Annotated in this window: 51 protein-coding genes (1 of these 51 only partly in view); 29 read left to right on the top strand and 22 right to left on the bottom strand. The window is 72.3% G+C overall.

Annotated features, from left to right (window positions below):
- Positions 1-615 (top strand): SDR family NAD(P)-dependent oxidoreductase (locus ACWDAK_RS21725; RefSeq protein WP_427394480.1); only part of this gene is annotated, 615 nt, incomplete at its 5' end.
- Here the strand turns inward: ACWDAK_RS21725 and ACWDAK_RS21730 are convergent.
- Positions 578-1,150, bottom strand: a complete 573-nt coding sequence (locus ACWDAK_RS21730) for a TetR/AcrR family transcriptional regulator (protein WP_427394479.1) — start codon at positions 1,148-1,150, stop codon at positions 578-580. The two genes, ACWDAK_RS21725 and ACWDAK_RS21730, sit on opposite strands and share 38 nt — an antisense overlap.
- Positions 1,151-1,250: 100 nt before the next feature.
- Here ACWDAK_RS21730 and ACWDAK_RS21735 point away from each other — a divergent pair, with 100 nt between their 5' ends.
- On the top strand, positions 1,251-1,538 hold the full coding sequence (locus ACWDAK_RS21735; protein WP_344635428.1) for an antibiotic biosynthesis monooxygenase family protein: 288 nt from the start codon (positions 1,251-1,253) through the stop codon (positions 1,536-1,538).
- A 183-nt stretch (positions 1,539-1,721) separates the two neighbouring features.
- On the opposite strand, the gene ACWDAK_RS21740 is transcribed toward ACWDAK_RS21735, so the two are convergent.
- The gene (locus ACWDAK_RS21740) at positions 1,722-3,215 is read right to left on the bottom strand and encodes a carboxylesterase/lipase family protein (RefSeq protein WP_427394478.1); all 1,494 of its coding nucleotides are present in this window, start codon (positions 3,213-3,215) and stop codon (positions 1,722-1,724) included.
- A gap of 89 nt (positions 3,216-3,304) precedes the next feature.
- Between ACWDAK_RS21740 and ACWDAK_RS21745 the strand changes: the two genes are divergently transcribed.
- Positions 3,305-3,976, top strand: a complete 672-nt coding sequence (locus tag ACWDAK_RS21745) for a TetR/AcrR family transcriptional regulator (RefSeq protein WP_427394477.1) — start codon at positions 3,305-3,307, stop codon at positions 3,974-3,976.
- Positions 3,977-4,212: 236 nt separating this feature from the next.
- On the opposite strand, the gene ACWDAK_RS21750 is transcribed toward ACWDAK_RS21745, so the two are convergent.
- Complete coding sequence (locus ACWDAK_RS21750; RefSeq protein WP_427394476.1) at positions 4,213-4,608, bottom strand: DUF5997 family protein; 396 nt, start codon at positions 4,606-4,608, stop codon at positions 4,213-4,215.
- A 58-nt stretch (positions 4,609-4,666) separates the two neighbouring features.
- On the opposite strand from ACWDAK_RS21750, the gene ACWDAK_RS21755 reads away from it, so the two are divergent.
- Positions 4,667-5,461 (top strand): LysR family substrate-binding domain-containing protein, encoded by a 795-nt coding sequence (locus tag ACWDAK_RS21755; protein WP_427394475.1) that lies wholly within the window; start codon positions 4,667-4,669, stop codon positions 5,459-5,461.
- Positions 5,462-5,695: 234 nt separating this feature from the next.
- Here the strand turns inward: ACWDAK_RS21755 and ACWDAK_RS21760 are convergent, their stop codons facing one another.
- Together ACWDAK_RS21760 and ACWDAK_RS21765 are read right to left on the bottom strand one after the other, a co-directional pair.
- A complete protein-coding gene (locus tag ACWDAK_RS21760; RefSeq protein WP_427394474.1) occupies positions 5,696-7,075 on the bottom strand; it encodes an MFS transporter in 1,380 nt (459 codons plus the stop codon).
- A complete protein-coding gene (locus tag ACWDAK_RS21765; protein ID WP_425557560.1) occupies positions 7,072-7,716 on the bottom strand; it encodes a TetR/AcrR family transcriptional regulator in 645 nt (214 codons plus the stop codon). The genes ACWDAK_RS21760 and ACWDAK_RS21765 overlap by 4 nt, the downstream gene beginning before the upstream one ends.
- 138 nt (positions 7,717-7,854) lie before the next feature.
- Between ACWDAK_RS21765 and ACWDAK_RS21770 the strand changes: the two genes are divergently transcribed.
- Positions 7,855-8,379, top strand: coding sequence for a GNAT family N-acetyltransferase (locus ACWDAK_RS21770; protein WP_344635434.1), 525 nt, complete (start codon positions 7,855-7,857; stop codon positions 8,377-8,379).
- Between the two features lie 220 nt (positions 8,380-8,599).
- A complete protein-coding gene (locus tag ACWDAK_RS21775) occupies positions 8,600-9,829 on the top strand; it encodes a beta-ketoacyl-[acyl-carrier-protein] synthase family protein (RefSeq protein WP_344635435.1) in 1,230 nt (409 codons plus the stop codon).
- Between the two features lie 69 nt (positions 9,830-9,898).
- Here the strand turns inward: ACWDAK_RS21775 and ACWDAK_RS21780 are convergent, their stop codons facing one another.
- Together ACWDAK_RS21780 and ACWDAK_RS21785 are read right to left on the bottom strand one after the other, a co-directional pair.
- The gene (locus ACWDAK_RS21780; RefSeq protein ID WP_344635436.1) at positions 9,899-11,053 is read right to left on the bottom strand and encodes a methyltransferase; all 1,155 of its coding nucleotides are present in this window, start codon (positions 11,051-11,053) and stop codon (positions 9,899-9,901) included.
- Between the two features lie 105 nt (positions 11,054-11,158).
- On the bottom strand, positions 11,159-11,830 hold the full coding sequence (locus ACWDAK_RS21785; protein WP_344635437.1) for an aminotransferase class I/II-fold pyridoxal phosphate-dependent enzyme: 672 nt from the start codon (positions 11,828-11,830) through the stop codon (positions 11,159-11,161).
- Here ACWDAK_RS21785 and ACWDAK_RS21790 point away from each other — a divergent pair.
- From ACWDAK_RS21790 to ACWDAK_RS21815, 6 genes are all read left to right on the top strand, one after another.
- Complete coding sequence (locus ACWDAK_RS21790) at positions 11,829-12,800, top strand: DMT family transporter (protein WP_344635438.1); 972 nt, start codon at positions 11,829-11,831, stop codon at positions 12,798-12,800. The genes ACWDAK_RS21785 and ACWDAK_RS21790 overlap by 2 nt on opposite strands.
- Before the next feature lie 71 nt (positions 12,801-12,871).
- Positions 12,872-14,338: an alpha/beta hydrolase gene (locus tag ACWDAK_RS21795; RefSeq protein WP_344635439.1), complete on the top strand. Its 1,467-nt coding sequence runs from the start codon at positions 12,872-12,874 to the stop codon at positions 14,336-14,338.
- Positions 14,339-14,741: 403 nt separating this feature from the next.
- Positions 14,742-15,599, top strand: a complete 858-nt coding sequence (locus ACWDAK_RS21800; RefSeq protein ID WP_344635440.1) for an arylamine N-acetyltransferase family protein — start codon at positions 14,742-14,744, stop codon at positions 15,597-15,599.
- Positions 15,592-16,356 (top strand): alpha/beta fold hydrolase, encoded by a 765-nt coding sequence (locus tag ACWDAK_RS21805; RefSeq protein ID WP_344635441.1) that lies wholly within the window; start codon positions 15,592-15,594, stop codon positions 16,354-16,356. The genes ACWDAK_RS21800 and ACWDAK_RS21805 overlap by 8 nt, the downstream gene beginning before the upstream one ends.
- Positions 16,357-16,636: 280 nt before the next feature.
- Positions 16,637-17,470, top strand: a complete 834-nt coding sequence (locus ACWDAK_RS21810) for a polysaccharide deacetylase family protein (protein WP_427394473.1) — start codon at positions 16,637-16,639, stop codon at positions 17,468-17,470.
- 62 nt (positions 17,471-17,532) lie between these two features.
- Positions 17,533-18,534 (top strand): ketopantoate reductase family protein, encoded by a 1,002-nt coding sequence (locus tag ACWDAK_RS21815; RefSeq protein ID WP_344635443.1) that lies wholly within the window; start codon positions 17,533-17,535, stop codon positions 18,532-18,534.
- A gap of 137 nt (positions 18,535-18,671) precedes the next feature.
- Here ACWDAK_RS21815 and ACWDAK_RS21820 read toward each other — a convergent pair whose 3' ends face one another.
- Positions 18,672-19,490, bottom strand: coding sequence for an SDR family NAD(P)-dependent oxidoreductase (locus ACWDAK_RS21820; protein ID WP_427394472.1), 819 nt, complete (start codon positions 19,488-19,490; stop codon positions 18,672-18,674).
- 297 nt (positions 19,491-19,787) lie between these two features.
- On the opposite strand from ACWDAK_RS21820, the gene ACWDAK_RS21825 reads away from it, so the two are divergent.
- The 3 genes from ACWDAK_RS21825 to ACWDAK_RS21835 all read left to right on the top strand — a co-directional run bounded on the left by ACWDAK_RS21825 (position 19,788) and on the right by ACWDAK_RS21835 (position 22,650).
- Positions 19,788-20,657, top strand: coding sequence for a 3-hydroxybutyryl-CoA dehydrogenase (locus ACWDAK_RS21825; protein ID WP_344635445.1), 870 nt, complete (start codon positions 19,788-19,790; stop codon positions 20,655-20,657).
- A 150-nt stretch (positions 20,658-20,807) separates the two neighbouring features.
- Positions 20,808-21,443 carry an HAD family hydrolase gene (locus tag ACWDAK_RS21830; RefSeq protein ID WP_344635446.1) on the top strand — a complete coding sequence of 212 codons (636 nt, stop codon included), beginning with the start codon at positions 20,808-20,810 and terminating at the stop codon, positions 21,441-21,443.
- Positions 21,444-21,516: 73 nt separating this feature from the next.
- A complete protein-coding gene (locus ACWDAK_RS21835) occupies positions 21,517-22,650 on the top strand; it encodes a methyltransferase domain-containing protein (protein ID WP_427394471.1) in 1,134 nt (377 codons plus the stop codon).
- A 377-nt stretch (positions 22,651-23,027) separates the two neighbouring features.
- On the opposite strand, the gene ACWDAK_RS21840 is transcribed toward ACWDAK_RS21835, so the two are convergent.
- On the bottom strand, positions 23,028-23,447 hold the full coding sequence (locus tag ACWDAK_RS21840) for a winged helix-turn-helix transcriptional regulator (RefSeq protein ID WP_344635448.1): 420 nt from the start codon (positions 23,445-23,447) through the stop codon (positions 23,028-23,030).
- Positions 23,448-23,534: 87 nt separating this feature from the next.
- On the opposite strand from ACWDAK_RS21840, the gene ACWDAK_RS21845 reads away from it, so the two are divergent.
- The 3 genes from ACWDAK_RS21845 to ACWDAK_RS21855 all read left to right on the top strand — a co-directional run bounded on the left by ACWDAK_RS21845 (position 23,535) and on the right by ACWDAK_RS21855 (position 26,623).
- Entirely contained in the window at positions 23,535-24,356 is an 822-nt protein-coding gene (locus tag ACWDAK_RS21845) for an NAD(P)H-binding protein (protein WP_427394470.1), read from the top strand.
- 450 nt (positions 24,357-24,806) lie between these two features.
- Positions 24,807-25,364 (top strand): DoxX family protein, encoded by a 558-nt coding sequence (locus ACWDAK_RS21850; RefSeq protein ID WP_344635450.1) that lies wholly within the window; start codon positions 24,807-24,809, stop codon positions 25,362-25,364.
- A gap of 260 nt (positions 25,365-25,624) precedes the next feature.
- Positions 25,625-26,623, top strand: a complete 999-nt coding sequence (locus ACWDAK_RS21855; RefSeq protein WP_427394469.1) for a phospholipase D-like domain-containing protein — start codon at positions 25,625-25,627, stop codon at positions 26,621-26,623.
- A gap of 205 nt (positions 26,624-26,828) precedes the next feature.
- Here ACWDAK_RS21855 and ACWDAK_RS21860 read toward each other — a convergent pair whose 3' ends face one another.
- From ACWDAK_RS21860 to infC, 8 genes are all read right to left on the bottom strand, one after another.
- On the bottom strand, positions 26,829-27,668 hold the full coding sequence (locus ACWDAK_RS21860; protein ID WP_344635452.1) for a chitosanase: 840 nt from the start codon (positions 27,666-27,668) through the stop codon (positions 26,829-26,831).
- Positions 27,669-28,022: 354 nt separating this feature from the next.
- Positions 28,023-30,518 (bottom strand): phenylalanine--tRNA ligase subunit beta, encoded by a 2,496-nt coding sequence (gene pheT, locus ACWDAK_RS21865; protein WP_427394468.1) that lies wholly within the window; start codon positions 30,516-30,518, stop codon positions 28,023-28,025.
- On the bottom strand, positions 30,518-31,639 hold the full coding sequence (gene pheS, locus ACWDAK_RS21870; protein ID WP_344635454.1) for a phenylalanine--tRNA ligase subunit alpha: 1,122 nt from the start codon (positions 31,637-31,639) through the stop codon (positions 30,518-30,520). Before pheS ends, pheT begins: the two co-directional genes overlap by 1 nt.
- A gap of 354 nt (positions 31,640-31,993) precedes the next feature.
- Positions 31,994-33,106, bottom strand: coding sequence for a sensor histidine kinase (locus ACWDAK_RS21875; RefSeq protein ID WP_344635455.1), 1,113 nt, complete (start codon positions 33,104-33,106; stop codon positions 31,994-31,996).
- A gap of 143 nt (positions 33,107-33,249) precedes the next feature.
- Positions 33,250-34,116, bottom strand: a complete 867-nt coding sequence (locus tag ACWDAK_RS21880) for a TrmH family RNA methyltransferase (RefSeq protein ID WP_344635456.1) — start codon at positions 34,114-34,116, stop codon at positions 33,250-33,252.
- Between the two features lie 139 nt (positions 34,117-34,255).
- Positions 34,256-34,642 (bottom strand): 50S ribosomal protein L20, encoded by a 387-nt coding sequence (gene rplT / locus ACWDAK_RS21885; RefSeq protein ID WP_344635457.1) that lies wholly within the window; start codon positions 34,640-34,642, stop codon positions 34,256-34,258.
- Between the two features lie 114 nt (positions 34,643-34,756).
- The gene (rpmI, locus tag ACWDAK_RS21890) at positions 34,757-34,951 is read right to left on the bottom strand and encodes a 50S ribosomal protein L35 (protein ID WP_030286227.1); all 195 of its coding nucleotides are present in this window, start codon (positions 34,949-34,951) and stop codon (positions 34,757-34,759) included.
- Between the two features lie 148 nt (positions 34,952-35,099).
- On the bottom strand, positions 35,100-35,804 hold the full coding sequence (infC, locus tag ACWDAK_RS21895; protein WP_344635707.1) for a translation initiation factor IF-3: 705 nt from the start codon (positions 35,802-35,804) through the stop codon (positions 35,100-35,102).
- A 521-nt stretch (positions 35,805-36,325) separates the two neighbouring features.
- Here infC and ACWDAK_RS21900 point away from each other — a divergent pair.
- Positions 36,326-36,694, top strand: a complete 369-nt coding sequence (locus ACWDAK_RS21900) for a DUF1844 domain-containing protein (RefSeq protein ID WP_344635458.1) — start codon at positions 36,326-36,328, stop codon at positions 36,692-36,694.
- 65 nt (positions 36,695-36,759) lie between these two features.
- Here ACWDAK_RS21900 and ACWDAK_RS21905 read toward each other — a convergent pair whose 3' ends face one another.
- Positions 36,760-37,506, bottom strand: a complete 747-nt coding sequence (locus ACWDAK_RS21905; protein ID WP_427394467.1) for an SseB family protein — start codon at positions 37,504-37,506, stop codon at positions 36,760-36,762.
- Between the two features lie 145 nt (positions 37,507-37,651).
- Here ACWDAK_RS21905 and ACWDAK_RS21910 point away from each other — a divergent pair, with 145 nt between their 5' ends.
- Positions 37,652-38,875: an amino acid deaminase/aldolase gene (locus ACWDAK_RS21910; protein ID WP_344635460.1), complete on the top strand. Its 1,224-nt coding sequence runs from the start codon at positions 37,652-37,654 to the stop codon at positions 38,873-38,875.
- A 373-nt stretch (positions 38,876-39,248) separates the two neighbouring features.
- Here the strand turns inward: ACWDAK_RS21910 and ACWDAK_RS21915 are convergent, their stop codons facing one another.
- Complete coding sequence (locus tag ACWDAK_RS21915) at positions 39,249-40,421, bottom strand: DUF2510 domain-containing protein (protein ID WP_427394466.1); 1,173 nt, start codon at positions 40,419-40,421, stop codon at positions 39,249-39,251.
- A gap of 188 nt (positions 40,422-40,609) precedes the next feature.
- On the opposite strand from ACWDAK_RS21915, the gene ACWDAK_RS21920 reads away from it, so the two are divergent.
- From ACWDAK_RS21920 to ACWDAK_RS21935, 4 genes are all read left to right on the top strand, one after another.
- Complete coding sequence (locus tag ACWDAK_RS21920) at positions 40,610-41,347, top strand: gamma-glutamyl-gamma-aminobutyrate hydrolase family protein (RefSeq protein ID WP_344635462.1); 738 nt, start codon at positions 40,610-40,612, stop codon at positions 41,345-41,347.
- Between the two features lie 169 nt (positions 41,348-41,516).
- On the top strand, positions 41,517-42,557 hold the full coding sequence (locus tag ACWDAK_RS21925) for a cation diffusion facilitator family transporter (protein ID WP_344635463.1): 1,041 nt from the start codon (positions 41,517-41,519) through the stop codon (positions 42,555-42,557).
- Between the two features lie 96 nt (positions 42,558-42,653).
- Entirely contained in the window at positions 42,654-43,556 is a 903-nt protein-coding gene (locus ACWDAK_RS21930; RefSeq protein ID WP_427394485.1) for a 5'-3' exonuclease, read from the top strand.
- A 251-nt stretch (positions 43,557-43,807) separates the two neighbouring features.
- Complete coding sequence (locus tag ACWDAK_RS21935; protein WP_427394465.1) at positions 43,808-44,842, top strand: sphingomyelin phosphodiesterase; 1,035 nt, start codon at positions 43,808-43,810, stop codon at positions 44,840-44,842.
- Positions 44,843-44,956: 114 nt separating this feature from the next.
- Here ACWDAK_RS21935 and ACWDAK_RS21940 read toward each other — a convergent pair whose 3' ends face one another.
- The gene (locus ACWDAK_RS21940) at positions 44,957-47,824 is read right to left on the bottom strand and encodes a DEAD/DEAH box helicase (RefSeq protein WP_344635465.1); all 2,868 of its coding nucleotides are present in this window, start codon (positions 47,822-47,824) and stop codon (positions 44,957-44,959) included.
- Between the two features lie 460 nt (positions 47,825-48,284).
- On the opposite strand from ACWDAK_RS21940, the gene ACWDAK_RS21945 reads away from it, so the two are divergent.
- Together ACWDAK_RS21945 and ACWDAK_RS21950 are read left to right on the top strand one after the other, a co-directional pair.
- Positions 48,285-48,659, top strand: coding sequence for a hypothetical protein (locus ACWDAK_RS21945; protein ID WP_344635466.1), 375 nt, complete (start codon positions 48,285-48,287; stop codon positions 48,657-48,659).
- A 29-nt stretch (positions 48,660-48,688) separates the two neighbouring features.
- A complete protein-coding gene (locus ACWDAK_RS21950) occupies positions 48,689-49,018 on the top strand; it encodes an ArsR/SmtB family transcription factor (protein WP_344635467.1) in 330 nt (109 codons plus the stop codon).
- Between the two features lie 120 nt (positions 49,019-49,138).
- Here ACWDAK_RS21950 and ACWDAK_RS21955 read toward each other — a convergent pair whose 3' ends face one another.
- Positions 49,139-50,338, bottom strand: a complete 1,200-nt coding sequence (locus ACWDAK_RS21955; RefSeq protein WP_427394464.1) for an aminotransferase class V-fold PLP-dependent enzyme — start codon at positions 50,336-50,338, stop codon at positions 49,139-49,141.
- Between the two features lie 180 nt (positions 50,339-50,518).
- On the opposite strand from ACWDAK_RS21955, the gene ACWDAK_RS21960 reads away from it, so the two are divergent.
- A complete protein-coding gene (locus ACWDAK_RS21960) occupies positions 50,519-51,466 on the top strand; it encodes a phosphotransferase family protein (RefSeq protein ID WP_427394463.1) in 948 nt (315 codons plus the stop codon).
- Between the two features lie 21 nt (positions 51,467-51,487).
- Here the strand turns inward: ACWDAK_RS21960 and ACWDAK_RS21965 are convergent, their stop codons facing one another.
- A complete protein-coding gene (locus ACWDAK_RS21965; protein WP_344635470.1) occupies positions 51,488-52,138 on the bottom strand; it encodes a TetR/AcrR family transcriptional regulator in 651 nt (216 codons plus the stop codon).
- Positions 52,139-52,242: 104 nt separating this feature from the next.
- On the opposite strand from ACWDAK_RS21965, the gene ACWDAK_RS21970 reads away from it, so the two are divergent.
- Together ACWDAK_RS21970 and ACWDAK_RS21975 are read left to right on the top strand one after the other, a co-directional pair.
- Complete coding sequence (locus ACWDAK_RS21970) at positions 52,243-53,739, top strand: FAD-dependent monooxygenase (RefSeq protein ID WP_427394462.1); 1,497 nt, start codon at positions 52,243-52,245, stop codon at positions 53,737-53,739.
- A gap of 214 nt (positions 53,740-53,953) precedes the next feature.
- On the top strand, positions 53,954-55,644 hold the 5' portion of the coding sequence (locus ACWDAK_RS21975) for a helix-turn-helix domain-containing protein (protein ID WP_427394484.1). The gene runs 298 nt beyond the window's last position; 1,691 of the gene's 1,989 nt are visible here — the first part of the coding sequence; it begins with the start codon at positions 53,954-53,956; its stop codon lies off the right edge, out of view.

The following is a 55,644-nucleotide window of genomic DNA, read 5'->3' on the forward strand; positions in this document are numbered from 1 at the left end:
GTCAACAACGCCGCCATCACAGGCGGCACGCCCCAGGAGCCCACCCGCGTCGACCCCGCCACCATCCGCACGGTCGTGGAGACCAACGTCATCGGCGTCATCCGCGTCACCAACGCGATGATGCCGCTGCTGCGCCGCTCCGCCTCACCGCGGATCGTGAACATGTCCAGCAGTGTCGGCTCCCTCACCCGGCAGTCAGGGACGGCTGGTGAGCTGACCACAGGTCCAGTGGCCGTGGCGTACTCGCCGTCGAAGACGCTCCTGAATGCCGTCACCCTCCAGTACGCCCGGGAGCTGAGCGGCACGAACATCCTGATCAACGCCGGCTGCCCCGGCTACGTCGCGACCGACCTCAACGGCTTCCGGGGCGTGCGCACCCCCGAACAGGGCGCGGCCATCGCCATCAAACTCGCGACCCTGCCCGACGACGGCCCGACGGGCCAGTTCTTCGAGGACGCCGGCGTAGTGACTGGGCGACGGGTACGCGATGGAGTACCGGACCCGGATCCTTCTCGGAGTCCAAGCCCTCGACCGGGCCGGACAGCGAGGATCGGCGGCGCACCTCCCGGGGAGGCGGTCATCCGCCGGGGTTGCCATGCGGGAGGTCGAGGATGATGTCGGCGGCGCGGGCGATGACCGCGGCGCGGGTGGTGCCGGGGTGGTCGGCGGCGAGGAAGTGGCTGCCAATGGCCGCACAGAAGGCGAGCATGGCGCGAGCCTCGACCTCGTCGGGGTTGTCGCAGAAGGTGCCGATTGCGTCGCGCGCCAACTGAATGCGCTGGTTGTCCACGCGGCGCAGGCGTTCGGCGACGGTGGGGTCGCGGCGAGCCCAGTCGCGGATGGCCAGGTCGATGGGCAGCAGGCGGTCGCTGGAGAAGGTGAGCTGCCCGGCCAGGCGGACCTTGTCCCGCGCGTCGCCGCCCTCCCGCTCGACCTGGTCGATCACATCGTCGACACTCTCGCGCTCCCAGGTGTCCAGCATCTCGGCCATCAGTGCGTCGCGGTCGGCGAAGTACCCGTAGAAGCCGCCCTTGGTCACCCCCAGCGCCTTGGCGAGCGCCTCGACCCTCACGGCCTCCACACCGCCTGCGGCCAGCGCCCGCAGTCCCTCCTCGACCCACTTCTCCCGCGGTGTGCGCAACGCGCCCATCTGTGGCCCACCTCACTCTGTCAGACCTGTTGTACGGAGTCGCACAACAGGTCTAGCCTCGCGTTGTACGGCATCGTATAACCAGAGAGAGGACACCGTCATGTCATTCGGTTTCGTTGCCTTCCACTACCCGGCCCCCGAGCACGTCGAAGACTTCGTCGCCGAGTGCCACCAGGTCGCCGAGGCGATGCGGCAGCAGCCGGGCTTCCTGTCCGTCGGGGTCTGGGTCACCGCGGACGGTGACGCCGTCGTCACCACCGGCGCGTTCGAGTCCGAGGATGCCTTCCGGGCGACGGCCGACCTCGCCCGCGAGATGGGCGCGACGCCCGACGGCCTGAGCGACCTGGAGGTCAGGCCCCGCGAGGTCCACTTCCTTGTGTCGCGGTAGAAACGCCGCGAAGGATCAGCCGCGGTCGATCGGGCGGCGAGAGCTTGCGGGTCGGAGGCGAGATCAGCTCGCTCGCCGACCACAACACCCAACTCGCCAACTGGAGCGCCAAGACCGACCGGCAGTAGGCCCCGCGGCGTCGCGTGCCCTACTGCCGGTCGGTCCAAGTCACAGCGGACCGCGCTAGCCGAGGTCGAAGGGAGCCGGGGTGCGCCCCTCCCAGATCTGGCTGGAGGCCTGTCCGGGGTAGCGCACGGTCTGCGACTCGGCATCCAGGACGCGGGTGAGCTGCCGGTCGGGGCAGTAGGCGGGCCATCCGGGGTCACCGGTGGTGGCGAACCGGACCCACGCCCGCTGGAGTTCCCGGGACACCGCGACGGCCGCGGGGCCGGACGGGTCGCCGAGGAGGCTTTTACCGGTGGGGCTGTCCAGTGTGCCGAACGCCAGCGGGACGTCAAGGCTGTGGCAGGCTCCCAGGATCCCGCCGAGGCCCGGAGAGGCCAGTCGCAACTCGAACAGGTACGAGGTGCCTCCGGCCGCGGCGTTCGCCTGTGCCAGGTGCAGTGACGGCATCCGGAAGACGGCATCGGAGTACACCGACTCCACCAGTTCCTCCGGGGTGGCCTGCGGGTGGGAGGTACGGTAGGCGGCCGCTCCGTCCGGCTCCGGGGCGAAGAGGTCCAGGGCGGTCCGGGCGTCCTCTTCGGTGAACCGGCCCAGCCGTCCCATCATGACACTGAACAGCCGGAACTCGTCGCGGGTGTGGCCGACCAGGAGTTCCGTTCCGGCCGCGCGGCCCCCGTTCAGTGCCGGCCAGGGCGTTTCGGGGAGGACCTCGCCGTCGACGACGGGGCACAGGGCGACACCCGCGTGCGAGAGCCGCCCCCACCGCTCGCGGTAGCCGTTCAGGCCGGCGCTGAGCGAGGTGACCTCCTCGGCCAGCCGCCAGGGGTCGACGCCGGAGAGGCCTTCGGCGGTCGGCCGCGTACCGAACCGGTCCGCGAGCACGGCTGCGACCTGCTTGGCCAGTGCGCGGGTGGAGTGGAGGCCCGGCACCGAGTGGGTGACGGCCCGCCGGAACAGGCCGCGCACCGGCTTCATCGCCAGCATGGCGGCGATCGACCCCGCCCCGGCGGACTGGCCGGCCACGGTGACCTGGCCGGGGTCGCCGCCGAAGGCGGCGATGTTCCGTCGCACCCAGTGCAGTGCCGCGATCTGGTCGAGGAACCCGCGGTTGGCCGGCGCACCTTCGAGGAGCGCGAAACCCTCGGCGCCCACCCGGTAGTTGATGCTCACCACGACGAGCCCCGCCCCGGCCAACGCCGCCGGGTCGTACATCGGGTCGCTCGAGTCCGCCGCCATGTAACCGCCCCCGGGGATCCACACCAGCACCGGCAGCCCCGCCGCGCCCGGATCCGGGGTGCAGACGTTGAGCGTCAGCCAGTCCGCGTCCGCCGCAAAACTCCCCCGGGCCACCGGGCCGGACTGCGGCACCACGGGCCCGAACTCCACCGCCCCTCGCGTCCCGTCCCAGCGCCGGACCGTGGCCGGTGCGGCGAAGCGGAGCGCCCCCACCGGCGGCTGCGCGTAGGGGATGCCGCGGAACACCGCGTGCCCCTGCCGCCAGCGCCCCTCCAGCACGCCCTCCGCGGTACGCACCACTGGCTGTCCAGTCATGTCACTCTCCTCCTCCGTGGGCCTCCAGGTTTATAGGTCATGTGTATTATGTCAACCGTATTGGAAAGAGAAGCACGGAGAATCCGACGATGCCGAAACAGGTGGACCACCGCGAACGCCGCGAAACGATCGCCCGGGCGCTGTGGCGGGTGGTGGAGCAGCGCGGCGTGGCGCATCTGAGCATGCGCGAAGTCGCTCAGGAGGCGGGAATCTCCCTGGGGCAGCTGCAGCACTACTTCACCTCACGCGAGGCGCTGCTCTCCTTCGCCATGGACTTCGCGTCCGAGCAGGCCGCGCTGCGCGTCGGCCGTGGTCTGGAAGAGCTCGGCGACCGGCCGCACCCCCGCGACGTGCTCCGCGTGATGATCACGGAGATGCTCCCGCTGCACACCGATGCCCGCGCGACCAGCCGGATGAGCGCCGCCTTCGTCCTGGAGGCGCTGCACAACGAGAACTTCCACGCCAAGGTGCGCGGCGGAATGCTCCAAGGACGCGTCCTCGTCGAGCAGTTGGTCCGCCAGGCGATCGCCGACGGCTACATCAGCCCCGACCGCGACCCGGTGGCCGAGACCAATCTGCTCCTCGCCCTCACCGGCTTCACCACGCTCCTCGAACTCGACGTGGTCGGGCCCCGGGAGGTGCTCACCGCCGTCGACCGGTACCTGGACGGGCTGTTCGGCCGAGACGATGAGAGCGCCGGCGCGGGACACGAGCGGCGGAAGGCGACCGATGAGGGGCGCTCGCGCCCCGACGCGACCTGAGACCTGTGATCCCGGGGTCCACCGGATCCGGTGCGGCCGGGCAGGCCCCTCAACCGCCGGCCGACTGTCGCTCGAGGCGGTTGCGTAGCCGGGCCGGACGGTGGCCCTCCGTCCGACCGCGCCGGCCAGCGCAGAACGCCCGGTCACAGCAGCTGTGACCGGGCGTTCGGGTCGATTCGGCTGAGCTCGCCGCCGACGCGGATCGGGCGGGGAGGTCAGGCGTGCGGGTGGCGGAACTACTCCCCCTTCGCCGCCTGCTTCTCCTGGTTCTTCTCCTTGACGCGCTCCGCTTCCTTGCGCACCTCGGCCTGGGTGGCGCGCTCCTTGCGCAGCCAGTCGGGGCACTCCTGCTTGAGCGCGTCGATCTGCTCCGTGGTGAGCGGCTCGGTCACTCCGCCGCGCGCGAGGCCCGAGATGGAGACGCCCAGCTTCGCCGCGACCACCGGCCGGGGGTGCGGGCCGTTGCGGCGCAGGTCCTGCAGCCACCGGGGCGGGTCGGCCTGGAGCGCGTTGAGTTCGTCGCGCGAGACGACGCCCTCCCGGAACTCGGCGGGAGTGGCCTCGAGGTACACGCCCAGCTTCTTCGCCGCGGTCGCGGGCTTCATGGTCTGGGAGTTCTGCTGCGACTTCATGGCGTCAAGGATATCGAGCGTGTGCGCCGACTCTGACCACGCCCGGTAACCTGGCCAGGTGACAGGCTCGGAAGTACCCCGTTCGTTCAGGCTCGCGTATGTCCCGGGCGTGACACCCACCAAGTGGGTGCGGATCTGGCAGGAGCGGCTGCCCGGCATCCCGCTGGAACTCGTCCAGGTGACCGCCGGCGAGGCACCGGACGCGCTGCGCCGCGGCGACGTCGACGCGGGTCTCGTACGGTTGCCTGTCGACCGGACGGAACTCAGCGCGATCCCGCTCTACACCGAGACCACGGTGGTCGTGGTCCCGAAGGACCACATCGTGGCGGCGGTCGACGAGGTGACCTGCGGGGACCTGGCCGACGACGTCGTCTTCCACCCCCTGGACGACACCCTCGGCTGGGAGACCCCTCCTGGGCAGCCCGCGATCGAGCGCCCCGCCACGACGGCGGACGCGATCGAGCTGGTGGCGGCCGGAGTGGGAGTGCTCTTCGTCCCGCAGTCGCTCGCCCGCCTGCACCACCGCCGGGACCTCACCTACCGGCCGGTCACCGACGCTCCCCAGTCCCGGGTCGCGCTGTCGTGGCCCGAGGAGCAGACCACCGACCTGGTGGAGGAGTTCATCGGGATCGTCCGCGGGCGGACCGTCAACAGCTCGCGAGGACTCTCCGCCGCCGCACTGCAGAAGACCGCCTCACAGCCGAAGGCCGCGGCGCAGCCGAAGGCGAAGCGCCCCGACGGACGCGGTGCGCCCCGGAAGCCGGCGGCCGGCAAGTCGGTCGGCCGGAGCGCGCAGCGCGGGTCCGGCTCGTCCAAGGGCGCCAAGCACGGCAAGCCTCGCCGCCGGTCGTAGCGCGGGCGCTGTCCTTCCAGGCGCCGGCCGGCCGTTCACCGTCCGAGGGCGTCGCCGCCGAGCCGACGGGGACCGGCGGCCGACGCGGGCCGCACCGCCGCGGCGGACCTGACCTCGGACTCCTCCATCGGGTCGTCCCGCAGCCGGGCAAGCCGTTCCCGGACCTGCGGGAGATCGGGGGCCGAGGCGACACCCAGTAGGCGGGCGTCCGACTCGCAGTCGAAGCCGCGACCGTCAGGCAGCCGGAGCGGCCGTCCCGGACTCGACGGGTGCGGCGGTCCTGACTCGCGGCAGCAGCGCGGCCGGCAGCAGACCGGTCGCCGCGAGGCAGGCCGGTACCAGCAGGCCGGCCCCCGTCCCCGGACCGGTCGGCAGCGCCGTACCGGCGGCGACGGCCACGCCGAGGGTCGGGCCGACGTTCACGGCGGTCTGCTTGAGACCGCCGATGACCCCGGCGTACCCGGGCGGCGCGTCACCGACGATGGTCCCGGTGGCGGTGACCATCACGGTGGCGAACCCTGCGCCCAGTGCGGCGAAGGCCGCACCGAGCTCCGCCCAGGAGCCCTGGCCGAGCCGGGAGAGGCCCGCGATGCCGAGGGCGACGAGGAGCGTGCCCGTGAGCGCGGTGCGGCGCGGGCCGTGCCGGCGCAGCGCGGCGCCGGCCACGGGTGCGCCCAGGACCATCAGCACCGTCAGCGGCAGCACCCGCAGGCCGGCGGCGAGCGGATCGAGCCCGAGGACGTCCTGGAGCAGGAAGGTGGCCGTGAACAGTGCGCCGGACATGCCCCCGGAGGTGACCAGCAGGAGCGCCATCGACGCCACCACCGGTACGGACCGGGCCACGGCCGAGGGCACGATCGGGTCCGCGGTGCGGCGTTCGTGGACGATGAGTGCCGCCGCGGCGCCGGCGGCCGCGGCGAGGCCGAGCAGCGTCGGTGCGGAGCTCCATCCGTTCGCCGGCACCCCGGCCAGGGTGTGCACCAGGACCGCGAGCGCACCGGCCAGCAGCGCCGCGCCCGAAAGGTCGAGCCGGCCGGCTCCGGTACGCGGCGGGGCGGGCACCCGGACGGCGAGGGCGAGTGCCGCGATCACCAGCGCGGCCGGGACGTTGACCATGAACACGGCCCGCCAGCCCAGGTGTGCGACGAGGACGCCCCCGAGGACCGGACCGGCCCCCGCGGCCACGCCGATCGCGCTGGTGCGGATGGCGACGGGCGTGCCGAGCCGGTCCGCCGGGTGGGTGAGCCGCAGCAGCGCGAGCGTCGCGGGCTGCAGCAGCGCGCCGAACACGCCCTGGACGGCCCGCAGGGCGATCACCCAGCCGACGCCGGGCGCGAGCGCGATACCGGCCGAGGCGCCGGCGAAGCCGAGCAGTCCGGTGAACAGCATCCTGCGGTGGCCGTACCGGTCGCCGAGGCGTCCGGCGACGACCAGCAGCGCGGCCACCGCGAGCAGGTAGGCGGTACTGGTCCACTGGACCTGGGCGGTGCTCGCGCCGAGGTCGCGGCCGAGGCTGGGCTGGGCCACGGTCAGCACCGTGCCGTCCAGCGCGACGATCATCGCGCCGGCCACGCTGACCACGAGGGCGAGGCGGCGGTGTGCGGGAGTCGTCACGAGGCCGCGTCCGCCGGGCCGAGGTGGGCGTCCAGGGCCGCATCGACGAGCCGGTCGAGCTGCTGCTCCGGCGAGGCGGCGCCGAGGGCGAGCCCCAGGCTTCCCCAGCTCCACAGCTGGGCGATGCCGTGCAGGTTGGCCCAGAGGGCGGCGGCCGTCACGGCCGGCGGCTGCCCTCCCGGCCCGTAGCGCCGTTGCCGGGCGACGAGGTCCACGATCCGTTCGAACAGCGGGAGCGTCGACTCCCGCAGGCGCGGCTGCTCCGTCGCGCGCTCCGCCCCCTGCTGCTCTTGTCCCTGCCGCTCGCTGTCGAGCAGGTCGTGCCGGAACATCAGCTCGAACATGCCGCGGTGCTCCAGCGCGTAGCCGACGTACGCCCGCCCGAGTGCCCGCAGTTGGTCGCGCGGCGAGACCGCGCCGGCGACGGCCGCGGCGAACCGGGCCCCGAGGTCCGCGAATCCGCGGTGGGCGATGGCGGAGAGCAGGGCGTGATGGGTGGGGAAGTAGCGGCGCGGGGCGCCGTGCGACACCCCCGCCCGACGGGCGATCTCGCGCAGGCCGAGGGAGGCGACGCCTTCGGTCAGCACCAGCTCGACACCGACGTCGACCAGCCGTTCCCGGAGGGAGTTCTCACGTTCGATGGACATAGACAGTGTCTACCAGGCTTCGGTAGACACTGTCTACTGGCTTCGATGGATCGATGCGGACACCGGGCGAGTGACCGCACGAGTCGCCAAAATCAGTTACCAGCAGGAGAGTTGACAACTACGGTGACTCAAATGAGCGATGACCGCGTGATCCTGCGTCCGGTGCGCGAGGATGACCTGCCGATACTCGAACAGTTCCTGCTGGCCCCGGAGGCGACCGGGCCGTTCCAGTGGCACGGCTGGACGGATCCCGGGCGCTGGCGGCGCCAGTGGAGGGAGAACGGGCTGCTGGGGGACGACGGCGGGCTGCTGATGACGGCGAGCGGCACCGCCGCGCACGGCTTCGTGGCCTGGCAGAAGGTGGCGACCACGCGGAGCTCGTACTGCTGGAACATCGGGGCCCAGCTGCTGCCGCAGGCCCGGGGACGCGGAATCGGCACCCGGGCACAGCAGTTGCTGGTCCACCACCTGTTCGCACACACCCTGGCGGTCAGGATCGAGGCGGGCACCGAGACGGAGAACATCGCCGAGCAACGAGCACTGGAGAAGGCCGGCTTCACCCGCGAGGGCGTGCTGCGCGGCTACGCCTTCCGGGACGGGCGGTGGCGGGACGTCGTGCGCTACAGCGTGCTGCGTGACGAGGCCGCACCGGCCTGAGTCCCGCAACGGCGCGGCGGGCACCGGCACCGCAGAGGCAGCCAGCAGCTAGCCAAGGACGGTGGCAAACAACCAAACCCTACAAATCCTGAGTGCCAGACTCCGTGGATCCCTGCACCTGATCGCCCGTCAACCCCCTGACAGAGTGGCATTCGAGTCGGACTCCCCGCAAAGCCATCCGCCCGGGGAGTTGTATCTCTTATACAAAGGGGGTTCACCAGTGAGTACCGATATCAACAACCTCGACGTGGTGGTCACCGGCCTCGGGGCCACCACGCCGCTCGGCGGGGACGTCGCCTCGACCTGGTCCGCGCTGCTGGCCGGGCACTCGGGGATCAGCGCGATCGAGGAGGAGTGGGCGGCGGACCTGCCGGTGCGGATCGCCGGGCGGCTCAAGGTCGAGCCGGGCGAGGTGCTGGACCGGGTGCAGGCCCGTCGGATGGACCGCTGCGAGCAGATCGCGCTGATCGCCGCCCGCGAGGCCTGGGCGGACGCCGGTTCGCCCGGGGTCGATCCTGAGCGGCTGGCCGTGGTGATCGGTACCGGCACCGGGGGCGCGCTGACCATGCTCGGCCAGGACGACGTCCTGGAGTCCTCCGGGGTGCGGCGGGTGTCCCCGCACACCGTCCCGATGTTGATGGCGAACGGGCCCGCGGCCTGGGTCAGCATCGAGCTCGGCGCCCGCGGCGGCGCGCACACCCCGGTCAGCGCCTGCGCGTCGGGCGCGGAGGCGATCGCGCTGGGCCTGGACCTGATCCGGCTCGGACGGGCGGACGTGGTGGTGGCGGGTGGTACCGAAGCCTGCATCTGCCCGCTGCCGCTGGCCGGCTTCGCCCAGGCCAAGGCCCATTCGACCCGGAACGACGCGCCGCAGCAGGCGTCCCGTCCGTTCGACGTCGACCGCGACGGCTTCGTCATCGGCGAGGGTGCCGTGGTGGTCGTCCTGGAGCGCGCCTCCTTCGCCGCCGCGCGTAGCGCCCGTGCCCACGCGGCGCTCGCCGGTGCCGGCGTGACCTCGGACGCCCACCACATCACCGCCGCGCATCCCGAGGGCCAGATCCGCGCCATGCGGCTGGCGCTGGCCTCGGCGGGCCTGTCCCCGCTGGCGGTCGACCACATCCACGCCCACGCCACCTCCACCCCCAAGGGCGACCTCACCGAGGCCGAGTCGATCACCGAGGCCATCGGCACCCACCCGGCCGTGACCGCCACCAAGTCGATGACCGGTCACCTCTTCGGCGCGGCCGGAGCCATGGGGGCGCTCTCCGCGATCCTCTCGCTCCGCGACGGCGTCATCCCCGCGACGCTGAACCTCGACTCCCTCGACCCGCGGGTGAAGCTGGACGTGGTCACCGGCGAGCCCCGGCAAGGCGAGCTGACGGCCGCGCTGACGAACTCCTTCGGCTTCGGCGGCCACAACGCCTCGCTGGTGTTCACCCGCGTGCCCTGACCGGAACGGGCCGGCCTGGACCGGTGTTCCACCGGTCCGGGCCGACTCCCGGACGGCGACTGGCCGCGGTCAGTTCCTGACCGCGCGCAGGATGACGAACTTCGGATCGCTGGTGACGGTCCGGCAGTTGCCGAACAGCCGGCGGAGCTTGACGTGGTACCCGAGGTGGCGGTTGCCGATGACCCAGAGTTCGCCGCCGGGGCGGAGCGCCCGGTGCGAACCGGTGAACATCCGCCAGGCGGTGGCGTCCGTGGTCGCCTGGTGGGAGTGGAAGGGCGGGTTGTTCAGCACCAGGTCGACCGTGCCCGCCGGAACCGCCGAGAGGGCGTCGCCGGCCAGGAACTCGGCCTTGGTGTCACCGTGGACATTGGCCCCGAAGGTGGCCTCGGCCGAGGCCACGGCCTGGAACGACTCGTCGATGAAGGTGAGTTCGGCCTGCGGGTTGGCCAGCGCGGCCGCCGTACCGACCACGCCGTTGCCGCAGCCGAGGTCCACGACGTGCTCCCGGCCGTGGCGCCGCGGCAGGTTGCGCAGGAAGAACCTGGTTCCGATGTCGAGGCGCTCGGCGCAGAAGATGCCCGCGTGGTTGGTGACGGTCAGCCCGGAGGCCGCGCCGAGGTCGCCGGGCAGTGCGTAACTGGTCGGCCAGGGGCTGGCGGAGGGGGCGAGAGCGGGGTCCGGCGTGCAGAAGATGAGGCGCGCCTTCTTCACCGCGAGCGAGGTGCGGGTCGGACCGATGATCCGCTCGAACAGTTTGAGGGTGGAGGTGTGGATCTCGGTCACCATGCCGGTGCCCACCACGATCGTGCCCGGGTGGATGCCCGGGGCGAGGCGGTGCAGCTGGTCCTCCAGGAGAGCGAGGCTCTTGGGGACGCGGACCAGCAGCACGTCGATCCGGTCCGGCGGGGTGTCCCTGGTCGACAGCAGGCGTACGGCATCCGCCTCGATCCCGTTGCGGGCGAGGTTGGCCGAGGTCGCCCGCTGGCCGAGGTAGGAGTCGGTGATCTGCACCGGCCGGTGCGCGGCGAGCGCGGTGACCAGCGCGCCCCAGCGGTCGCCGACCGCGACGACCGTGCCCGCCAGCTCGACGGGTTCGCCATCGATCCCCTTGAGGTGCCGCAACAGGTACTCGTCGGCGGCATCCCAGGCTCGCAGCCGCTCGCGGGGGTCCTCGGGGAAGCGGGTGAGCTCGAACTCACCCCATGGCGTCGTGAAGCAGTTCATCGTGCCCTCAGGCTATCCGAGTCCCCCGCGCGCCCGGCAATCGCGGCAGGTCATCGCGGTGGACGGGCCCGGCACTACCGCGTGGTTCCCCGAGCCCCACGGCTGCTACCGCGCGGTGACGGCCTCGGCCAGGAGTTCGGCGGCGGCGGTCAGCCGCCCCTCGCTGAGGCCTGCGTAGAAGAGGGCCAGTGCGGGCCCGCCCGGTCGCAGACGCATCCCGGTGACCGGCTCGACCCGTACTCCGCGCGCGGCCGCGCCCGCGACCACCGCGTCCTCCGCGACGTCGTCCGGCAGGTCCAGGTAGAGGTGGAGGCCGGCTGCGACGCCGCGCACCCGCGCCCCGGGGAGCACCCGGTGCAGTGCGCCCGCCAGCGCGTCGCGGCGGCTGCGGTAGCGGGGCCGCAGTGCGCGCAGGTGGCGGTCGTAGGCCCCGGTGGCGAGCAGGCCTGCGAAGGCGAGCTGGTCGAACACTCCGGTTCCCAGGTCGGCGTACCGCTTGGCCGTGCGGAAGTCCGCCGCGAGCCCGGCCGGGACGACCGCCCAGCCGAGCCGCAGTCCGGGGGCCAGGGACTTGCTCGGCGAGCCGAGGTGTACGACCCGGTCCGGGGCCAGCCCCTGCAGGCAGCCGACCGGCTCGCGGTCGTAGCGGAACTCGGCGTCGTAGTCGTCCTCTCCAGCTCGGCCACGCTTCCGAGGCTCCGGCAGAACTGGTCCTGCGATCAGGCCCTTGGGCGGACCTGGCCGCCGGACCACCTCCGCTCCTAGCCTGACAGGCATGACCGCCTCTCCCGCCCCCGGCGGCGCCCTGCGCGCCGCGACCGCCATGGCCGTGCTCGGCTGCTCGACCGGGGTCACCGCCGCCTTTTCCCGCTATCCGCTCTTCGGCGGCCAGGCCGTGCGCTATCTGCTGGCCGCCGTGATCCTGCTGCCCATCGCCGCGCGGTCCCGTTCCGGCTCCCTCCCCGGCCACCGGGGGCCGCGGCTGAGCACCGGCGAGCTGTGGCGGCTCACGGCACTGGCGGGGACCGGTCTGTTCGGGTTCAACGTGCTGATGGTGCAGGCGCTTCGGCACTCCGACCCGGCGACGGTGGGCAGCGTGGTCGGCTGCGCACCGCTGGTACTGGCCGTGCTCGCGCCGATGCTCGAACGGCGGCGTCCGCGCCTGCGGCTGGTCGCGGCGGCGGGAGTGGTGGTCGTCGGCGCCGCGATCACCCAGGGGTTCAGCACCGGCGGCCCGGTCGGGTTCCTGTACGCGCTGGGGACGCTCGGCTGCGAGGCGGCGTTCTCGCTGCTCGCCGTGCCGCTGCTGCCGCGCCTCGGGCCCGTCCGGGTCTCGGCGTACGCCACCGTGCTCGCCGTGCCGATGTTCGCGCTAGCCGGCCTGCTGGTGGACGGCACCGCGCTGCTGCGCCGCCCCACGGAGGCGGAGTTGGCCGCGCTGCTGTACCTCGCGGTGCTGCTGACCTGCGTCGCGTTCCTGCTCTGGTACGCCGCCCTGTCCCGGCTCGGGGCCGAACGGGCCGGCCTGTTCGCGGGGTTGATCCCGGTGACGGCGGCCCTGTCGGGTGCGTTGCTCGGCACCGGGGCGCTGCACGCGGGCGAGCTGTCCGGGGCCGTCCTGGTCGGCCTCGGCGTCTGCCTCGGGTTGTCCCTCCCGCAGCGCCACGCGGAGCCGACGCGCCACACCGATCCAATGCACCACGCTGATCTGACTGACAATCAGGACGCGTCGCTCGTCGCGCAGTAGGGATATCCCCACTCCGCACCGGCCTGCTGGCCGGATGGGGCGGGGCGGCCCGGCGCAGCAGACTCCACGGTATGCCGATCATCAACCGCACGGCGGCCGCGCTGGCCGCCGCAGCCCTCCTGTCGCTCACCGCACCCGCCGCGCAGGCCGGGGGCCACCACCTCTCCTGGGGCAACTGCCAGGACGACGGCCTGGACCCGCGCCAGCGCTGCGCCACCGTCCAGGTACCGCTGGACTACGACCACCCGCAGGGCGAGCAGCTCACCGTCGCGGTCTCCCGGATTCCGAGCGAGCATCCCGAACTGCGCCGGGGCGTCCTGCTGATCGTCCCGGGCGGTCCCGGCGGTTCGGGCCTCAACAGTCCGTCGAGCGCCGTGAAGCGGTTGCCGCAGGCGGTCAGGGACGCCTACGACATCGTCGGCTTCGACCCGCGCGGGGTGGGCCGCTCGACCCCGGTCAGCTGCCGACTGGCGCACGGTGACCTGGCGATGGTCAACCTCCGCCCCTGGGCCGACCCGGACGGCGGCGTCGCCCGCAACCTGGACACCGCCCGCCGGATCGCCACCACTTGCGCCGCCAACGGCGGACCCGTGCTGCGCAGCATCACCACCCGCAACGAGGCCCGCGACATCGACCGGATCCGGCAGGCCCTCGGCGAGCGGAAGCTGTCCGCCTGGGGCACCTCGTACGGGACCTACGCGGGCGCGGTGTACACGACGATGTTCCCGCAGCACACCGACCGGGTGGTGCTGGACAGCAACGACGACCCCGACCCGAGCCGGGTCGAGCGCGGCTGGCTGGCCAACTACGCGGTCGGTGCGGAGGACCGCTTCCCCGACTTCGCGCGTTTCGCCTCCGCACCCGGCAGCCGGTACCGCATCGCGGACACCCCCGAGCAGGTCCGGCAGGTCTTCCTCGACCTCGCGGACCGCCTCGACCGCGAGCCGATCCCCTGGCCGAACGCCAACCCGGAACAGCTGACCGGCAACGTGCTGCGGGAGACGATGCTGGAGAGCCTCCACTCGGATGCCGCGTTCCCCCGGCTGGCGACCCTGGTGCTGGCCGCCCTGCACGGCACCGCGCTGCCCGTGCCCAGTACCCCGCCGGACGAGGCGCAGCAGAACACCATCGCGGTCTCCGTCGGGACGCTCTGCAACGACGTCGCCTGGCCCGGCCCGGCGGCCGACTACCGGGGCGCGGTCGCCGCCGACCGGGCCGCGCACCCGCTCACGGCCGGAATGCCGGTCAACGTGATGCCGTGCGCGTTCTGGCCCTACCGGCCCGCCGAGGCACCGACCCGGGTGACTCCCGTCGGCCCGTCGAACGTCCTCCTGGTGCAGAACCTGCGCGATCCCCAGACCCCGTACAGCGGCGCCCGCAAGCTACGGGAGGCCTTCGGCGCCCGGGCCCGGATGGTGGCCGTGGACTCGGGCGGCCACGACGCCTACCTGGCGAACGGGAACGCCTGCGGCGACGCGGTGGTGACCGGCTTCCTGGCCGACGGCCGCCGGCCGGAACAGGACGTGCTCTGCCGCTGAGCTCCGGCGCGGGCGGTGGGGACCGGCTGCGGGCAGGCGGACGATCCAACATGATCACCAACGCGCTGGCTCCGGGCGGCCGACCCGGTCCTCGCCGAGGCGCTGCTGACGGGTTGCCGGACAGCGCTGACCGGCGGGCCGCGCGCGCCGTTCTCGGACGCGGTGGCCGCCGTCCTGGAACGCGCCGGCGGCCCCCTCCGCGAGGGCGACCACCGCCCCGCCGGACCGGCCCTGCTGGCGGGGCCGCCCGCTCCCTGAACCGGATCGGCCGTCCCAGGCCGCCGGTACGCCACCGGCCCGGCGTCCTGCCCGCCACTGTCGGGTCCGGTGCCGATACCGCGTCGGCGGCGGCGAACTGACCGCCGGTCAATGCGCTGTCAGTGGCCGGGTCTAGGGTGGCCGCATGCTGAACCGTGCGGTGATCGACGAGTACCTGGGCCATCTCGGCCTGCCCGAGCCCGCCGAGCCGTCGGTCGGGGCGCTCTTCGCACTGCACCGCGCCCATGTGGAGCGGGTGCCGTACGAAACGCTGGACATCCAGTTGGGCCGCCCGACCACGATCGACCCGGCGGATTCCATAGCCCGGATCCTCCGCGGCCGGGGCGGGTACTGCTTCCACCTGAACGGCGCCTTCGGCACGTTGCTGGCGGCGCTCGGCTTCCGGACGCGGTGGCATGTCGGCGGCGTGCAGGACCGCTCCCCCGAGGCCGAGGCCGGGGCCACCGGGGACCACCTGGTGCTGACGGTGGACTGCGAGGGCGAGCGCTGGATGGTCGACGTCGGCCTCGGCGACGGACTGTACGAGCCGCTGCCGCTGCGCGAGGGCGAGTACCGGCAGGGCCCGTTCACCTACCGGCTGACGGCCTCGAAGGCCGAGGTCGGCGACTGGCGCTTCGAACACGACCCGCAGGGCTCGCTGCTCGGGATGGACTTCCTCGCCGAGCCCGCCCGGCAGGCCGACTTCGAGGCCAGGCACCGGTGGCTCTCGACCTCACCCGAGTCCCCGTTCGCCCGGGCGGCCTGCGCCATCCGCCGGGACGCCGAGGGCACGGACGCGCTGCGCGGCTGCATGCTGGTCCGGGTCGACGCCGCCGGCCGGCACCGCCACGAGATAACCGACCCCGGCGAGTGGTACGCCACACTGGCCGACCGCTTCGGTATGCCCCTGACCGAGCTGGGCCCCGCCGAGCGCGAGGCGCTCTGGCAGCAGGTCCTCGCGGTCCACCAGATCTGGAAGGAGAGGACGGCCGAGCATGCGTAGTGCCCCCGTCACCCCCGGCGGAGACCTGATCCGCTGGGTCGAGCTGCCCGGTGCCGAGCCGGCCCGGGTGTACGTCCACGGGCTGGGTGCCAGCTCGCTCCCCTACTTCACCGGGGCCGCGCTGCACCCGCTGCTGGCCGGGCGCCGCTCGCTGCTGGTCGACCTGCTCGGCTTCGGGATCAGCGACCGGCCGACCGACTTCGACTACTCGCTCGAGGCGCACGCCGATGCCCTGGCGGCGGCGATCGAGGCGGCCGGGGTCGAGCGGGCCCAGCTGGTCGCGCACAGCATGGGCGGTTCGGTGGCGATCGTGCTGGCCACGCGCCACCCGCACCTGGTGCGCAGTCTGGTCCTGCTGGACGCCAACCTGGACGCCGTCGCGCCGGGCCCGCAGTGGATGGGCAGCGGACGGATCGCCTGGTACTCCGAGGAGGAGTTCCTGGCTTCCGGCTGGGCGGAGACGGAGCGGGTGGTCGGCCCGCACTGGTGGTCGACAATGCGGCTGGCCGGGCGCGAGGCGCTGCACCGCAGCTCGGTGCAGCTGTGCCGGGGCAGTGAGCCGATGATGCGCCGTCAGCTGCTCGGTCTGAGGATCCCGCGCACCTTCCTGTACCCGGCCGACGACGGGCGGCTGCCCGGCTCCGCCGAGCTCGCCGAGGCCGGGGTCTCGGTCGTCGCGGTGCCTGACAGCGGACACAACATCATGCTCGACAACCCGGACGCCCTGGCCCGGGCCGTGGTCGCCGCGGAGTCCTGACGCGGGCGCGGGCGCGGGCGCGGGCACGCAGCGGGACGTCCGGGCGGCCCCGCCCCGCAGGTGTCACGGCCGGCTCCTCGCCCGCACGGTCCGCCTGGCGGGCCACCGGCCGCGGCTCCGGCGGCCCGCACGTCCCACAGCGCGACATGCGGTGCCGACCGATCCGTCCAACTCCCATTCGCCGAGGGTGTCTTGGTCAACCTCACCCACCGGGAATCCACCCGCAGCCCCAGCGCGTCACAGTCGCAGAGCCATTCGGCTGTGCTTAGGCTGGCCCGCGATGACTGTCGACCGCCGCACTGTGCTGCGTTCCACGGCCCGGCTGGCCGCTCTGACCGCCGCCACCGGGGTCACCGCCGCGTGTGGCGACGGCGGTGACCCGGCGGCGCGGGCCGAGCCGAGTGTGAAGCCGTCGCCCGCCGCGAGTACCGCACCGGCCACCCCCGCGAGCAGCCCCTCCCTTCCGGCCGCCACCAGCCCCAGCCCGCCGCAGCTGCCGCCGCTCGCGCCCAACACCCCGCTCGAGGTGGTCAACGGCCCGCGCGACCGGCGCCAGGTCGCGCTCACCTTCCACGGCCAGGGCGACCCGGCCCTCGCACTGGCACTGCTCACCGCCGCCGAGCAGCACGGCGCCCGGCTCACCGTCCTGGTCGTCGGCAGTTGGCTGGACCAGCAGCCGCAGATGGCCCGCCGGATCCTGGACGGCGGCCACGAGCTCGGCAACCACACCCAGAACCACCGGGACATCTCCCGGATGCCGGTCGCCCAGGCCCTGGCCGAAGTACAGGAGTGCGCCGACCGGCTGCTGCGGCTCACCGGCTCGATCGGTCGCTGGTTCCGGCCATCCGCCGCCCAGTACGCCACCCCGATGGTCCGCGAACAGGCCAGGCTGGTGGGGTACGAGCACTGCCTCTCCTTCGACGTGGACCCGCGCGACTACACCGACCCGGGTGCCGAGGTGGTGCGGCGCCGGGTGCTCAAGGCCGCCATCGGCGGCTCGGTGATCGCCCTGCACATGGGCCACCGGGGCACCGTGGAGGCCATGCCGGGGATCCTCGACGGCCTCGCCGAAGCCGGTCTGACCGCCGTCACCGCAAGTCAGCTGTGCGCGTAACAGCAAACCTCTCCGCGCGTAGCTCCTGTCCCCAACTGGGCATCTGTGCTTGGCTGCTGGCCATGCGCTACATCATCATCGGCGCCGGGGCCATCGGCGGCACGATCGGCGGACGACTGTACGAGGGCGGGTTCGAGGTGGTGCTGGTCGCGCGGGGCGCGCACGGCGCCGCACTGCGCACGGGCGGGCTGCGGTTCTCCACCCCGGAGGGCGTACGGGCGCTGCCCATCCCCACGGTCCCGGGCCCGGCCGAGATCGAGCTGAGGTCCGGTGACGTCCTGGTCCTGGCGGTGAAGTCCCAGCACACCGAGGGAGTCCTGGCCGAGTGGGCGCCCCGCCCGGTCACCGGCACCGCGGGCGGCCCCCGCACGGCGGGTGAGGTGCTCCCCATCGTCTGTGCCCAGAACGGCGTGGAGAACGAACGCCTCGCCCTGCGCCACTTCCGCCGTGTGTACGGGATGTGCCTATGGATGCCCACCTCCCACCTGGAGCCGGGCCGGGTCTCCGCCTCCGGCGCCCCGCTCAGCGGGATCCTGCGCCTCGGCCGCTACCCGTCGGGCAGCGACGACACGGCCCGGCAGGTCTCGGCCGACCTGGAGAAGTCGCTCTTCGCCGCGCCGGTCAGCGATGAGGTGATGCGCTGGAAGTACGGCAAGCTCCTCGGCAACGTCGCCAACGCGCTGGAGGCGGTCGCCGGTCCGATCCGCCAGGAGCCGCTCCTGGCGGTGCTGCGGCGGGCGCAGCAGGAGTACGAGGCGGTGCTGCACGCCGCCGGCATCCCCTACGCGACCGCCGAGGAGCAGGCGGCGGACCGCGGCGACCGGGTCGAACTGCAGCCGTTGGAGGGCGAGGAGCGGATCGGCGGCTCCTCTGCCCAGAGCCTGGTCCGGGGCACCGGCAGCATCGAGACGGACTACCTGAACGGCGAGGTGGTGCTCCTCGGCCGCCTGCACGGCGTGCCGACCCCGGTCAACGAGGCCCTGCAGCGCCTCGCCGGGGAGTTCGCCCGTACCGGCCGTCCGGCCGGCAGCCTCACCCCGGAGGAATTCGCCGCGCTCTGCTGACCTTCCCCGACGCGGGCAGCCGTGCGGGAGGCCACACCCGTCCGCGGCAGGTCTCACGCACGGCTGCCCCCGACCCGGGTCCACCGCGTCCGGCGCGCTCAGCTGCCCGCGCCGCCTCCTCGCCGCCCAGCCCGTCCTCAGGCCATCGGATCCCCCGGCCCGTACGGGCGCAGCCGCAGCGTGCGGGCGTCCGCCTCCCGGATCGCCTCGGCCCTGGAGAGCAGTTCCTCCAGGTTGTCCCGCCCCGCGTGGATGAACCGGCCGTGCAGCGGGTCGAAGCGCCCCCGGGCGACGTCCACCGCGATGGCGACCACGTACGGGATGCTGCCCCACTCGGTCGTGTCGGCGAACATCGGCATCCCGGCGGTCATGTCGGTGGCCACCGCGCCGGGGCTGATGTCGAGGATCACGACCTGGTGGGCGGCGAGCGAGTCGGCGATGTTGTCGGAGAGCTGGAGCAGGGCGCCCTTGGAGGTGGCGTACGCGGTGTAGCGGCCGTCCGGGCGCAGCGCGAACCCGGAGTTGAGGTTGAGCACCCGGCCTTGGCGGCGCTCGACCATGTCGGGGAGCACGCACCGCATCAGGTTGAACGGGCCGCGCAGGTTGGTCTCCACCACCTGCCACCACTGGTTGCCGTCCGCCTCCCACAGCGGGACCTCGGCCTGGTCCACCTGGCCGGCGTTGTTGACCAGGAAGTCGACCGGTCCGAGGTCCCGCTGCACCGTCCGGACGGCTTCGCGGACGGCGCCCAGGTGGCACACGTCGGCGGTCACCGCGATGCCGCGCGCGCCGTGGCGCACGCACTCCTTGAGCGTGTCGATCAGGGTCTCGTGGGTGCGGCCGATCAGGCCCACCGCCATCCCCTCGGCGGCCAGGCCGATCGCGACCTCCTGGCCGATCCCGCGCCCCGCCCCGGTGATCAGGCCGACCTGTCCTGTGAGCGATCCCGTCGACATCCCTGCTCCCCGCTCTCGCCCCGGCTGGTCCGACCCCTGGATTCTGGCGGCCGGACGACGGCCGGGCGGCTCGGCCCGGCGGCAGCGCGCCGGTGAACGTGACGCAACTCACCCGATCGGCGCAGCAGCCCTCAGGACCGGGCAGCGTCCGTCGGCACCGACCGGATGCGAACGGGCGTTAGCACAGGTAGTACCGTCGTCACGGCGATGCGGTCGGCCCACCAGGCCGGGTGTGTCGCCGGCTGAGACACAGCACCTCGCTGGGTCACCCCCAGCGTCACCTTGAAGGGCAAGTGAGTGAGTGACATCGCGCGCGTCGGAGTGATCGGCTGCGGCCTCATGGGGTCGGGCATCGCTGAGGTCTTCGCCCGCTCGGGCCTGGACGTCCTGGTCTCCGAGGCCAACGGCGAAGCCCTGGAACTGGGCCGCACCCGGCTGACCAACTCCCTGGAGACCGCCGTCCGGCGTGGCAAGCTGACCGAGGAGCAGCGCGACGAGGCACTCGCCCGGCTCTCCTTCACCATCGACCTCACCGACTTCGCCGACCGCGACCTGGTGGTCGAGGCGGTCGCCGAGCGCGAGGACATCAAGATCCAGATCTTCCAGACCCTGGACCGGGTCATCGAGCGCCAGGACGCCATCCTGGCCTCCAACACCTCCTCGATCCCGATCGTCAAGCTCGCCGCCGCGACCTCCCGTCCGGAGCAGGTGATCGGCCTGCACTTCTTCAACCCGGCCCCGGTGCAGAAGCTGGTCGAGGTCATCCCGACCCTCACCACCTCCGCCGAGACCACCTCGCGGGTCGAGTCCTTCGCCGTACAGGCGCTCGGCAAGGAGCCGATCCGGGCCCGCGACCGGGCCGGTTTCGTGGTCAACGCACTGCTGGTCCCGTACCTGCTGTCGGCGGTCCGGATGTTCGAGTCCGGGGTGGCCACCGCCTCCGACATCGACAAGGGCATGGAGGCCGGCTGCGCCCACCCGATGGGCCCGCTGCGCCTGTGCGACCTGATCGGCCTGGACACCATCGTCTCGATCGCCGAGTCGATGTACGACGAGTACAAGGAGCCGCTGTACGCCGCTCCCCCGCTGCTGTCCCGGATGGTCGACGCCGGCCTGCTCGGCCGCAAGTCCGGCCGTGGCTTCTACGACTACACCGCGAGCGCCTGACCTGGGAGTTCGCCGGTCGGCCGACTGTTGGACCGGCCGACCGGCGACTGGCGATTTGCCGACACGTCGTCAAATCCATTGCCGCGCAAGTCGCAGGCGCCTGAGCACAAGACCACCGACAGCGCTTCCTTGCCCCGCTAGGCTGCGGCCATGATTCGTTCAGTCGTGTTCGACATCGGCGAGACCCTGACCAGCGACACCCGCTATTGGGCCGACTGGGCAACATGGCTCGGCGTCCCGAATCACACGATGTCCGCCCTGGTCGGCGCTGTCGTTGCGCAGGGCAAGGACAATGCGGACGCGATCCGGCTGATCCGGCCCGGTTGCGACGTTCCCGCCGAATGGGCTGCTCGCCAGGCTTCCGGCCGCGACGAGTACCTGGACGAGACCGATCTGTACCCCGACGTTCGTGACGGCCTGCAGCAGCTCAAGGACGCTGGACTCTGGATCGGCGTGGCCGGGAATCAGAATGTACGTGCGGGTGAACTCCTGCGCGGACTAAAGCTTCCCGTCGATGCGGTCGCCACCTCGGCCGAATGGGGAGTTGCCAAGCCAAACACCGCATTCTTCGACCGCGTCTGCGAGTGGGCGCCGGGCGAGCCCCGCGAGATCCTCTACGTCGGAGATCATCCGGCCAACGACATCACTCCCGCACGAGCCGTTGGCCTCCGGGTCGCACACATCCGCCGTGGGCCGATCGGCCTACTGCAACAGGACTCCGCCGGAGCCGACTGGAGCATCGGTTCAATCGCAGAACTTGCCGAGCTTCTGGTAGCGGCCACCTGATGCAGAACCGCCCGATGTCGCCACCGGGCGGTTCTGCCAGCCGAGTTGTGACAGCACGGGTACTGTCACCGGTATGCCTGGACCAGCAGTCAACCTCGGCATGCGGATTGCCACGGTTCGCTCGGCCCGCCGCCTCACCCAGCGCGAACTGACGGACCGTTCGGCGGTGTCGCTCAGCATGGTCCGCAAGGTCGACCCCGAACGCCGTGTGGGCCCCCGACGGCGGCGCCCCCAACGGCGCTGGTGGTCGTTGGTGAACGCCGACGACGTCGTGGTGACCCAGTTGGACGACGGGGCCGAGGATGGGCCCGGGGTGCCCACCTCGTCCGCGTCCATGCCGTCCCTGGTGGCGTCCATGCTCCAGCACCTGGACGTGCGCGACGGCTGCACCGTGCTGGACATCGGCACCGGAACGGGCTGGACAGCCGGCCTGCTCTGCGCCCGCCTCGGCAGCCAGGCCGTGACCACGGTCGAGGTGGACCGCGACGTGTACCTGCAGGCGGCGAAGAGCCTCGCCGCCGCCGGACTCCTGCCGGTCCACCAGCACCACGGCGACGCCCTGTTGGGTTGGCCCTTCGGCGCACCGTACGACCGGATCCACTCGACCGCCGCCGTGCAGCGCGTGCCCCGGGTATGGGTCGAGCAGACCAAGCCGGGCGGCGTCATCGTGACGCCGTGGGGCACCCCGTACGCGAATGCCGCACTGCTGCGGCTGGACGTCGGGGAGCGCGGCCAGGCGGCGCACGGCCGGTTCGTGGAGAACGTCAGCTTCATGTGGATGCGGGCCCAACGACCGCCTGAGATGACCGGTCCGCAGGCGGCTCCCACCTCCCACGGCGCCTCCGGGATCGATCCGGACCTCGCCCTCGAGCGTGTCCACGCGGCGTTCGCGATCGGCCTGCGAGCGCCTCTGGTGCGCTACGTCCACACCTGGGACGAGGCGGACCCGGCGGGCACCTACCGGATGCGGCTCTCCGACGGCCACGGCTCGTGTGCCTCGGTCCGCTACCACGACTGGGGCGGCGACGGCGCGGTGCAGCAGGCGGGCAACCGTCGCCTCTGGGACGAGATCACCATTGCCCGGCTCCACTGGCAGGAAGAGGGCGGACCCGAGCTGACCCGCTACGGCGTCACCATCGCGGCGGACGGCGCCCAGTCCGTCTGGCTGGACGAGCCCCGGAACGTCATCCGTCGCCATGTCTCCTAGCTGGACGCTGTCCTGGCGATCACGGTTGCGGCGGTCCACGACGAGTGGTGCACCTTGGTCCGACGGCAGAGTGCCTGCGCTGTAGGCTCCCAAGAGGGGGTGCCATGACTGATCGTGGCTGGTACGACGACAGTGAGTGCGAAGACGCCGTTCAGCGTGCCGCACGCGCGACGCGGTTCGGCTGGATCGCGATCGCTGGGGTGACTGGGTTGATCGGCCTCGCACTGGTCGCTGCGGTCGTAGTCGCTGTGTTCGTCATGTGTCTCGCACTCATGTCCATAGCGCATTGAGCCTGACGACCGGTGGAGCGGTTGAGAGGCGGCCCGCACGTCGTCTCGTTGTCTGGCTGAAGCCGTGATCCAAAGGACAGTGCCTCCTCAGCGGATGTCATGGTCGGGGTGGGTCTGGTCGTATGCGCGCCGCGCCTCCGCGATGACGGCGCGGTGGGCGAGCGACCAGTCGGCGAGCGCCTTGACCAGGTGGGTCAGGCCGGCTCCGGTCTCGGTCAGGCGGTAGTCGACTTGGGCCGGGACGGTCGGGTACACGGTGCGCAGCACTAGGCCGTCGCGTTCGAGCCTGCGCACGGTGAGGGTGAGCATGCGCTGTGAGATGCCGTCGATGGCGCGTTGCAGTTCACGGAACCGACGTGGGCCGCTCGCGAGTTCAACGATCACCAGCACCGACCACTTGTCCCCGATGCGGTCCAGGACGTCGCGGATGCCGCAGTCGGGGTGGTCCTCGCGTCCGCAGGGGTCGAGGTCGGCGGGGGCGGTTACCCCGGTGTGCGTGAGTGACATCGAACTGCCTTCTTGTGGCCGGTGGGCGTGCGATCGAGGATCAAGCGTAGTTACCGATGAGAACCACGACGGAAGACTGCGATTGACATGATCTTGGTGACCGGAGCAAGCGGGAACCTCGGCTCTGCCACCCTTGCGGCGCTGCGCACCCGCGGTGCCGCCGCGACGGGCGGCAGCCGCACGCCCCGCGAGGGGATGCGGCGTCTCGACTTCGATGACCACGTGAGCCTCGATCTCTCCGAGGTGTCGACCCTGGTACTGATCTCCGCCGGCTATGCCGAGGACGACCAGGTCGTCGGGCGGCACGCGGCGGTCCTGGACGCCGCCGTCCGCGATGGCGTCCGCCACGTCGTCTACACGAGCCTGACCACAGCCGGCGACCATCTCGGTTTCGCGCTCGCGCACCGTGCCACTGAACGCCTCGTGCGGGCGAGCGGATTGCCCTGGACGATCCTGCGCAACGGCCTGTACGCCGAACTCTTCGGCGGCCTGCTGATGTGGGCCGAGGACGGCGTGGAGTCCGCGTTCGGAGATGGCGCCCTGGCGGCGGTCGCGCGGGAGGATCTCGCCGATTCCGCGGCGATCGTCGCGGCGGATCCGGCAGGGCACGGCGGGCGCGTCTACGACCTCGTCGGCACGCCGATCACGGCGGGTCAGGTGGCCGACCGGCTCGGGGTCCCGCACCGCACCATTGGCCTGGGCGAGTACCGGCGCAGGCTCCTCGACGAGACGCCGGGGCTCCTGCCGTTCCAGCCGCCCATGCTCGCCTCGATTGCCACCGGCATCCGACACGGCTTCCTGGACGGCACCGCCCCCGACCTCGCAGGCCTTCTTGGCCGCCCGGCCCGCGACCCGCTGGCTACGGCCGTTGCAGCCGCGTCCGCCACGCGACCGGAAGCGAGCTTCTAGCGGCGATACCGCACGCTGAGCAGCGGAACGAGTCCTCCCCCGCGATCGTCTCGGGAGGACGAGGAGCCGCCGCACGCCGCTCCCCGGCGCCGTCTCGAACGGTGGACGCGGATCCATTCGACCGCAGGTCCGACCGCGGCCGCCACGACTGCACCGCGAGCACCCGACCACTTCCCTCCAGCACACCCCACCTGCCGCCCGGCCCGGCCCCCCGGTCCGGGCGGCAGTGCTCTCGGCGCCGGGCGGCGGTGATCCCGGCCCGGGGCAGCGGCACTTCAACCCCCACCCCGGGCGTAGGAGACAGATAAAGATCTTGCGCGACAGATGATCTGACTGACCGCCACCTCCGAGCCCGCACCACAAGGGATTTGTTCGAATTTGAATCATCGGATACGGTCGAACCTCCCCTCGGTTCAAATTTGAATCACTCCCCGAGCGATGGAGACACGCATGCCGAACCCGACTGCCCCCGCTTCCGCCGCCCGCACCGACCGGGAGACCGACTGGAGGTCGTCCACCTCCCCGCACGCACACGACATCGGACTGCTGCTGATCCGGCTCGCCCTGGGCCTGACCATGGCGGCGCACGGCAGCCAGAAGCTGCTCGGCTGGTTCGGCGGCGGCGGTATCGACGGCACTGCCGCCTTCTTCACGGCGAGCGGCTACCCGGCCGGCAAGGTGATGGCGGTGGTGGCCGGCCTCACCGAGACCCTCGGCGGACTCGGCCTGGCCGCGGGTCTGCTCACCCCGCTCGCCGGCGCGGCGCTGGTGGGCACGATGGTCAACGCGCTCGCGGTCATCTGGGGCGGCGGGTTCTTCGCGCCGAAGGGCGTCGAGTACGAGCTGCTGCTGACGGCCGCCGCTGCCGGAATAGCCCTGACCGGCCCCGGTCGGATCGCCCTCGACCGGTTCCTGCCGGTGGTCCGCTCGCACCGGCTGGCGTACGGCGCCGCGGCCGTGGTGCTCGGTCTGGTCACCGCTTCGGTCGTCCTTCTGCTGCGCAAGTAACCTGAACCTCAAGCTTCCTGACGGCCGCCCGGAGCCAACTCGGGCGGCCGTCGGCGACTTTGGGGAACCGATGGGTCGAGACTCCGCCCGGCCGCCTTGCTAAAGGAATCCCCAAAAGCGCGAACCTGTCGTGCCGTCAGAAATTAACCTCCCGCATCTACCCGCGTAAACTCCGGCGCCCCCACCATTGGCTGAGCACCATCAAAGGCCCACCCCCACCGCCAGGGGTCCATCCCCCTTTCCCGGAGCCGGAGTTCACCATGTCCAGACTCGGTCTCGCCCGTCGGTCCTGCGCCGTCGCCGGTACCGCACTGCTGTCCGCGATAGCCCTGCTCACGGGCGCCGGCCAGGCACCCGCCGCGACGGGCACGTACTCGCTGCTCACCTTCCCGGACCAGGACCACAGCGCGGTCTACAGCTTCATCAACTCGGCCACCACCTCGGTCGACGTGACCATGTACGAGCTGCGCGACACCACCGCGGTGACCGCGCTGGTGAACCGGAAGAAGGCCGGGGTGAAGGTCCGGGTGATCCTGGACGCCAAGCACACCTCGGTGAACGGCTCGGCCTACTCCGCGCTCAAGGCGGCGGGCGTCGGCGTGACGTACTCCTCCTCGGCGTACGTCTACACGCACCAGAAGACGGTCACGGTGGACGGCAGCAAGTCCCTGATCCTGACCGGGAATCTGGACGCCACCTACTACTCCTCCAGCCGTGACTACGGCGTCTTCGACAGCGACTCGGCCGATGTCGCGGCGATCGAGCAGGTCTTCAACGCGGACTACGCCAAGACCTCCGTCACCCCGGCCGACGGTGACGACCTGGTCTGGTCCCCCACCGACTCGGAGAGCCGGCTGCTCGACCTGATCAACGGCGCCCAGCACTCCCTGGACGTCGAGGAGCTGGAGTTCGGCGACGCCGACCTGGTGAACGCGATCGTGGCGGCCGAGCAGCGCGGGGTGACCGTACGGGTGGTCGGCATGGACCCGAGCAGCTACGGGAGCAACTTCGACCAGGTGACGGCCGCCGGCGGCTCGGTGGTCACGTACTCCTCCACCACCGGTCTGTACATCCACGCCAAGGCCATCGTCGCGGACTACGGCACCGACACCGCCGAGGTCTTCGCCGGTTCGGAGAACTTCTCCGACAACTCGCTCAACAGCAACCGCGAACTCGGCCTGATCGTCAACGCCCCGGCCGTGCTCGACGGCATCGAGAAGACCTTCGCGACCGACTTCGCCAACGGCACGCCGTACTAGGCGGGCAGGCCGCAGACCGGCTGATCCATGACCGGTCTCGCTCTCTCTCCTCCGGATCGGAGGACACGAGGAGGGGCAGAACGACGGTCATTGCTCCGGCTGCGCGCTGATGCGTTGAACACTGCCCCGACTCAGACAGAACCCGGGTGGGCCGATGAATCATCATCAGCCCACCCGACTTGTACGCCTCTTCACCCGGTCCCGCTCAGCTGTTGATGCTGTACGGGTCGCCGTAGACCTTCCACTTCAGCGGCGGGTTGAGGTCGAAGTTCCTGGCGTTCAGGAAGACCCGCTGCTCGGTGTCGACCCGACTGGTGTCGCTGTGCGCCTCCTCCTTCTTCATGACGGCCTTGCGGACGTCCAGGAAGGCGTTGAGGTAGGTGGCCTCGTCACCACCCTGGGCGGGCGTCCTGGCCTTCTTCATGGCGGCGGCGCGGATGCCGCCGAAGCTGTCCGAGTCGGTGCCGGGACCGTGCATCACGATGGCGTCGTAGTAGACGAACTGGCCGAGCGCGCGCAGCCCGTCCGACTTGGCCTGGTTGACCGCGGGGTTGAAGTAGACCCGGTCGCGCTCGTCGTTCTGCGCCTGCTGGAAGACCGGGTCCTTGGCGGCGGTGGCCCAGTCCTTGGTGAACGGGGTGCCGAGGCCGGCGTGCGACTCCGAGCCGTTGACCTTCTTCAGCGCGGGCAGGTACTTGGCGAGGACGTTGTCGTGCTTCAGGTCCGTGTAGTGCTGGACCAGTTCGAGCATGTCACCGGTCCCGGAGCAGAAGCCGATGATCCCCGCGGTGTAGCCGCGGCCGTCGTGGATGTCCTCGATGTACTTGTACTGGGCCTTCCAGTCCAGCGAGGAGTTCTCGGCACTGGACACCAGCTGCATGGCGATGTCCTTCTTGTGCGGGTCGTCCAGGCCGGCCCCGGCCTTCACGGCGGAGGTGGCCGCGGGGGTGGCCGCGTGTCCGACTCCGGCGGTGGCGAGCGATGCGGGTATCACGGCAAGCGCGACTGCGAGGGCGATGCGGCCGACCCGGTGCTGCGAGTGCATATGACGCTCCGTCTTCTGTCGCCGGGCACAGGGATGCCCGAGGAGTGGGCGGTCAGGAAACTTTCCTAACGATCCTGACGCAGACGATTAACGCAGACCGACATGGACACCACAAGAGGCCCGACGCATCCGATTCGGACCTGCCGCCACCCGAAGCCCGCCCCAACTGCCGACGCCGCACGAGGAGTTCGCAGGCCACACCCGCTTCGGCCGGGTCGCCGGTCGGGCCGGCCCGGGACAGCCGAGTCATCCGGAGAAGCCCTGGCCACCCCAGGTACACCCGAGCCGCCCCGGGAACGCCGAAGGGCCCCCGGAGCCGGAGCTCCGGGGGCCCTTCGGGGCACCGTCAGTACGTCACGCGCCGCGCAGCACCGCGCCGGTGCGGGCCGCGGCGGCCGCCACGGCGGACTCGCGTGCGGCCGAGGCCTCGTCGGCGGTCAGCGTGCGGTCGGTGGCACGGAAGCGCAGCGAGTACGCCAACGACTTCTTGCCCTCGCCCGCCTGCTCGCCGGTGAAGACGTCGAACAGCCGGATGGACTCCAGCAGTTCACCCGCACCCTCGCGCAGCGCGGCCTCCACCTCGGCGGCCGGGACGGCGGAGTCCACGATCAGGGCGACGTCCTGGGTGGCCACCGGGTACGAGGACACGGTGGGGCCGCTCACCCGCTGCGCGCCGTCGGCGAACAGCAGGTCCAGGTCGAGCTCCATCACGCTGGTGCGCTCGGGCAGGTTCAGCGCCTTGATGACCCGCGGGTGCAGCTCACCCGCGTAGCCCACCACCCGGTCGCCGACCGCGAGTTCGGCGCAGCGGCCCGGGTGCCAGGGGGCGAGCTGGGACTGACGGACCGTCAACTCGACGTTGGCCGCGCGGGCCACCGTGCGAGCGGCCTCGATCGCGTCCGCCCAGCAGGAGGCACCGCCCTTGCCCCACCAGCCGGACGGCAGCCGCTCGCCCGCGAGGGCGACCGCGACCCGGCGCGGCTGGTTCGGCAGCGCGGCGTCCAGCGCCGCCAGCTCCTCCTCGACCGGACGGCGGTCGACCGGCAGGCGCGGGGCGATCTTCTGCTCCGCCTTGGGCAGGAAGACCGTTCCCGTCTCGAACAGCGCCAGGTCGGTGTTGCCCCGGCCGACGTTGCGGCGCAGCGCGCCGAGCAGGCCCGGCACCAGCGAGGTCCGCAGCGACGGCTCCTCGTCGTTGAGCGGGTTGACCAGCTTGACCGTGCGGCGGCGCTCGTCGTCCGCCTCCAGGCCGAGCGCGTCCAGCAGGCTCTCGCCGATGAACGGGTAGTTGATCACCTCGACGTAGCCGGCCCCGGCCAGCGCCACGCCGGTGCGGCGGTGGAAGCGCTGCACCTCGGTCAGCCCGCGGCCCGGCGGGACGGTGGGCATCCGGGCGGGCACGTTGTCGTAGCCCTCGAGCCGGATGACCTCCTCCGCGAGGTCGTACGGGTCGGTGAGGTCGGGGCGCCAGGTCGGCGGGGTGACCTCGAGGACGTCCGCGCCGATCACGGTGCAGCCGATCTCCTGCAGGCGCCGGGTGACGGTCTCGCGGCCGTACTCGGTGCCCGCGACCCGGTCCGGCAGGTCGGCGGCGATCTGGATGGTGCGCAGCGGGTGCGGGGCGGCGATGTCGGTGACACCGGCCTCGGCGGTGCCGCCGGCGATCAGGACCAGCAGGTCCACCGCGCGCTGGGCGGCGGCGCGGGCGGCGTCCGGGTCGACACCGCGCTCGAAGCGCTTGGACGCCTCGGAGGGCAGCTTGTGCCGCTTGGCGGTACGGGCGACCGAGATCGGGTCGAAGTGCGCCGCCTCGATGATCACCTCGGTGGTGCCCGGGCCCGCGGCCGGGTCGAGGATCTCGGTGGAAGCGCCGCCCATGACCCCGGCCAGGCCGATCGGCCCGGAGTTGTCGCAGATCAGCACGTCCTCGACGGACAGCTTGCGCTCGACGCCGTCCAGCGTGGTGAGCTTCTCGCCCTCTTCCGCGCGGCGGACCAGGATCGGCCCGTTCACCCGCTCGCGGTCGTAGGCGTGCAGCGGCTGGCCGACCTCCAGCATCACGTAGTTGGTGATGTCGACGGTCAGCGAGATCGGGCGGATGCCCGACTTCTGCAGCCGGCGCTGCAGCCAGATCGGCGACTGCGCGCTCGGGTCGACGCCGGCGACGGTGCGGGCGACGAAGCGGTCGCAGCCGGCCGGGTCGGCGACCTTGACCGGGTAGCCGTCGGCGTTGGCCGGGGGCACGTCCAGCAGCGCCGGATCGGCCAGCGGCAGCCCGTACGCGGCGGCGGCCTCGCGGGCCACACCGCGCATGGACAGGCAGTAGCCGCGGTCCGGGGTGACGGCGATGTCCAGCACCTCGTCGACCAGCTGGAGCAGCTCGATGGCGTCGGTGCCGGGCTCGAGGTGCGACTCCAGTACCAGGATGCCGCCGTGGTCGTCGCCCATGCCGAGTTCGCGGGTGGAGCAGATCATGCCGGCCGAGGTGTGGCCGTAGGTCTGCCGCGCGGCGATCGGGAAGGGGCCGGGCAGCACCGCGCCCGGGAGCACGACCACGACCTTGTCGCCGACGGCGAAGTTGGTCGCACCGCAGACGATCTCCTGCGGCTCGCCGGTGCCGTTGGCGTCGCCGACGTTGACGAAGCAGTGCCGGATCGGCTTCTTGAAGCCGGCCAGCTCCTCGATCGAGAGCACCTCGCCGACCACGATCGGACCCTTGAGGTCGGCGCCGAGCTGTTCGACGGTCTCGACCTCGAGGCCGGCGCGGACCAGTCGGGCCGCGACGTCGCGGCCGGTCTCACCCGCCGGAAGGTCGACGTACTCGCGCAGCCAGGAAAGCGGGACGCGCATCAGATCTCCATCCCGAACGGGAGGGTGAAGCGGACGTCACCCTCGACCATGTCGCGCATGTCGGCGACGTTGTGACGATTCATCAGGATTCGCTCCAGGCCCAGGCCGAAGGCGAACCCGCTGTAGCGGTCCGGGTCGACACCGCAGGCGACCAGGACGCGCGGGTTGACCACGCCGCAGCCGCCGAGCTCGATCCAGCCCTCGGAGGAGCAGGTGCGGCAGGGGCGCTCCGGGTTGCCGACGCTGGCACCCAGGCAGACGAAGCACTGCAGGTCCACCTCGGCGCTCGGCTCGGTGAACGGGAAGTACGACGGCCGCCAGCGCAGCTCGAGGTCGCCGCCGATCAGCGTCGCGACCAGGTGCTCGATGGTGCCCTTCAGGTCGGCGAAGGTGATGCCCTCGTCCACCGCGAGACCCTCGACCTGGCGGAAGACCGGGGTGTGGGTGGCGTCCAGCTCGTCGGTGCGGTAGACGCGGCCGGGGCTGATCGCGTACAGCGGGAGCTCGCGGTCGAGCATGGTGCGGATCTGCACCGGGGAGGTCTGGGTGCGCAGGACCACACCGGAGTCCGCCGAGCCGTCCGGGGCCTGGACGAAGAAGGTGTCCTGCATCGAGCGGGCCGGGTGGTCCTCGTGCAGGTTGAGGGCGTCGAAGTTGAGCCACTCGGCCTCGACCTCGGGGCCGGAGGCGACCTCGTAGCCCATGGCCACGAAGGTGTCCTCGATCCGCTCGGCCATGGTGGTCAGCGGGTGGCGGGCGCCGCGCGGGTTACGGGCGTACGGCAGGGTGACGTCCACCGCCTCCTCGACCAGCACCCGGGCGTCGCGCTCCGCCTCCAGCTCGGCCTGGCGCTTGGCCAGGGCCTGGTTGACGGCGCCACGGGCCTGGCCGATCAGCTTGCCCGCCGCGGCCTTGGCGTGCGGCGGCAGCGCGCCGATCTCACGGTTGGCGAGCGAGAGCGGCGAGCGGTCGCCGGTGTGCGCGACCTTCGCCTCCTTGAGCTGCGCCAGGTCGCCGGCCGCGGCGAACGCGGCGATCGCCCCGTCCCTGGCCTGCTCCACCACCTCGGGCTTCAATGCCTCGACCTCTACCGGGTCGTACGACTTGTTGGGTGCCGACATCGCTATCTTTCCCGTGCTCCTGCTCGTGAAGTGAAGGGGTCCGTCTCGCCCTTGCGCTACGCCCGGCGTGGCCGGGGCACGGGCAGCCGCTCCCGCCACTGTCAGGAAGGGTGTCCGCGGCGCGGCCGCGCAGGGCGTCCCACAACGCCAAAGGTCGAGTGTAGTCGCAGCGCGTAGCGCCCCAGGGGCGCGGGAGGCGCCGGGCACCATCGCGCGGGTCCCGGACACCCGCGCACCGGCACCGATCGGTGGGCGCGGGGAACCGTCCGGGAGACCGGTCGGAAGGTGCTCGGCCGCTCGCGCACCGCCCCGATGGGCACGCCCGCCTGCCTTCGCCGCCCGCCGGGCGGGACTTCAGAGCATGAAGTCCGGCACTCCGGCGGGCAGGATAAATCGGAACCGGGCGCCACCGCCGGGCGCGCGGCTGATCCTGATGGTGCCGCCGTGGGCCTCGACGATGCCCTTGACGATGTAGAGGCCGAGGCCGGTGCCGCCGCGCTTGGAGCCGCGCCAGAAGCGGGTGAAGACGCGCGGCATGGACTCCTCCGGAATGCCGGTGCCCTCGTCGCTCACGGTGACCGCGGTCCCTTCGATGACTCGGCCCTCGGGGGCCCTGGGCGGGGTGCCGGGACGCTCCCGGCCTGTCGCCTCGACCAGTTCCTTGGCGGGCGCCACCTCGATCGTGACAGTTCCCTCGCCGTGCCGCACCGCATTTTCCAGCAGGTTGGCCAGCACCTGGTCGATCTTGTCGGGATCGGCCCAGAGCTGGGTGAGCGGCTCGGTGACCCTGATGTCGAAGCGGTCGGCCGGGATCCCGGCAGCCACCTTGCCGTCCACGTGCCGCCGCACCGCCGCCGCCAGGTCCACCACCTGTTTGTGGATCTCCAGCCGGCCGGCGTCGATCCGGGAGATGTCCAGGAGTTCGGCGATCAGGCGGGTGACCCGGTCCGCGTCGGCGTCGACGGTCTCCAGCATCACCCGCTTCTGCCCGTCGGTGAACCGCTCCCACTTGGCCAGCAGCGTGGCGGTGAAGCCCTTGACGCTGGTGAGCGGGGAGCGCAGCTCGTGCGCCACGGTGGCGATCAGCTCGGCGTGGCTGCGCTCGGTACGGCGGCGCGCCTCGGTGCCGCGCAGCGCCACCACCACCCGCCGGACCGGGCCGCGGGGCCGCTCGCGCACATAGCGGGCGGAGACCAGCACCTCTCGGCCGCCGGGCAGCAGCAGGTTCCGCTCGGGCTGGCCGGTGCGGATGGCCAGCCCCCCGTACGGGTCGGTCAGCTGCCACCAGCGGCGGCCGTCCAGGTCCTCCAGCGGGAGCGCTTGCTCCAACGGGGTGCCGACGGCGGCCCGGATCCCGGTGAGCCGGACGGCGGCACGGTTGAAGCAGACCACCTCGCCCGCCGCGTCGGCGATCACCAGTCCGTCCGGCAGGTCGTCCGGGTTCACCTGGGACCCGCTGCCGTCCATGGGTGTCCTCCCCGCTCAGAGCCTCCTGCGCCGATGGCCGCCGTCGCGTGCCCGGCCCCTGCCCGACTGCCCGGCCCACCGTGTGCTGGTGTCGGTGGCACTACCCACCGTGTCCGTTCCCCCACGGCCAGACCCTAGCGCCACTACCCCTGTGCGCGACACCCTCCGGGCGAGCGCTGCGCACGAGCGGAGGCATAGAGGCACACGGCGGCGGCGGTGGCGAGGTTGAGGCTCTCGGCGTGCCCGTGAATGGGCACGCGCACCACCTCGTCGGCGAGTGCGCGGGTCTCCTCCGGCAGACCCCAGGCCTCATTGCCGAACACCCAGGCACCGGGTGCGCCCAGGGTGCCCTCGTCCAGTTCCTGGTCGAGGTCGCGCTCCCCCGCCCCGTCCGCAGCCAGCACCCGTACGCCCGCCTCGCGCAGCCGCTCGACGGCCTCCTCGATCGGCACGCCGGTGGCCACCGGCAGGTGGAACAGGCTGCCCACCGAGGCCCGGACGGCCTTCGGGTTGTACGGGTCCACCGAGGCGTCGGTGAGGATCACCGCGTCGGCCCCGGCGGCGTCGGCGGTGCGCAGCACGGTGCCCGCGTTCCCGGGGTCGCGCACGTGCGCCAGCACGGCGACCAGCTGCGGGCGGGCCCTGAGCACCTCCTCGAACGGGGTGTCGATGAAGCGGCAGAGCGCGACGATGCCCTGCGGGGTGACCGTGTCGCAGATCTCCGCGATCACCTCGTCGGTGGCGGTGAGCACCGGCAGACCGGCCTCCCGGGCCGCGGCGACGATGTCGGCGTGCCGTTCCAGGGCCTGCGGCGTGAGGTAGATCTCGACCACGGCGTGCTCGTCCGAGCCCGCCAGCCGCCCGTACGCGACGGCCTCCCGGACCGCCTGCGGGCCCTCGGCCAGGAAGCGGCGCTCCTTGCTGCGCTGGTTGCGCCGGGCCAGCTTGCGGGCGGCGACGACGCGCGGGGAGCGCAGGGAGGTGAGCAGGGGGATGTCGGTGCTCTGCATGCTCTCGTTCTCTGTGGGCAGCCGCGGGCTGGCGCGGCCGGTGCGGCTCTGCGGGGAACCCTGGGAAGCACTCAGACCCGCAGGCGGCGGGCCTGCGGGTCTGAGCGGATCAGCTACGGTGCCGAAGCTCCGGCCTTGATCAGGCGGCGACCTTGGGGGCGTTGACGTCCTCCGGCAGCGCCTTCTTGGCGACCTCGACCAGCGCGACGAACGCGACCTGGTCGTTGACGGCCAGCTCGGCCAGCATCTTGCGGTCGATCTCGACGCCGGCGGCCTTCAGACCCTGGACGAAGCGGTTGTAGGTGATGCCGTTGGCACGGGCCGCAGCGTTGATGCGCTGGATCCACAGCTGACGGAAGTCGCCCTTGCGCTTCTTACGGTCGTTGAAGTTGTAGACCAGCGAGTGGGTGACCTGCTCCTTGGCCTTGCGGTACAGGCGCGAGCGCTGGCCGCGGTAGCCGCTGGCGCGCTCCAGGATGACCCGGCGCTTCTTGTGGGCGTTGACTGCCCGCTTGACGCGTGCCACTTCATTACTCCTTGGGTTGGACCACGGACTACTTCACGTGGTCCGTCATTCGAATGGGTCGGGAAGGATCAGCTGGCCCCACCGGTCCGCGGTCGCGGCCCGGCAGGAGGGCGATCACTTGCCCAGAAGCTTCTTGATCTTCTTGGCGTCGGCCGGGGCCATCTCGACCGTGCCGGCCAGCTTGCGGGTCAGCGTCGAGGGCTTGTGCTCGAGCAGGTGGCGACGGCCGGCACGCTCGCGCAGCACCTTGCCGGAGCCGCTGATCTTGAAGCGCTTGCTGGCGCCGCTGTGGGTCTTTTGCTTCGGCATGTCGCCGTATCTCCTCGTCGGTCCGCCCACCGCCCGCGCTCCGGGGAACGCGGGCGGTGAACTGGATGGATCACTGGTACGCAGGGCAGGCTGCCCCGGTACCCCGGTGGCCGGTCCGCCCGGACCGCCGTACAGCCCTGGAGGGGGCTCAGGCGTCCTTGGCGGCCTCGGCCGGCTGCTCGACCTCGGCGGCGGCGTCCTCGGCCTCGACCACAACGTCGTCAGCCGCGTCGGCGTCAACGTCGTCAGCCGCGTCGGCGTCGTTGGGACCGATGTTCCGGCCCTGACGCTCGGCCTTGCGGGCGTCCGCTGCGGCACGGGCCTCGGCCATCGCCTCGGTCTTCTTCTTGTGCGGGCCAAGAACCATGATCATGTTACGACCGTCCTGCTTGGCCGAGGACTCGACGAATCCCAGGTCCTGGACGTCGTTCGCGAGCCGCTGCAGCAGTCGGAAGCCCAGCTCGGGGCGGGACTGCTCACGACCGCGGAACATGATCGTGATCTTGACCTTGTCGCCCTGCTTGAGGAACCGGACGACGTGACCCTTCTTGGTGTCGTAGTCGTGCGGGTCGATCTTCGGCCGGAGCTTCATCTCCTTGATGACCGTGTGCGCCTGGTTCTTGCGCGCCTCACGGGCCTTCATGGCCGACTCGTACTTGAACTTGCCGTAGTCCATGAGCTTGCACACCGGCGGCCGAGCGGTCGCCGCGACCTCGACCAGGTCAAGGTCGTACTCCTGCGCAAGCTCCAGCGCCTTGGCAAGCGGCACGATGCCGACCTGCTCGCCGCTGGGACCGACGAGTCGCACCTCGGGGACGCGAATCCGGTCGTTGATGCGGGGCTCGGTGCTGATGGGGCCTCCTCGGTTGCACCTTCTCCGATGCGGCCGTCGGACGGCGGTCGCACGTAGTGGACTCGACCACTGGGCGGGGCTTCATTCGTGCTGCGCTGCTCTGTGGTGCAGGCACCGCGGCACGAAAAAAGCCCCGCTCGGTACACAGGCGGGGCTCCACACAACCGGGGGCGGTGTCCGTCTTCTGGACGGGCACTGCGGCGAGCATCGAACCTTGCGGCCGATGTCGCGGACCGGACCCTCCGACCCTTGAGTCGGACAGGTGGGAGACTTTCGCGGTTGCCCTCTCGGGCCTCCTGAAGTGGAGCCTCCACTTGCTGGCCGGGCAATCCGTAGGGCTGCCTGGCCGGTCAGTCTCGAAGCATACCAGCGTTCAGGGCCCGGCAGGTATTCCGGGCCCGGTCAAGGGCCGAGTCCATTGCGCTGGTCAGCGCCTCCGCGACCCCTTGTACGCTCCCTGTGTACCCCCGAGTGCCCCGACCGGTCACCGCACGGCCTTTCCCACCACGGAGTGAATCCCCTTGAGCAGCCAGCCCCACGAGCACGATGACGAGACCATCGGCTTCGACGACCTCACCCGCGACATCGCTGAGGTCCCGGCCGTCGAGGTGATCACCACCGTCGCGGTGCACCTGATGAGTGCGGCCGCCGTCAAGTGCGGCCTCGCCGAGGGTGGCGAGAAGGACAAGGACCTGGACGAGGCGCGCAAGCTGATCACCGCGCTGGCCGGCCTGGTCACCGCCGGGGCTCCCGAGATCAGCAACTTCCACGCCGCGCCGCTGCGCGACGGACTGCGCTCGCTGCAGCTGGCCTTCCGCGAGGCCTCCCTGGTCCCGGACGCCCCGGGCGCCGGCCCCGGCGAGAAGTTCACCGGGCCCGTCTACAGCTGACGGAACCCGCTCGGGCCGGCCGGCGTCCCGGGACACGGGGTGCCGGCCGGCTCACGCCCGCCGGATCACTCGCGCTCGTACAGCGACTCCCCGGCGGGGGCGCCGGTGGGCGGGAGGAGCGCCAGGTCGAGCCCGTGGTCGAGCCTGACCCGGAGCAGCGCGTCACCGACCAGGGCGGCGGCCAGCCGCTGGGCCAGCTCCTGCACCGGCGCGTCCGGTTCGAGGGCGAGCGCCAGCACCGCGTCGGTCCCGGCGGACGGGCCCGAGCCGCGCAGCTCGGCCCGCAGGACGGCCGGCTCGGCGGCGAGCAGTGCCCGGACCGCCTGCTGGACCTCCGGGTCCTGCGCGGGCGGCAGGTAGGGACGGTTCTCCGCGACGGCCCGCAGCCGGGCGCCGCTGAGCGGGTAGCTGACCGGCCCCGCCGGGTCGATCAAGAGGGTGTCGGCGTGCTCGGAGAACGCCACCATCGCGGCCTGCGGGGCGGCGACCGGAGCCGGGCGGGCGTCCGCGCGCCAGCGGGCCATGGTCTCCAGCGACGTGAAGGCGGGCAGGGCGCGGCGGCCGTCGGCGGCCTCGATCACCGGTACCGCCATGTCGCTGGTCTTCTCGTGCTTGAGCCCGTTGGCGTCGGTCTCCACCTCGCCGAGCAGCGCGACGATCGGGACCATCAGCCGACTCTGCGTCAGGGCTTCGAGCAGGCCGGGTTCGGCGGCCCGGTCCTCGGCCCAAGCGGCCAGCGCCGCACTGAGGCGGGGGTCGGCGGTGCCGTCGTCGGCGGCGAATCCGGGGTTCGGGATGTTCTTGCGGTCCACCCGCCGAGCCTATGCCACCTTATGGACCCGCCTCGCCCGGCCACGGCCCGCCCGGAGCTCGAACGGCTGCCCGGACCTTGAACGGCCACCCGGAACGCGACCGACCTCTACCCAGTGGCGGGGGCGGTGTGGGACGCTGCCGCGCATGGTCACCCTCCTCGCCGCCGGGCCCGCCGCCGGGACGGCCTCTGACCGGGCCCGTTACGACCGGGCCACCGCGCACCTCGACGCACCGCTGGCCATCGTCGATCTGGCCGCCTTCGACGCCAACGCCGCCGACCTGGTGCGCCGCGCAGCCGGGAAGCCGATCCGGGTGGCGAGCAAGTCCGTGCGCTGCCGGGCCCTGCTGGAACGGGTGCTGGCCGTGCAGGGCTTCGCCGGGATCATGAGCTACACGCTGGCCGAGTCGATCTGGCTGGCCCGCTCCGGTTTCGCCGACGTCCTGCTCGCGTACCCGTCGGCGGACCGCGCCAACTTCGGCCTGCTGACCAGCGATCCCAAGTTGGCCTCCGCCGTGACCGTGGTCGTCGACGATCCCGCGCAGCTGGATCTGGTGGACGCCGCCCGCGAGGGCAGCGAGGAGGTGCGGGTCTGCCTGGAGTTGGACACCTCGCTGCACCTGCTGGGTGGCCGGATCCGGATCGGCGCCCGGCGCTCCCCGCTGCGCACCCCGGAGGCCCTGGGTGCGTTCGCCGAACTGGTCCAGCGCCGCCCGGGATTCCGGGTGGTGGGGCTGATGGCGTACGAGGGGCATGTCGCGGGCGTCGGCGACCTGATCCCGGGCCGGCCGGTACGTTCCAGGGCCGTTCAGCTGGTGCAGGCGAAGGCCAGGACCGAGCTGGCCGAGCGTCGGGCCGCGACGGTGCGCGCGCTGCGCCGGGTCGCGGAGCTGGAGTTCGTCAACGGCGGCGGCACCGGCAGCGTGGAGTCCACGACGGTTGAACGGGCGGTCACCGAGGTGGCCGCCGGGTCCGGGCTGTACCTTCCTCGACTCTTCGACAACTACCGTTGCTTCCAAGGCCGTCCGGCCGCGCTGTTCGCCCAGCCGGTGGTCCGCCGACCCGGGGTCGGCGTGGTGACGGTGCTCGGCGGCGGCTACCCGGCCTCCGGCCCGGCGGGGGCGGACCGCTCCCCCGTCCCCTACCTGCCCGAGGGGCTCAGGTACGACCCGCAGGAGGGCGCAGGCGAGGTGCAGACCCCGCTGCTGGGTCCGGCGGCGGACGATCTGCTGATCGGCGACCGGGTCTGGTTCCGGCACGCCAAGGCCGGCGAACTGTGCGAACGCTTCGACCAGTTGCACCTGGTCGAGGACGACCGGGTGGTGCGCACCGTACCGACCTACCGCGGTGAGGGGCAGAACTTCCTCTGAGCAGCGCCCCCCGCCGCACCACTCGGCCGCCGTTCCGGAGAGCGGCCAACGCCGCCTGCCCCTCGGCGAGTTCGGCGAGGGGCAGGCGGTGGCGGTGCTGTCCGACCAGGACCCGGCCGAGGTGGCGCGCCAGCAACGCCAGAGCATCGTGAGGAGAGCGCAGCGGCGCTGCGCGACGGCGGATGCGCGTCCGGGGGCCCCTCACCCCCGGCCTCCGACCTGTAGGTTCCCCCTGCCGATGGAGGGCAGGGGAGGGCGGGCTATCGGCACGCGACGCCGCGGGCCCTATGGCCGGCCGGTCTCAGCATCCGGAAGCGCGCCCCGGCGGCCGGGTGGCCCCGCCTTTGCGGAACCGCTTGGCCGCCGGCCCGGATCAGGCGCTGGTTCCGGTGGCCGGTCCGCCGTTGCCGCGGCCGCCGGTGTAGGCGGTGATGCCGTTGACGATGGAGTCCATCTGGTCCACGGACGGAGCCTTGTCGGCAATGTCGAAGCCGAGGTGGACCGAGGCCAGGGACTTGCCGTTGCCGCCGGGGAAGACCACGGTCTCCACGTAGCCGTCGTTGCCCTGCTGCGCGGAGACCTTCCAGCGGACCAGGTAGCCGCTGCTCCCGTTCACCGTGACGGCCTCGGACTTCAGTTCCTGGTGCCCCTTGATCGTGCCGTACGACTCCTTGGCGGCGGCGGCGATGTCCTGCTCGGCGGCCGCCTTGGGGTCGGTGCCGTCCAGCCGGCCGGTCGTCACCCCACCGAGGGTGCAGGTGTTCTGGCCGTCGGCGCAGGTGTACGAGCCGATGATGAGCCCGGCGAAGCCGTTGTCGGTGGTGCCGCCCTTCCAGCCGGACGGGACCGGGAGGCTGATTCCGTTGACGATGTCCACGGCGACCTTGCCGGTCGAACCGCCACCGAGGCCGCCGCCCCCACCGGGACCGCCGCCGAGGCCGCCGCCATTGGAGCCGCCGCCACCACCGGGACCGCCGCCGAGGCCGGGGCTCCCGCCGTTCGAGCCTCCGCCGTTGAGCCCGGGACCGCCACCGTTGGAGGAGCCGCCACCGTTGAGCCCGGGACCGCCACCGTTGGAGCCTCCGCCGTTGAGCCCGGGACCGCCACCGTTGAGCCCGGGGCCGCCGAAGCCGTTGCCGCGCTTGGCCCGGGCGGGGTGCGCCGCCGCGGTCGGGTTCGACTTGTGGTCCATGGCCAGGTAGGTGACGCCCGAGCCGACGGCCAGACCGGCGAGCGCGGCCACGGTGGCGGCGATCGCCACCGTCTTCGGCGGCTTCCTGCGGGTGTGCGGGACGCCCGGTCCGTACCCGGTCCCGGCGTCGGCCACCGGCAGCTCGGGATAGCGGACCGTCGGACCACCGGACAGCACCTCGCCGACCAGCACCTGCTGATCCGCCGTGGACTCGGGCCGCGGCCCCGGCTGGGTGGCGGGCCCCGGGCGGGTGGTGGCCGTCCAACCCCTCCCGTCCCACCACCGCTCGGGGCGGGGCTCACTGGTGGTGTCCTGCGGGTCCGGGTACCACCCGGCGGGGATCTGCTCGCTCACCCTCAAGAATCTAAACGGTTCCGGATAAGTGCGATATCAGCAGGACGGCCATTCCGCGCTTTTCCGATGAGATTCCGATGAGAAATCGACGGATCGCCACGAACGGCTAATCCGGACCCTACCGCCAGGCGCGCCCGGACAGCCGCATATTGACTGCGGGTCAGCATCCGGAACGGGAGAATCCGGACATGACGACCAGACCCGTGATCGGCATCAGCACCCACCTCACCGAGGCGATCTGGGACAGCTGGGACCGGCAGCGCGCCGTCCTGCTCTCCGCCCGCTACCCCGCTATGGTCCAGGCCACCGGCGGAATCGCCTTCCTCCTCCCACCCGACTCGCCGCAGCGCGCCCCCGAGGCGCTGACCCGCCTGGACGCACTGGTGGTCTCCGGCGGACCGGATCTCCACCCCGCCTACTACGACGCCGAGCCGCACCCGAGGACCCGCGCGGTCACCCCGGAGCGTGACGCCTGGGAGCTCGCCCTGCTGCGCGCGGCCCTGGCCGCCGGACTGCCGCTCCTGGGCATCTGCCGGGGCATGCAGCTGCTGAACGTGGTCCTCGGCGGCACGCTGATCCAGCACCTGGAGCACGGCGAGGCACACCTTGGCTCTCCCAAGGGGTACGGACGGCACACCGTCCGACCGGTACCGGGGACGCTGCTGGCCGGGCTGCTGCCGGAGACCGAGGTGTCCGTCCCGACCTACCACCACCAGGCGGTGGACCGGCTCGGCACCGGGCTGACCGTCTCCGCGTACGCCGAGGACGGCACCGTCGAGGCCGTCGAGGGCGGCGGGTTCACCCTCGGGGTGCAGTGGCACCCCGAGCAGGGCGAGGACCTGCGGGTGCTGCAGGCACTGGTCGGCGCCGCGGTGGTGGCTCGGGCCCAGGGGCGGCCCGCCGGGCTGCTGCCGGTCCTGGAGTGATCTCGGCCGCCGATCCTCATCAAGCCGCTGACCTGCACAGACGGCGGCGCCAACGGGAACGACAACGGTCACCAGTGCAGCCTTTGGATCTTCCTACGATCTGGGGTTCACTTCGTGTGCGGGCCGACCGGCGGCCCTTGGTGCTTCAGCGCTCGGGAGAGGACTATCGATGGCCGCGCACGCCCACGATCACGACCACGCGCATGACGGCCACGGCCACTCGCACGGGGGCCACGGCGGCCACTCGCACGGGGTGGCCGCGGACGCCGACCGCCGCTGGCTGGTCAGCGCGCTGACCCTGATCGTCGTCTTCATGGCGGGCGAGGTGGTGGTCGGCTTCGCCGCCAGGTCGCTGGCGCTGATCTCGGACGCCGCCCACATGCTGACCGACGCGGCATCGATCGTGCTGGCCCTGGTCGCCATGCGGCTCGCCGCGCGCCCGGCCCGGGGCGGGTTCACCTACGGGCTCAAGCGCGCCGAGATCCTCTCAGCCCAGGCCAACGGCATCACCCTGCTACTGCTGTCGGCCTGGCTCGGGTACGAGGCGATCCGGCGGCTGATCTCGCCACCGGAGGTGACCGGCTCGCTGGTGCTGGTCACCGCCCTGGTCGGAATCGTGGTCAACATCGCGGCGGCCTGGTGCATGTCGAAGGCCAACCGCTCCTCGCTGAACGTCGAGGGCGCCTTCCAGCACGTGCTCACCGACCTCTACGCGTTCATCGCCACCGCGATCTCCGGTGCCGTGGTGCTGGCCACCGGCTTCCACCAGGCGGACGCCATCGCCTCGCTGATCGTGGTCGCGCTGATGCTTAAGGCGGGAGTGGGCCTGGTCCGCGACTCCGGCCGGATCTTCCTGGAGGCCGCGCCCGCCGGCATCGACCCGGATGCGATCGCCGACCAGCTGGTGGCCTCCCCCCAGGTCGAGGAGATCCACGACCTGCACATCTGGGAGATCACCTCCGGACAGCCAGCCCTCTCCGCGCACATCCTGGTCACCCCGGGCGGCGACTGCCACGCCGTGCGCCGTGAGCTCCAGCGGCGGCTGCGCGAGGACTACCGGATCACCCACGCCACCCTGCAGGTCGACCACGTCGGCGAGGACGCCTCGCAGGAGCTGCTGCAGATCTCCCAGGCCCCCGGTGCCGACCCGGCCGACCACTGCGCCGACTCGCACGGCCCGGTCCACCGCAGCGGTCCGCACGAGCACTGAGCGGTCGGTCCGCCGGGTCGGAGCGCCCGGAGGCGAGCGGGCGAGTCGCAGCCGCGGCGGTACGGCATCATCTGGAGGGTGACCGCACCGCGACTGATGCTGCTCGACACGGCGAGCCTCTACTTCCGTGCCTACTTCGGCGTGCCGGAGTCGGTGAAGTCCCCGGACGGGCAGCCCGTGAACGCCGTTCGCGGGCTACTCGACTTCATCGCCCGCCTGGTCCAGGACCACCGCCCCGACCAGTTGGTCGCCTGCATGGACGCCGACTGGCGGCCGCAGTGGCGGGTGGACCTCATCCCGTCCTACAAGACCCACCGGGTGGCGGAGGAGTCCACCGAGGGCGAGGAGGAGATCCCGGACACCCTCGCACCCCAGGTACCGGTGATCGAGCAGGTGCTCGACGCCCTCGGCATCGCCCGGATCGGCGTCCCCGGTTACGAGGCCGACGACGTGATCGGCTCCCTCACCGCCCGTGCCACCGGCCCGGTGGAGATCGTCACCGGCGACCGCGACCTCTTCCAACTGGTGGACGACGCAAGGGAGATCACCGTCCTCTACCCGTTGAAGGGGGTCGGCTCCGCGCAGCGCACCGACGACGCGGTACTGCTGGAGAAGTACGGCGTCACCGGCGCCTCGTACGCCGATCTGGCCGCGCTGCGGGGGGACCCGAGCGACGGGCTGCCGGGGGTGAAGGGGGTCGGCGAGAAGACGGCTTCGCAACTGCTGCGGGAGTACGGCGACTTGGCCGCCGTCCGCGCGTCGGCGCTGGACCCGGCCTCGCGGCTCACCCCGGCCCGGCGGAAGAACCTGCTGGAGGGCTCGGCCTATCTCGACGTCGCACCGAAGGTGGTCCGGGTGGCCGTCGACGTACCGCTGCCCGCGGTGGACGCCACACTGCCGCGCGAGCCGCTGGACCCGATGACGCTGGAGGAGCTCTCGGCCCGCTGGGGGCTGGGCGGCTCGCTGGAGCGGCTGCTCGGCGTGCTCGCCGGCGCGTAGGCCGGCCGCGCAGCCGTGGCGCGCGGGAGGGTTGGGCCGGCCCAGGACGGGCCGCCCCGTTCCCGCGAACGCCCGGCCTCGCCACGGGACAACGGAAGTTGGTCATACACGTTTCCGCCACAGAATGATCCGTTGGCGTTCCCCCGAAGGTACTGAAAGGCGTACCGGCGGGTAGCTAGGGTCTCCCCCTGTCATGCCCCGGCTGCTTCGGCGGCCGCGGGCCCGGGGTCTTCCCACGCTCAGGAGAACGCATGATCTCGCGTCGTTCGGCTGCCGCCCTCACCTCCGTCGCGGCAGCGGCCACGCTGTTCGGCAGCACCGCCGCCGCCCCGTCGGCGGCCGCCGCCACCGGCACCACCCTGTCGGTCTTCGCCTGGAACGTCGACCTCGGCACCGCGGTCGTCGACAGCACGCAGAACGAGCAGGCGGCCAAGCGGACTCCGGTGATCGAGTCGATCATCCGCCAGCACAACGCCGACGTGGTGATCCTGGACGAGAACTTCAACAACACCTCGACCGCCGACATCAACAGCAAGCTGGCCGACCTCTACCCGTACCGCACCCCGGTGGTCGGCCAGACCTGTTCGGGCGGCGGTTGGAACGGGATCAGCGGGAACTGCTCCAGCTCCTGGTTCGTGATCAACGGCGGGACGATGATCCTGTCCAAGTACCCGATCACCGCCCAGTACGCGCACGTCTTCAGCAACTCCACCCACGGCACTTGGGACTACCACGCCGACAAGGGCGCGGCGCTGGTCCAGATCGACAAGGGCGGGACCAAGAGCTGGGTGGTCGGCACCCACCTGCAGGCGGACGAGTCGGACGTCTCCACCGACACCACGCAGTCCACCCGGCTCGGCCAGCTCGCCGAGATCCGGGCCTGGGCGGACGGCATCGCGGGCAGCTCCGCGCCCGTGCTGATCGGCGGGGACCTCAACGTCGAGTACTACCACGGCCAGTCGCGCGGGGACTTCGCGAACGCCCAGAACGCGGTGAACGGCGTCCTCGGCACCCCGGCCACCGACCCCGACCAGACCTGGACCACCATGGACTGCTCGGTCTCCGCCTGGTGCCAGTACATGGCGGGCGTGGAGACCTTCCCGAAGGACTACCGGGACGACCTGGACTACCTCGGCTACCTGAACGCGCCCGGCCGCCCGGCCCCGCTCGCCCTGCCGAACGTCCGGGTGGACTTCGACCCGCAGGCCGGCTGGAGCGCCGGCCAGCTGGACACCAACGCACCGAGCGACCACTACCCGGTCGAGGCCACCTTCCAGCTGAACTGACGAACCGACCGGGGGTCAGTACCGCGCGGCGACCTCAGCGAGAACGCCCTCGGTGAAGGCGACTTCAGGGGTGCGGTTCCCCGCACCACTGAAGTCGCTTTTCTGCTCCGGCCGTTACCCCACCGACGAGTAGGCGATGATGCCGCGGCGCAGCCCGTCCACCGCCTTGCGGGCGGTGGACCGCAGCTCGACGTCCTCGCCCGCCGCGTCCTGGATCTGGCTGAGCACGTCGATCAGCTGCTTAGTCCAGCGGACGAAGTCGCCGGCCGGCATGTCAGCGTCGCGGAGTACCGAGTCCAGGCCGTGCCCGAGTGCCCAGCGGTAGGCGACCCAGGCGAAGCCCAGGTCGGGTTCGCGCTGGCCGACGCCCTCGGCGGTGTCGATCCGGTGCTGCTCCTCCAGCGCGTCCAGGTGGCCCCAGATGCGGACCATCCGGCCGAGCGCCTCCTTGGTGCTGCCCTCGGGCACCCGGGGGGCCATGGCGTCGTCGGACTGCCGGGCCTCGTAGACCAACGCCGAGGCGCAGGCGGCGAGTTCGGCGGCGCCCAGGTCCTTCCAGACGCCCTCGCGGATGCACTCGGAAGCGAGCAGGTCGAGTTCGCCGTAGAGCCGGCCGAGGCGCTTGCCGTCCTCGGTGACGGTGTCGCCGTGCAGATAGCCGAGGTCGGTGAGCAGACCGCAGACCCGGTCGAAGGTGCGGGCGATGGTGTGGGTGCGGGAGCGCATCTTGCGCTCCAGGACCTCGGTGTCGCGGTGCAGCCGGTGGTAGCGCTCGGACCAGCGGGCGTGGTCCTCGCGCTCGTCGCAGCCGTGGCAGGGGTGCCGGCGCAGCTCCGCCCGCAGCCGGGTGATCTCGGGGTCGTCGGCGGCCGCGGCGCGGCCCCTGCGGTGGCGCTCGGGCTCCAGGTGGCCGGCCTTGGTGCGCAGCGCGGAGGCGAGGTCGCGGCGGGACTGCGGGCTGCGCGGGTTGAACGACTTGGGGATCCGCATCCGCTCGACGGGGGTCACCGGGTACGGGAAGTCGATCATCGCGAGCCGCTTCACCTGGCGTTCGGCGGTGAGCACCACCGGCCGGGGGCCGTCCTGGTAGTCGGGGTGCCGGCTGACCCGGGCCGAGCGGCTGACCGGGGGCAGGCCGGGGTCGAGGACCAGGGCGAGCCCGGCGAACTTGCCGGTGGGCACGTGGATGACGTCGCCCGGCCTGAGCTGCTCGATCGCCTCGATGGCGGCGGCGCGGCGCTGGGTGGTGCCCTCGCGGGCGAGTTCGTTCTCCCGGTCCTTGAGGGCGCGGCGCAGCCCCATGTACTCCTCGAAGTCGCCGAGGTGGCAGGTCATCGCCTCGCGGTAGCCGTCCAGGCCCTCCTCGTTGCGCTGGACCTGGCGGGCGATGCCGACCACCGAGCGGTCCGCCTGGAACTGGGCGAAGGAGGTCTCCAGGAGTTCCCGCGAGCGGTGCCGCCCGAACTGGCCGACCAGGTTGACGGCCATGTTGTAGGAGGGGCGGAAGGAGGACTTCAGCGGGTAGGTGCGGGTGCCCGCGAGGCCCGCGAGCGCCTCCGGGTCGAGGCCGCGCTGCCAGAGCACGACGGCGTGGCCCTCGACGTCGATGCCGCGGCGGCCGGCCCGGCCGGTGAGCTGGGTGTACTCGCCGGGGGTGATGTCGGCGTGGGTCTCGCCGTTCCACTTGACCAGCTTCTCCATGACCACCGAGCGGGCGGGCATGTTGATGCCCAGTGCCAGCGTCTCGGTGGCGAAGACCGCCTTGACCAGGCCCTTGACGAAGAGCTCCTCGACGACCTCCTTGAACCTCGGCAGCATGCCGGCGTGGTGGGCGGCGATGCCGCGCTCCAGGCCGTCCAGCCACTCGAAGTAGCCGAGGACGTGCAGGTCCTCGTCCGGGATGTCGGCGCAGCGCTCCTCGACGATCTCGCGGACCTGGGCCCGCTCGCTGTCGCGGTTGAGGCGCAGCCCGGAGGCGAGGCACTGGCTGACGGCTGCCTCGCAGCCGGCCCGGCTGAAGATGAAGGTGATCGCGGGCAGCAGGCCCTCGGCGTCCAGGCGGTCGATGACGTCCACCCGGCCCGGGGTCCAGACCCGGCCGGGGCGGCCGTTCGGCATGGAGCGGCCACGGCCTTTGCCGAACCGGTCGCGGGGGCTGCGGTCCAGTTCGGAGCGGGCGAGGCGGACGAGTTCGGGGTTGACGGCCTTGCCGGGGTTGCGCAGGTGCTCCTTGGGGCGGCCGTCGCGGTCGGGGCTGGCGAACAGGTCGTACATCCTGTTGCCGGCCATCACGTGCTGCCAGAGCGGCACCGGCCGGTGCTCGGAGACGATGACCTTGGTGCCGCCGCGTACGGTGTCCAGCCAGTCGCCGAACTCCTCGGCGTTGGAGACGGTCGCCGAGAGGGAGACCAGGGTGACGGACTCGGGGAGGTGGATGATCACCTCTTCCCAGACGGCGCCGCGGAAGCGGTCGGCGAGGTAGTGCACCTCGTCCATGACCACGTAGCCGAGACCGTCGAGGGTCTGCGAGCCCGCGTAGAGCATGTTGCGCAGCACCTCGGTGGTCATCACCACGATCGGTGCGTCGCCGTTGACGGTGTTGTCCCCGGTGAGCAGGCCGACCTTGGCGGCGCCGTAGCGCTTGACCAGGTCGGTGAACTTCTGGTTCGAAAGGGCCTTGATCGGCGTGGTGTAGAAGCACTTGCGCCCGGCCTGCAGGGCCAGGTGGACGGCGAACTCGCCGACGATGGTCTTGCCGGAGCCGGTGGGGGCGGCGACCAGTACGCCGGTGCCTTCCTCCAGGGCCTGGCAGGCCTCGATCTGGAAGGGGTCGAGCGGGAAGTCGTACAGCTGCCCGAACCCGTGGAGGGCGGTGGCCTGCTCCTTGGCGCGACGGCGGGAGGCCGCGAACGCCTCCGCGGGGCTGAGCTGCTCGGTCTCGGAGGACTGGGTCTCCGGGTATGGGGGCATGGCGCTGTTCATCGGCGTCACCTCTTCTTCCCGTGGGACTGCGTCGTCCCGTGGGGCCGGCGGGGCCCGTACGGGCGGGACGGGGGTGCAGACGGCGACGCCTGCGGCTGCGGGGCCGGGCCGGACCGGGTCGGCGGTGGGGCGCAGCGGGTGTGGGTGATGTGGTGGTCGAGCATCTCAGCCTGAGATTACCCGTCGGAAGTGACATCGATAGCACTGTTTTCCGGTGCGGGATCCCGGCGGAGCGCAGGGCTACCTGTCGCGACCGTGACACTTCGCAGAGTCATCGATCAATCAGGTTCGAAGTTGCAGATGTCTTCAAGCGGTCAACTCACCATAACGATCCCAAGGGTCTTCGATCAGATTTGATCGGTTTCGATCATCTGCCGTGCTTCGCCGGACTGCTACCTACAGTCGGACCACCGAGCCCGGCAGATGGGGAACGGGCTCGTCCGCAACAGGAGGAACCGCGATGTCAAATCTGGAGACCGCGCTCAAGGAAGCGATGAGCATCGACGGCGCGATCGGGGTGGCGCTGGTGGACTACAGCAGCGGCATGGCCCTCGGCACGCTCGGTGACAACAGCGAGCTCGACATCAACGTCGCCGCCGCAGGCAACACCGACCTGGTCCGCGCCAAGATGCGCACGATGGAGCTGCTCGGACTGCTCGACAACGAGATCGAGGACATCCTCATCACCCTCTCCAGCCAGTACCACCTGATCAGGCCGCTCACCACGAGGAGCAGCCAGGGCCTGTTCCTCTACCTCGCGCTCAACCGGGGCCGGGCCAACCTGGCGATGGCCCGGCACCAGCTGCGGCGCATCGAGACCGGCCTGGAGATCTGACCGGTCCCACGACCCGAAGGGGGCGCCGCGTGCCGGTACCGCTGCACCAAGCCAAGGCCGAGTTCTTCCGGATGCTCGGCCACCCGGTCCGGATCCGGGTGCTGGAACTGCTCCAGAGCGGTCCGACCCCGGTCCGCGACCTGCTGGCAGCGCTCGACATCGAACCGTCCAACCTCTCCCAGCAACTCGCCCAGCTGCGCCGCTACGGACTGGTGACGGCCACCCGGGAGGGCTCCACAGTGGTGTACGCCCTGGCCGGGGCGGACGTCGCCGAGCTGCTGCGGGCCGCCCGGCGGATCCTCACCGAGCTGATCGCCGACCAGGGCACCCTGCTCGCCGAACTCCGCGCGGCGGACTGAGACCCCGGCTCCGTCCAGCCGCTGAGGTCCGTCGGGCGGCGGGCCTGGACGGCCGGACGGGGCCGGCGCCGCCCGCGGCGGGTGCGAGCCCGGGCACCGGCACTCCGGCGGCAACGGCCGTCAGGTGCGCAGCAGTTCACCGATCCCCTCCGCCAGCCGCAGGTACTCCCCGGCGGAGTTGTACACCTGGGCGCTGATCCGCAGCACGCCGCCGCCCGGCCAACGGGTCACCGCCACCCGGGTGTCCAGCCGCCGCCGGATCTCCTCGCGCAGCTCCCGGACGTCCTGCTCGGTCTCGGCTCGGCCGGCGGGCAGCCGTACCGCGCGCATGGCCAGGCCCGGCATGGCGGGCAGTTCGCACAGCCCGGCCCGCTGCGCCAGCAGCCGCCCTGCGTAGGCGGCGAGGGCCTCGTTGTGGGCGCGCACCCGGTCGACGCCGAGCCGTTCCAGCAGGTCGAACCCGGCGGGTGCGGCCAGCCAGGGGGTGTAGTCGCAGGTGCCGCGCCACTCGACATGGCCGGGGAAGCCCCGGTCGTGCTCCCAGGAGAGCATCAGCGGCCGCACTCGCCTCAGCCACCGGCCGCCCACCGCGAGTACCGCCGTGGCGCGCGGGGCGAAGGCCCACTTGTGCAGGTTGCCCACCCAGAAGTCCGCCCCGCCCGCCGCGCCGCCGAGGTCCACCGGCAGGTGCCCGGGGGCGTGCGCGGCGTCGACCACGGTGACCACGCCGCGTTCGGCCAGTGCGGCGAGCAGGCCCGGGGTGACGACCTGGCGCGCGGTGGGCGAGGTGACCAGGTCGAGTACGGCGGCCCTGGTGCGCTCGCCGACCGCCGCCAGCACCCGTTCGGCCACGCCGTCCGCGTCCGGGGTGTCGAGCGGGATCGCGGCCGTGCACACCTTGGCCCCGGTCTCGGCGGCACGGCGTTCCACCGCCCGGACCACCGCGCCGTAGCCGTGGTCGGTGACCAGGATCTCGTCCCCCTCGGCGAACGGGATCGAGTCGAGGACCACGGCGATGCCCTCGGTCACGTTGGTGAGCAGCGCCAGCCGGTCCGGGTGGCCGCCCAGCGCGGCGGCGACCCGGACCCGGGCACGGCCGATCCGCTCGGGCAGGTCGGCGAAGAAGCCGTCCGGGTCCCGCTCCAGTTCGGCCCGCAGCAGCGCCTGCGCCCGCTGGACGGGCAACGGCACGGCCCCGTACGAACCGTGGTTGAGGTGCGCGACGGCGGGGTCCAGACTGAACAGGTCCTTGACCCCCGGAACGGAGTGCGGCGGTAACCCGGTCACGGCCGTGCCGGCACCTGGCGATGTGTCATTCACGTGTGCTCCTCGCGTACTCGGTCTCCACGGGTCGAGCCCGGTACTCATACCCGGGTGCGGTGCCGATCCCACCGTCCCCGCCGATCCCGCCACCGCCCCGACCGGGCCGGGCCGCGGGCGCCGCCCTGTACCGTCCAGGAGACGGAGCACCAACAGCCCTCCCGTACCGGAGAGTCGCACATGACCGAAGACTGGCAGCGGACCCGCGCCTGGGTGCGGCGGCACCTGGCCCCCGGCGAGGAGATCGTGCGGGCCGAGCGGATGGCCGGCGGATGGACCTCGACCATGCGCCGACTGCACGTCCACGGACCGGACGGCGAACGGCGGTTGGTGCTGCGCTCGTTCGTCCGACCGTTCTACCTCAGGCACGCGGACGGGCTGCTGCGCCGGGAGTCCGGGGTGCTCCGGCTGCTCGACGGCCTCGCCGGGCGGCCGGTTCCGGCGGCGCGGCTGGTGGCGGTGGATCCCGGCGGCGAGCACTGCGACCATCCCTCGCTGCTGATGACGCTGCTGCCGGGCTCGGTGCGACTGGACCGGGGGACGGCGGGTGCGCGGATCCCGTTGCTGGCCGACCAGTTGGCGCGGATCCACCGCACGCCGGCCGCCGGGGCGGACCGGCCGCGCGCGTACCAGGCCTGGGTCACCCCCGGCTCGGTCCGGATACCCGAGCCGACCGGGCGGCCCGGGCTGTGGCAGCGGGCCGTCGATGCGATCCGGCAGCCGGCTCCCCCGTTCCGGGGGTGCTTCCTGCACCGGGACTTCCACCCGGGGAACGTGCTCTTCACCGACGGCGGCACCGGCGGCACGCCGCGGATCGGCGGGGTGGTGGACTGGGTCGAAACCTCCTGGGGCCCGGCCGAGTTGGACCTCGCCCACTGCTCCACCGCACTCGCCCTGCTGCACGGCGTCGACACCGCGCTGCACCTGGAGCGGGAGTACCTGGCCGCGGGTGGGCGGCTGGGCCCGCACCAGCGGTACTGGCGGCTGCTGGACGCGCTGGCCTTCGCGCCGGACGCGGAGAAGGTGGCCGTTCCGTGGCGCGAGCTCGGCCGCACCGATCTGACCGCCGAGGTGCTGCGGGGCCGCCTGGAGGACTACCTTGCCGTTGTGCTCGAGCAGTACCGCTGACCGGGCACGGCTCGGCAGGGATCAGTAGCCGTACGCCTCCGCACCCGAACCCAGCAGGGCGAACGCCGTATCGGCGTCGGCGACCGCCCGGTCGGCGGCCTCGGGCAGCGGCGTACCGGCGGCGAGGCGGGACCAGTTGGTGAACGCCAGGGTCTGGTGCATGCCGAGGCACTGGGCCGCCACCAGCCGGGCGGTCAGCTCGGACGCCGCGCCTCCGGCCTCGGTGACCGCCTCGGCCAGGGCCTGGGCCAGCGCGTCGGAGTCGGCGGCCATGTAGTCCAGCAGGTGCGAGGAGAGGCTGGGCGTCTCGTAGACCAGGCGGCGGAAGGCCAGCACCTCGGGGTCGGTGCACAGGCCGGTGATCGGATCGCGCTCGGCCAGCCGCGCCAGGTAGTGCCGTCGCAGGGCCGCCAACGGAGTCTCGCCCGCCGCCCGGGAACGGACCACTCGGCCGAACTCGCCCTGGTGGTCCGCGATCTGATGCAGGACCAGCTCCTCCTTGCTGGCGAAGTACCGGAACAGGGTCGGCTTGGAGACCTCGGCCGCCGCCGCGATCTCGGCCACCGAGACCTGATCGAACCCGTTGGCCAGGAAGAGCCTGATCGCGGCGTCGGCGATCGCGTTGCGGGTGCGTTCCTTCTTGAGGGTCCGCAGACCTCCGGGTTCGCTCATATGGCAATCATAACCCGGATACTTTTGTTACTCGGTTGCAGTTCTTACCGAGTTGCGATTTGATGACTGCACCGCACCGACGTTTCTGGGAGGGAGCAGCAGTCATGTCATCGACCGTGCTGATCGTGGGGGCCGGGCCGACCGGCCTCACACTGGCGTGCAGTCTGGCCAGGCAGGGGGTGGGCGTCAGGGTCATCGAGAAGTCGCCCGGGTTCCAGACCGGCTCGCGCGGCAAGGGGCTCAATCCGCGCAGCTTGGAGGTGCTGGCCGACTTCGGCATCACCGAGCGGCTGCTGGGCGCCGGGCGCGAGCGCGAGGTGTTCCGCAAGTACTTCGACGGCGAGTTCATCACCGACACCGACCCGCACGAGGACATCCGCCGAACCCCCGACGTCCCTTACCCGCGCGGGCTGTTCCTGCCGCAGACCAGGGTGGAGCAGGCGCTCCGGGAGGTGCTGGCCGGGTACGGCGTCGAAGTCGAACTCGGCTGTGAGCTGGCCGGGTTCGACCAGGACGAGACGCGCGTCACCGCCCGGCTGGCGAGCGGCGAGGAGATCCTCGCCGACTACCTGGTGGGGTGTGACGGCGGGCGCAGCACCGTCCGCAAGCGGCTCGGCATCGCCTTCGAGGGGTCCGGCGACCGGGAGACCGCGATGGTGGTCGGCGATGTCGAGCTGGAAGGGCTCGAACCGGGCTACTGGCACCAGTGGTTCAGCGCGAAGGGCGCCCTGCTGCTCTACCCGTTCGAGTCCACCACGACCTGGCAGTTCCAGGCGAACCCCGAACGGGACGCGGACGGGCGGCCGGTGGAGCCCTCGCCGGAGGGCTTCCAGCGCATCATCGAGCAGCACACCGGCCGCACCGACGTGCGGGTGGTCGGCACGAGCTGGATCTCCACCTGGCGGGTCAACGTCCGGCTGGCGGAGCGCTACCGGGTCGGCCGGGTGCTGCTCGCCGGGGACGCCGCCCATGTCCACCCGATCGCGGGCGGTCTCGGCATGAACACCGGCATCCAGGACGGCTGGAACCTCGGCTGGAAGCTGGGCTACGTCCTCACCGGCCAGGCCGGTCCCGGGCTGATCGACAGCTACCCGGAGGAGCGCCGGCCGGTCGCCGCCCGCACCCTGGACATCACCACGGCCGCGATGACCACCGTCGCCGAGCGCTCCCGCACACCCGGCGTCGGCCTCGAGGTGGTCCGCTCCGACGACACCACCGGCCTCAACGTCGGCTACCGCTGGAGCAGCCTGGCGACGGACGGCCTCGACGGTGTCCTCCAGGCCGGCGACCGCGCGCCGGACGCCCCGCTCACGGACGGCGAGGGCCGCATTGTCCGGCTCTTCGAGCTGTTCGCGGGCAGCCACTTCACCCTGCTCGCGTTCGGCTGCCCGGCTCCGCGACTCGACGGTCCGGTGCGGGGTTTCGCCGTCGACGCGGGCGAGGACCCGCTGTACGACAAGGACGGGCACGCCCGCCGCGCGTACGGGATCGAGGGCCCCGCGCTGGTCCTGGTCCGTCCGGACAACCACATCGCGCTGACGGCCGGGTCGGACGGCGAGGAGGCGGTCCGCGGCTATCTGCGCCGGCTGCGCGGACTCTGACGCCGAAGAAGCCGCGGGTGGGCGGCCGGTCGTGAGTGACCGGCGAGCCGTGGGTAGCCGACCGTCAGCTGGCGCCACCGTCCGCACTCCTTCGTACCATCTGCACAGGTCACCGTGGGGCCGGGTCGTTCGGGTAGCAGCGGGCGGACAGATCTCGCGGACAGTTGCGGTGCGCAGGGAGGGACAAGTGCCCACGGTCGGTTCGTTGACCACGATGGCGGAGCTGTCGCTGGAGTTCGCGGCGGGTGCCGCCGAGCGCGGAGCGGGGCGGGAGGTGGTCGGCGTGGCGCTCGCGCCGGGCGACGGCCACCACCCACCCGGGAGCGCCTCGCGGGAGGCCCCGGACTCCGCGGAGGTCACGGACGTCATGGACTTCGCGAACTCCACGGAGCTCGCCGGCCGGCTGGTGCGGGTCGATCCCGCACCCGGTGGCTGGGCCGAGGACGGTCGGCGGGCGGCCCGGGTCGTCGGGCGGTTCGCGGCCGCCCGGGTGGCGGCGGTGGCCGTTCCCGCCGAGCGGCCCGAGGCGGTGCCGACCGCCCTGGCCGAGGCGGCCGCACGGCACGGCGTGGCCCTGCTGACGGTCGCCCCCGAGGTGTGCTGGGCACGGATCGCGCAGGTGATCGGTGACGAGCGGCTGCGCGAGGCCCGGGAGCGGCTCGCCGAACTGGAGCAACTCCTCGCCCTGGCGGGGAAACACGGCTCCCCGGAGCGGCGCGCGCAGCGGCTGGTCGGCTGGCTGGCCCAGGCGGTGGGCGGCGCGGTCACCCTGACCGGCGGCCCCGCCGGCCTCGGTCGGCTCGGCGCCCCCGCCACGGCGTTCAGCGTGCTGGCCGCCGCCCGGCAGTTGGCCGGGGAGGTGGCACAGGGGCGGCTCGGCTCAGCCGCGATCGACGACGGCGAGCTGCGGATACGAGTCACCGCGATCGGCCCCGGCCGCCCGTTCCCGGTGCTGGCGGTCGGCCGGACGTCCCCCTTCGACGCCCGCGGCCACGCGCTGATCGCTCACACCGCCGCACTGCTGGCACCGATCCTTCAGCTCGGCGCGGCCAGGACGGACGTCGAGCGCCTCGACGAGGTGGCGGCGGCCCTGCGGGTCGCGGTGTTCCAGCTGCTGATGGGCGGTGAGGTGACGCTCGCCCAGCGGACGGCCGAGGGCCTCTCCCCGGGCCTGCTGGACGCGGAGACCGCCCGGGTGTACGTCCTGGAAGGGCCCGCCGCCGAGCGTGACCGGCTGGCACGGGAGTGCGCGGCGGCGACCGGCGGGCGGGCACTGGTGGTCCGCTGCCCGGCCTACGACCAGCACCTGATCATCGTCGCCCCACTGAAGAGTCCCCCCGGCCCGGAGCCCGAGGACGGGTGGGACAAGGCCGGTGCGGCGCTGCGCGCGCTCGTCGCCCGGCACCCCGGGCGCTACCTGGGCGGCAGCGCGGTGCTCCCGCTCGCGCAGACCGCCGGCTCGTACGGCGACGCCGCCCGCGCCCTGGCGGTGGCTCGGCTGCAACCGAGCCGTTCGGCGCTGTACGCGGCGGAGAGCCGACTCACCCAGGTCCTCGACCCCGCGGTCGCGGCCCGCTGGGCGGGCGGACTGCTGCGTCCGCTGCACACGCTGCCGTACGCGAGCCAGGACCAGATGCTCGGCACGCTGCACCTCGGCCTGGAGTTCCCGGCCACCAGCGCCGCCAAGATCCTCGGGGTCAGCCGGAACACCGTCCGCGCCCGCCTCGACCGTGCGGCCGGCCTGCTCGGCCTGGACCTCGCAGGGCTGCGCGGACGGGCGGTGCTGCACCTGGCCCTGCAAGCCTCCTCGGCCGCCGGCCCGGACCAGCTCTGCGGCTCCTCGCACCGCCCGGATCCGGAGCGGCCGGTACCCCTGGCGAACGTCCTCGCCGGCGCGGGCGCCCA

This window comes from Kitasatospora sp. NPDC001175, assembly GCF_053598215.1.

What these genes read in the sequence shown, in the direction of transcription:
- ACWDAK_RS21820 (WP_427394472.1), bottom strand. Translation starts at nt 19,490, where the DNA reads ATGTCGACGGGATCGCTCACAGGACAGGTCGGCCTGATCACCGGGGCG.
- ACWDAK_RS21840 (WP_344635448.1), bottom strand. Translation starts at nt 23,447, where the DNA reads ATGTCACTCACGCACACCGGGGTAACCGCCCCCGCCGACCTCGACCCC.
- ACWDAK_RS21910 (WP_344635460.1), top strand. Translation starts at nt 37,652, where the DNA reads ATGGTCACCCTCCTCGCCGCCGGGCCCGCCGCCGGGACGGCCTCTGAC.
- ACWDAK_RS21750 (WP_427394476.1), bottom strand. Translation starts at nt 4,608, where the DNA reads ATGAAGTCGCAGCAGAACTCCCAGACCATGAAGCCCGCGACCGCGGCG.
- ACWDAK_RS21835 (WP_427394471.1), top strand. Translation starts at nt 21,517, where the DNA reads ATGCCTGGACCAGCAGTCAACCTCGGCATGCGGATTGCCACGGTTCGC.
- ACWDAK_RS21935 (WP_427394465.1), top strand. Translation starts at nt 43,808, where the DNA reads ATGATCTCGCGTCGTTCGGCTGCCGCCCTCACCTCCGTCGCGGCAGCG.
- ACWDAK_RS21875 (WP_344635455.1), bottom strand. Translation starts at nt 33,106, where the DNA reads ATGGACGGCAGCGGGTCCCAGGTGAACCCGGACGACCTGCCGGACGGA.
- ACWDAK_RS21780 (WP_344635436.1), bottom strand. Translation starts at nt 11,053, where the DNA reads ATGAACTGCTTCACGACGCCATGGGGTGAGTTCGAGCTCACCCGCTTC.
- ACWDAK_RS21845 (WP_427394470.1), top strand. Translation starts at nt 23,535, where the DNA reads ATGATCTTGGTGACCGGAGCAAGCGGGAACCTCGGCTCTGCCACCCTT.
- ACWDAK_RS21960 (WP_427394463.1), top strand. Translation starts at nt 50,519, where the DNA reads ATGACCGAAGACTGGCAGCGGACCCGCGCCTGGGTGCGGCGGCACCTG.
- ACWDAK_RS21925 (WP_344635463.1), top strand. Translation starts at nt 41,517, where the DNA reads ATGGCCGCGCACGCCCACGATCACGACCACGCGCATGACGGCCACGGC.
- pheT (WP_427394468.1), bottom strand. Translation starts at nt 30,518, where the DNA reads ATGCGCGTCCCGCTTTCCTGGCTGCGCGAGTACGTCGACCTTCCGGCG.
- ACWDAK_RS21855 (WP_427394469.1), top strand. Translation starts at nt 25,625, where the DNA reads ATGTCCAGACTCGGTCTCGCCCGTCGGTCCTGCGCCGTCGCCGGTACC.
- ACWDAK_RS21815 (WP_344635443.1), top strand. Translation starts at nt 17,533, where the DNA reads ATGCGCTACATCATCATCGGCGCCGGGGCCATCGGCGGCACGATCGGC.
- pheS (WP_344635454.1), bottom strand. Translation starts at nt 31,639, where the DNA reads ATGTCGGCACCCAACAAGTCGTACGACCCGGTAGAGGTCGAGGCATTG.
- ACWDAK_RS21790 (WP_344635438.1), top strand. Translation starts at nt 11,829, where the DNA reads ATGACCGCCTCTCCCGCCCCCGGCGGCGCCCTGCGCGCCGCGACCGCC.
- ACWDAK_RS21860 (WP_344635452.1), bottom strand. Translation starts at nt 27,668, where the DNA reads ATGCACTCGCAGCACCGGGTCGGCCGCATCGCCCTCGCAGTCGCGCTT.
- ACWDAK_RS21745 (WP_427394477.1), top strand. Translation starts at nt 3,305, where the DNA reads ATGCCGAAACAGGTGGACCACCGCGAACGCCGCGAAACGATCGCCCGG.
- ACWDAK_RS21770 (WP_344635434.1), top strand. Translation starts at nt 7,855, where the DNA reads ATGAGCGATGACCGCGTGATCCTGCGTCCGGTGCGCGAGGATGACCTG.
- ACWDAK_RS21740 (WP_427394478.1), bottom strand. Translation starts at nt 3,215, where the DNA reads ATGACTGGACAGCCAGTGGTGCGTACCGCGGAGGGCGTGCTGGAGGGG.
- ACWDAK_RS21930 (WP_427394485.1), top strand. Translation starts at nt 42,654, where the DNA reads ATGCTGCTCGACACGGCGAGCCTCTACTTCCGTGCCTACTTCGGCGTG.
- ACWDAK_RS21970 (WP_427394462.1), top strand. Translation starts at nt 52,243, where the DNA reads ATGTCATCGACCGTGCTGATCGTGGGGGCCGGGCCGACCGGCCTCACA.
- ACWDAK_RS21805 (WP_344635441.1), top strand. Translation starts at nt 15,592, where the DNA reads ATGCGTAGTGCCCCCGTCACCCCCGGCGGAGACCTGATCCGCTGGGTC.
- ACWDAK_RS21880 (WP_344635456.1), bottom strand. Translation starts at nt 34,116, where the DNA reads ATGCAGAGCACCGACATCCCCCTGCTCACCTCCCTGCGCTCCCCGCGC.
- ACWDAK_RS21965 (WP_344635470.1), bottom strand. Translation starts at nt 52,138, where the DNA reads ATGAGCGAACCCGGAGGTCTGCGGACCCTCAAGAAGGAACGCACCCGC.
- ACWDAK_RS21735 (WP_344635428.1), top strand. Translation starts at nt 1,251, where the DNA reads ATGTCATTCGGTTTCGTTGCCTTCCACTACCCGGCCCCCGAGCACGTC.
- ACWDAK_RS21945 (WP_344635466.1), top strand. Translation starts at nt 48,285, where the DNA reads ATGTCAAATCTGGAGACCGCGCTCAAGGAAGCGATGAGCATCGACGGC.
- ACWDAK_RS21850 (WP_344635450.1), top strand. Translation starts at nt 24,807, where the DNA reads ATGCCGAACCCGACTGCCCCCGCTTCCGCCGCCCGCACCGACCGGGAG.
- rpmI (WP_030286227.1), bottom strand. Translation starts at nt 34,951, where the DNA reads ATGCCGAAGCAAAAGACCCACAGCGGCGCCAGCAAGCGCTTCAAGATC.
- ACWDAK_RS21830 (WP_344635446.1), top strand. Translation starts at nt 20,808, where the DNA reads ATGATTCGTTCAGTCGTGTTCGACATCGGCGAGACCCTGACCAGCGAC.
- ACWDAK_RS21730 (WP_427394479.1), bottom strand. Translation starts at nt 1,150, where the DNA reads ATGGGCGCGTTGCGCACACCGCGGGAGAAGTGGGTCGAGGAGGGACTG.
- ACWDAK_RS21800 (WP_344635440.1), top strand. Translation starts at nt 14,742, where the DNA reads ATGCTGAACCGTGCGGTGATCGACGAGTACCTGGGCCATCTCGGCCTG.
- ACWDAK_RS21785 (WP_344635437.1), bottom strand. Translation starts at nt 11,830, where the DNA reads ATGCCTGTCAGGCTAGGAGCGGAGGTGGTCCGGCGGCCAGGTCCGCCC.
- ACWDAK_RS21795 (WP_344635439.1), top strand. Translation starts at nt 12,872, where the DNA reads ATGCCGATCATCAACCGCACGGCGGCCGCGCTGGCCGCCGCAGCCCTC.
- ACWDAK_RS21810 (WP_427394473.1), top strand. Translation starts at nt 16,637, where the DNA reads ATGACTGTCGACCGCCGCACTGTGCTGCGTTCCACGGCCCGGCTGGCC.
- ACWDAK_RS21920 (WP_344635462.1), top strand. Translation starts at nt 40,610, where the DNA reads ATGACGACCAGACCCGTGATCGGCATCAGCACCCACCTCACCGAGGCG.
- ACWDAK_RS21940 (WP_344635465.1), bottom strand. Translation starts at nt 47,824, where the DNA reads ATGAACAGCGCCATGCCCCCATACCCGGAGACCCAGTCCTCCGAGACC.